The sequence below is a fragment of the Micromonospora sp. 067-2 genome (assembly GCF_046549295.1).
GTDB lineage: Bacteria > Actinomycetota > Actinomycetes > Mycobacteriales > Micromonosporaceae > Micromonospora.
This window is the reverse complement of record NZ_JAJPWB010000009.1, coordinates 1-57,671: the sequence shown is the minus strand read 5'-3', so window position 1 is coordinate 57,671 and position 57,671 is coordinate 1. Positions and strand designations below refer to the sequence as shown.

Below are 57,671 nucleotides of genomic sequence, written 5' to 3'. Positions count from 1 at the left end.
GACCGCGGATCGCGTTTCCCTGGGTGGTCCCACCGTTGGAGCTCTTCTCCATCAGGGCGAGAGCAGCCGCGGTGTCGAAGTCACGGGCACCGAACTGGTAGAGGCTGTCCACGATGATCGGTCCGGGGTCACCGTTCATCACGAACGCCTCGTTGGTGTTGTGCGACCACTTGGGCAGGAGGCCGCCCTGCTGACCGTCGAGCACCATCGACTTGGCGATGTCCGCGGCCTCCACCGGTGCGACGAACGCGATCAGCGCCGACCACGACCGGTAGATGTCCCACCCGGAGTAGTTCTGGTACACGGGGTGGTTGGCGGTGTGGATGGCGTTGTCGAAGCCGCGGTACTGCCCGTTGACGTCGTTGGACACGTTGGGGTTGATGAAGACGCGGTAGAGCGCGGTGTAGAACTTCTGCAGGTCGGTGGCGGACCCGCCGGTGGCCTGCACCCGGTTGAGGATCGCGTTCCACTGCGCGTCGGCGTTGGCGCGTACGGTGTCGAACCCGACGTTCGACTGCTCGCTGGTGAGGTTGGCCTGGGCGCCCGCCTGGCTGACGAACGAGATGCCGACCTTCACCTGCACCACGGGATTGCTGGAGGTGTCGAAGGTCAGATAGCCGCCGGAGTTGGTGCCGCTGGTGGTGGACGAGCCGGCGCTCACGGTGCCGCCGAGCCAGGTCCCGACGCCGCTCGGGGCGCGGTCGAACTCCATCCGGTAGAAGATCTGGTAGGTCCTGCTGTTGCCGCAGAAGCCACCGCCGGTGACGCTGCCGGTCACGGTGGAGCCGCTGATCGCGATCGAGCCGTTCCGGCTGCCGGTCGCACTGCGGCTGGTGTTGATCAGCACCCGCGCGGTGTTGGTGGAGGGGTAGGTCAACCGTAGGGCAGCCGTCCGTGTGGTGGCCGACGCCTCGACCCTGGTGTTGCCGTAGTTACTGAGTACGGCCTGGTAGAAGCCGGGACGGGCCTGCTCCTGGCTCTTGTTCTGGGTGGCACGGTAGGACGTCCACGAGGTGCCCGGTGAGGCGCCGATGGCACCGGTGATCGGCAGGATGCCGAGGTCCTCGTTGTTGGAGCAGCCGGCGCCGTTGAAGTGGGTGAGGCTGAACTCCTCGATCTGCGTGTCGCTGAACCGGTAACCCGAGGGCGATGCGGTGGGCGTGTCCGGGCTGAGTTGGACCATGCCGAAGGGTTGCACCGGGCCGGGGACGGTGCTGCCGCCGGCGCCGCCTCCGACGGGGTTGGGTGCGTTGCTGTCGTCGGTCCCGATGAACGGGTTGACGTAGCCGGTCAGGTTGAGGGGCGCGGCCGTGGCGGGCGAGGCGACGGCGACGAGCAGGGACGTGCCGGTGACGGCGGTGGCCAGCAGGCTGAGCAGACGGGACGGGCCTGATCGGAGCATGTGGGGTCCTCCTTGGGGGCTCGAATGAGCGACTCCCGCGACAACGTTGTCATCGAACAACGTCGAATTGATATGTAGTCCCTTTGACGACAGGTGTCAATGCGTTGCGGCATCCCGGGAACGCACGCCTGCCCAGCGGAGGGCTGCTCGGCCCTACCGGTCGACGGGCGAGCGCTCCCCGGAGCCGCGGGCCAGCAACCGGGTCGGGATCACCGCGCGCCGAGCCGGGCCGGCGTCGCCGTTGATCCGGTCCAACAGCAGCTGCGCCGCCCGCTGTCCCATCTGCTCCGTGTCGTGTGCGATGACGCTGACTCCCAGCAGCTCGCCGAGATCGAGGTCGTCGAAGCCGATCAGTGCGGGGGGTGCCGTGTGGCCGCGTAGTGCCCGGAGCGCACCGTTGGTGATCCGGTTGTTCGTGGTGAACAGGGCGGTCGGGGGAGAGGTGCGGCCGAGCAGCTCGCGTACCGCCCGTTCCGCTGCCGCGACGTCGTGCGCGTTCTCCACGAGGAAGTCGGCCCAGTCGGAGATCCCTGCGGTCGCCATCGCGCGGGCGAACCCTGCCACGCGGTCGCGGTTGGTGGTCAGCCGGGACAGGTCCCCGATCACGCCGATGCGCCGGTGCCCGGCAGCGACGAGGTGCGCACCGGCCTGCCGCGCGCCGTCGTGGTTGTCCAGCAGGACGACGTCCGCGGTCAGGTTGACCGGAGGACGGTCCACGAAGATGAACGGGATGCCGTGGCGGTGCTCCGATGCGAGGTGACCGTGCTCAGCCGCGGCCGAGGCGATCACGAGTGCCCGCACCCGCCGCTCGAGCAGGGTGTCGATCAGGCGGCTTTCCCACTCCGGGTCCTCGTCGGTGCTGGCGGTGATCAGTTGGAGGCCGTGCCTGCGCAGTTCACGTTCGAGCCCGCTGGCCAGCCGGGAGTAGAACGGATTGGCCAGGTCGCCGGTGAGCAGACCCACCAGTGTGGAGGTGTTGGCGCCCCGACGCAGCTCGCGGGCGACGCCGTTCAGTCGGTAGCCGAGTTGGTCGGCCGCCTGCTGCACCCGCGTGCGGGTCTGCTCAGCCACGCGGGGCTCACCGCCCAACGCCCTGGACGCCGTCTTCACCGACACGCCCGACAGCGCCGCAACCTGCGTGAGGCTCGGCCGGCCGGGCGGGCGATCGTCGGTCATGGCAGGAATTATCGCATCGATGCCGCACCTGGCGGCCCGTCCGTCGCCGGCCCGGTGAGGTCACCGGCGGCATGCGCGGCAGGGGCGGGCGGGGTCGACGTTGCCTATCGGCCGCCGCGCAGTTCGAGCGTCGTCGGCAGCAGCACCCGGGCGATGGGTTCGGTGCTGCCGCCGATCCGCCGGAAGAGCAGCTGCGCCGCCTGCCGGCCCAGCTCGACGCCGTCGTAGGTGACCAGCGCCACCGGGTGCGACAGCAGGTCGGCAAGTTCCACGTCGTCGAAGCCCGCCACGTCGACCGAGGGCCCGCGCTGGTCGACGATCTGCAGGACGCCGAGGCAGATCCGATTGTTGTCGGCGAAGATCGCGGTCGCGGGCGCCGGCCCGGTCAGCAGTCTGGCTGCTGCGTCACGGGCTCCCGACACGGTGTGGACGTCCAGACTGACCAGCGCTGGGTCGTAGGGCAGGCCGGCGTCCTGCAGCGCCCGGCGGTAGCCGGCTCGGCGGCCGGCTCCGGTGCCCACGGCCGGGTCGCCACCGATGTAGCCGATCCGGCGGTGTCCGCAGGACACCAGGTGGCTCACCGCCTGGTGCGCACCCCCGACGTTGTCCAGGATCACCGAGTCCGTCAGGACCCCGGCCGGTGTGCGGTCGATGAAGACCATCGGTACCCGGTGAGCCAGCTCCGCGTGCAGCTCGACATGGTCGTGAGCGGTCGGCGTCACCAGCAGTCCGTCGACCCGTCGACGCACCAGGTCGCGCAGGAGGTGGCGCTCCTCCTCGAAGCGCAGCCCGGTGCTGCCGACGACCAGCACGTGCTGATGCCGGCGGGCGATCTCCTCCACCCCCCGGGTGATGGCCGACCAGAAGGGATTGGCCGGGTCCTCGATCACCAGCGCGATGGTCCCGGTGGCCTGGTCGGGTCGCCTCGGCATTCCGCGGGCTCCTCGGTGACGGGCGCGACGTCTGACCTCCAGCCGCCTCGCGTTGCCCGACCGGGGCGACCACAGCATCGACAGACGACGATCAGAGCGCTGACGGAGTCAACGTACCTGATCGATTTTCCTGCCGCCGGGCCAGCCGAAACGCGTCGACATACGTGGGAGCGCGACCACCGGTCTCCGTCCTCCGGGGCGGACATCCCGGGTCACCCCGGCGGCGGATCGTCACCGTCGTGTGACATCGTTGACAATCGATTGACGGTCGTATCTGATTAGTTCTGTCGCTTCATGTGCGGCCCTTTTCCGGCGGGCCGTGCCGGTGGACGCACCGCCGGCACCATCGGGACGCTCGTTGAACTCGGCGAGTGCCACGACAGCGGTGCCCAGCGCTGGTCAACGCGATGGACCGGTCGTGGTCGGCGTCCCTACGACGACTCAACCCTGGAGGACGAATGCGAATGTTCGCATGGACGGCACCGTGGCGCTCGCGCCCACGGATGGTGGCGGCAGCCGTGGCCGCGGTGACGCTGTTGACGGTGGCGATCGGTGTCCCCGCTTCGGCGGCGGGCCCGTCGACAGTGGTCGGTGCCGCCTCCGGGCGCTGCCTGGATGTGGTGGGCAATTCCCGGACGGCCGGTGCGGGGATCAACATCTACGACTGCAACGGACAGGCCAACCAGGCCTGGACCTTCACCGCGGCCGGCGAGTTGCGGGTGTACGACTCGACGACGTGCCTGGACGTGGTCGGTCGGGACACCACGGCGCCGGCCGCGGTGCAGATCTACGGCTGCAACGGCGGTGACAACCAGCGCTGGCGGATCAACGCCGACGGCACGATCGTCGGTGTGCAGTCGGGCCTGTGTCTGGACGTGACCGCCGCCGGCACCACCAACGGCACGGTGGTCGGCCTCTGGACCTGCAACGGGCAGGCCAACCAGCGATGGACGACGTCCCTGGGCAGTGCCGACAGTCAGCCGCCCTCGGTGCCGGCGAGCCCACGGGTGAGCGGCCTGACCTGCAACTCCGTGACGTTCACGTGGAACGCCTCGACCGACAACGTCGGCGTGGCGTTCTACGACATCTACCACGACGGCCAGTTGATGAAGTCGGTGAACGGCGGCACGCTGTCCACCAGTCTGACGGTGGTGCCCGGAGCGACGTGGGGCCTGTACGTCAACGCACGCGACGCCGCCGGCAACGTGTCGCAGGCCAGTGCCACGGTGACCATCACCCCACCGCAGTGCCAGGCCGACACCGTGCCGCCAACGGCACCGACACAGCTCACCGGATCGGCCTCGGGCACCACCGTGACGCTGCGCTGGACGGCGTCGACGGACAACATCGGGGTCCGCGCCTACGACATCTTCCGGGACGGCGCGAAGGTCGGCACGGTCACCGGCACCCCTCCGTCCACCACCTTCATCGACAGCGGGCTGGCCGCCAACCGGAGCTACCAGTACCAGGTGGTCGCTCGCGACGCGCAGGACAACGCCTCGGCGCGTAGCAACACCGTCACGGTGACCACCGGGGCGGCGTGCGGCAGTGCGGTGTGCACGGTGCGACAGGTCGCCACCGACACCGACATCCCGTGGGGGCTGGTCACCCTGCCGGACGGCACCGTTCTCTACAACCGCCGCGACGCGCACGACATCATCCATCTCAACCCCACCACCGGGGCGAAGACCACCGTGGGCACCGTGCCCAACGTGCAGAGCACCGACGGCGAGGGCGGCCTCCTCGGCCTGGCGATCTCGGCCGGCTTCGCCAGCGACCGCTGGCTGTACATCATGCACACCTCGCCGAGCGACAACCGGATCGTCCGAATCAAGATCGAGAACGACCGGCTCACCACCGCCTCCGAGCAGGTCCTGGTCAGCGGGATCCGGCGCAACAAGTTCCACGACGGCGGTCGCCTGCGGTTCGGCCCGGACGGCAAGCTCTACGCCAGCACGGGTGACGCGCAGAACGGCAACTACGCCCAGGACAGGTCGAGCCTCGAGGGCAAGGTCCTGCGACTCAACCCGGACGGCAGCGTCCCCTCGGACAACCCGTTCGGCAACTACGTGTGGAGCTACGGCCACCGCAACCCGCAGGGGCTGGCGTTCGACTCACAGGGTCGGCTGTGGGAGCAGGAGTTCGGCAACGCGATCATGGACGAGACCAACCTGATCACCAAGGGCGGCAACTACGGCTGGCCGGCGTGTGAGGGCACCAGCGGCACCTGCAACACACCCGGGTTCGTCGCGCCGGCACGTACCTACCCGACCGCCGACGGTTCCTGCTCCGGCATAGCCATCGTGCGCGACGCGCTCTACGTGGCCTGCGCCCGGGGCGCTCGGATGTACCGCGCGGTGATCAGCGGCGGAAGCCTGACGAATGTGCAGACCTACTTCAACGGCACCTACGGCCGCCTTCGCACCGTGGAACCCGCCCCCGACGGAGGCCTCTGGCTGACCACCACGAACCTCGGTGACAAGGACAGCACCCCGAACAACAGTAACGAGAAGATCCTGCACGTCACGCTCGGCAGTTAGCCAGGCGGCTGTCCGCCGGCGGTCCTCGGACGGTGCGAGGACCGTCGGCGGCGGCACGCGCGGCAGACGTTGCTCCATCCCGAGAGCCGCGGCCGCCCTACCGGCGGCGCCGGGCGTCGGCCTCGACGTCGAGCAGGTCGTTCAGCGCCAGCGCCGAGTTGATCAGAGAGAGGTGGCTGAACGCCTGCGGGTAGTTGCCGATCTGCTCACCGGTCGCGGCGATCTCCTCGGCGTACAGGCCAAGGTGGTTGCTGAAGGTGAACATCTTCTCGAAGGTGAGGCGGGCGTCGTCCAGGCGACCGGAGCGGGCCAGCGCCTCGACGTACCAGAACGTGCACATGTTGAAGGTGCCCTCGTGCCCGGGAAGGCCGTCGGGGGAGTGGACCGGGTCGTACCGGTGGACGAGGCTGTCGGAGACCAGCTCACGCTCGATCACGCTCAGGGTGGACTGCCAGAGTGGGTCGCTCGGCGTCACGAAGCCGACCGCCGGCATGGCCAGCAGCGCCGCGTCCAGCACGTTCTCGTCGTACGCCTGCACGAAACTGCCGCGTTCCCGGTGGTATCCGCGGGCCATGACCTGGTCGTAGATCCGGTTGCGCTGCTCGGCCCAGCGGGTGGTGTCCCCGGGGCGACCGGAGCGGGTGGCGAGGCGGATGGCCCGGTCCAGCGCGACCCAGGACATCACCCGGCCGAAGGTGTAGTTGCGGGGGTGGTGGCGGCTCTCCCAGATGCCGGCGTCGGCCTGGTCCCAGTGCTGGCAGAGCCAGTCGACGAGCCGGACGGTGCTCTTCCACACCTGGTGCGAGACGCGGATGCCCTGCTCGTCGGCGAGATGCATGGCGTAGAGGGCCTCGCCGTGGATGTCGAGTTGGACCTGGTCGGCGGCGCCGTTGCCGATCCGCACCGGTCGGGAGCCGCGGTAGCCCTCCAGGTGGTCGAGAATCTCCTCGTGCAGGTCGGATGAGCCGTCGACCCGATACATGATCTTCAGCGGGTCCTGGTGGTCACCGGCCTCGCGGATCCGCTCGTCCAGCCAGTTCATGTACCGGCTGACCTCCTCCGTGAAGCCGAGGCCGAGCAGCGCGTGCACCGAGAACGACGTGTCGCGTACCCAGGTGTAGCGGTAGTCCCAGTTGCGGGTGCCGCCGACCAGCTCGGGCAGCGCGGCGGTGGGCGCGGCGATCATCGCGCCGGTCGGCGCGTACGTCATGAGCTTCAGCGTGATGGCCGAGCGCTCGACCATCTCCCGCCACCGCCCCGTGTAGCGGGACCGCTCGACCCAGCGCCGCCAGTAGTCCCGGGTCCACTCGAACATCCCCTGGACCTCGGCCGGCGGAATGATCCGCGGCTCCGCGCCGGTCGTCTCCAGGACCACCCCACCGGTGTCACCCTCGTTCAGGGTGCCGTACGCGACCAGGTCGCCGTCCTCCAGACGGACGTCGCCTCCCTGTGAGATCAACTGCCGCACCGGGTCGACCGGGTGGAAGGTGAGCGCCGCCGACCGGCTGCGGAAGACGTACCCGTTGGGGTGGCGCTCCAGGTGGTGCTTCTCCCGGGCGTAGTCGAACCGGGGCCGGCACTCCACCCGGAACCGCATGCTGCCCCGGACCATGGTGACCATGCGGACCAGGCGGTGCGCGTCGGTGGCCCGATCGCCGGTGACCGGCATGAAGTCCATCACCTCGGCGACGCCGTCCGCGCTGATGAACCGGGTGATCAGGATCGGAGTGCCGGGCAGGTAGAGCTGCTTGGTGACGTACCGGACGTCGTGCGGGGCGATACGGAAGTAGCCACCCTTCTCCTTGTCCAGCAGGGCGGCGAAGATGCTCGGCGAGTCGAAGCGCGGCGCGCAGAACCAGTCGACCGTTCCGTCGCACGTCACCAGAGCGGCGGTCTGCAGGTCGCCGATGAGCCCGTGATCCTCGATCGCCGGATAGCTCTCCACTCGCCCCCCCGGGTTTCGACAGCCTCCTGCGCAGTAACCTAAGGGACGAACTGTCGGGTCAGGCCCGATTCGTGATCAGCCACCCTCTCGCGCTTCCCGGCGCGCCAGGCGCGCCACGAAATCATCGCGAGGTCACGCGTTCGACGCACCTGCGAGCACGCTGACGGCGTACGGGTTCAGCGCGTCCGTCGGTAGGCTCTCCAGCCGAATCTGCTGGCCGAGGCCGTGCTGGGCGGCGAGTTCGAGGAACACGTCGACTGCGATGTGGTCCTCGAGGGCGAACCCCGTCGAGTCGAAGACGGTCCTGCCGTTCCGGCGCCGAACCGCCTCCTCCGGACGCGCGAGCAGAGCGGACAGTTCGGGCCCGATCTCGGCGGGAGTGAGTTGCTGGCACTCTCCCTCGCGATGGGCCTGCCCGAGGTGGTCGGGAACGACGTAGGCGGATCGCAGCAGGTCCACCGGCAACTCCACCTTGCCGGGCAGGTCCGCGCCGACGGCATTGACGTGTACGTGTGGTTGCAGCCTTCGGGCGATCAGCACCGGGCCCGCCCCGACCCCCACGGAGGTGGCGGTGCAGATGATGTCGGCTCTCGACTCGACCTCGTCGAGTGCGGCAACCCGCACGTCGAGCCCCAGGAAGGCGACGCGGTCGGCGAAGCTGCCGCTGTGCGCGGGTTCGACGTCGTGGACGAGGACCCGGCGGATGTCGAAGACACGGGTGAGCGCGTGCAGCTGCGTGACCGCCTGCGCACCGGCGCCCACCAGCCCCACCACAGCGCTGTCCGGCCGCGCCAGCAGCTGACTGGCCACCGCGGACGCCGCGCCGGTGCGGATCGCGGTCAGCAGTACGCCGTCGCAGATGGCGCTGAGGTGACCGGTGACGTCGTCGAAGCGGGCGATCGTCCCCAGAATCGTGGGCAGTCCCACGGTCCGCGGATTGGTGGGCGTGTAGGCCACCGTCTTGATCGTGATCGAGCGTCCGGGCTCGCGGTGGGGCATCCATTCGAGGACGCCCGAGCCGGCCTCACATCGCCGGAAGCCGTCCCGCGAGGGCGTGCCGATGGCCATCCGGTACGCCAGTGGCAGGGTCTGGAGAAGGCTTTCGATCATCAGGTCCATGACTCGATCGCGTCCGCAGATCTCGAGGATGCTGCTGACGTCGTCCTGCGTGAGGACCAGGGTGTGACGATTGTCCAGAATGCTGTCGGCGGACGATCGGGTCACCTGACACTCCCTCCGGGCAGCCGGCTGCAAAGGCTGCGTAATCCATCGATGTCTGGCGAGCTGTTCGCGCCCACCGGTCGGCCGCCGCCCATCGTATGGCCGGCCCACCCGTCGCGAGTGTCACCCGACAGGTCAGTGGTCGGCCGACGATCCGGTACGTGACCCTCACCCGTGAGCCACGGATCGATGGATTTCACCCGTCACGACGATGATTTCCTCGGATTTACAGCCAGCACAGTTCAGCCATCGAGGTCCTACCGATGCTTGCCCGGTCCCCGTAGGGTCGCGATCGGGTAGGGGGGACCAGGGATGACGTCAGCGATGATCCAGCAGGTCGAGGCATGGATCCGAAAGGATCCAAACAGGACGGCAACCGTACACGGTGGACAAATTTGGTCGTACGCTGAGTTGCACGACCGGGCGCGCGACGTCGCCAGCCGGCTGACGGACGCCGGGCTGCACGCGGACGACGTGGTCGCGGTCGTCGCCGGGCGAGGTCCCGAGGCGATCGCCGCGCTGCTCGGCACGATGCTCGCCGGTGGCGCATACCTGGCCATCGATCCGTCGACGCCGCCGGCGCGCGTCGCGACGATGCTCGACGTGGCCGGTGTGGCGTACGTGCTCGACGGGGAGGCACCCCTTGCCCGGCGGAGTTCGGCCACGCCGGCGCCCGACGTCGCGTACCTCGCGTTCACCTCGGGCACGACGGGCGTGCCCAAGGCGGTCGAGGTGGGCCGCGCCGCGCTCGACTGGCACGTCGCCGCGGTGGGTGAGGCCTTCGGGCTCGGCCCGGAGGACCGGGTCGCGCACGTCGCCTCACTCGCGTTCGACGTCTCTGCCGAGGAGATTTGGCCGACGCTGGCGCACGGCGGGACGGTCGTCGTGCTCGACAGGACGCTGGGTGCCACGGGCTATGCCGCGTTCACCGCGGCCGTCGACGCGGTCGGTGTCTCGGTGGTGAACCTGCCGGCGTCGTACTTCGCGGGCTGGGCGGCGCACCTCGCCGCGGGTCCGGTCGGTCGGCCGGCGGCGTTGCGGCTGGCCGTCGCCGGCAGCGAGCCGCTCCCGGCGGAGGCGATCGCCGCGTGGTTCGGGCTGGCGCATCCGCCACGGCTGGTCAACGCGTACGGGGTCACCGAGGCGACGATCACCTCGCTGGTGCACGAGTTCAGCGGGCCGGTCGACGGACCGGTGCCGATCGGTCGGCCGTTGCCGGGCGTGGCCGTGGCGGTCGACGGCGGCGGGCTCCTGCTGGGCGGGGAGGGGCTGGCGTTCGGATACCGGGGCCGGCCCGACCTCACCGCCGAGCGGTTCGTGACGCTCGACCTGGACGGCGCCCCCCGCCGCTGGTACCGCACCGGCGACCTGGTCGCGACCACTCCGGACGGGTTCACCTTCGTCGGCAGGACGGACGACCAGTTCTCGGTCAACGGTTATCGCGTCGAGCCGGGCGACATCGAGGCGGCGGCCCTCGCCGCCCTGCCCGGCACGGACGCTCGGGCGTTCCCCCTCGGCGCCGACCTGGTGCTGTGTGTCCGCGCGGCCGGGACGGTCGATCCCGCGGCTGCCCGTACGGCACTCGCCGCGAGGCTGCCCGCGCACATGGTGCCGACGGCCGTCGTGACTCTCGGCGCGTTTCCGGTCGGCCCCGGCGGCAAGGTCGACCTGCCGGCGCTGCGCGCCGCCGCGGCCACGGAACTGGCGACGAGCGCGGCCACCGCCCACCGCGTGACGCCGGGCGAGCTGGCCGAGCTCTGCGGTGAGATCCTGGGGTACGACGTGGCCGCCGACGCGGACTTCTTCGCCGCTGGCGGCGACTCGCTCTCGGCGGCCCGGCTCGTCACCGCCGTACGTCGGCGGTTCGGTTCGTCGCTCAGCATCGGGCAGGTGTTCGCCACCCCGCGGCTCACCGACATCGCGGTGGCGCTCACCCCGTACACACCGGGCGACGCCCCCGCCGCCCCCGAGGTCGGTGACGTCGGCCCGCGACCGCTCACCGAGCAGCAGCAGCGGGTCTGGTTCCTGGAGCAGATGGTCCCGGGCAGCGCGCGCTACAACGTACCCCTGCTGTTCACCATCGACGGGCCGGTCGACGCGGCGGCGCTCGCCCGGGCGCTCGACGCGGTGGTGGCCCGGCACGCGGTGCTGCGCACCCGCTACGGCGTGACCGGGGGAGTGCCCTGGCAGGTGGTCGACCCGCCGCGGCCGGTGCCGTTTCAGACGGTGGATGCTCGCGGCGGCGACGCGGCGACGAGCACGCGCCGCGACGCCGCGCTCGACGCCGCGGCGCGGGAGCCGTTCGACCTGGCGAGCGGGCCGGTCCTGCGGGCGGTGCTCGCGCGTCGGGCCGACGACCGGTCCGAGCTGCTCCTCACCGTGCACCACATCGCCTTCGACGGCTGGTCGGTGGGCGTGCTGCTCGACGAGGTGGCCGCGCTGTACGGAGCACCCGACGGCCTGCCACCGCTGAGCTGCCAGTACGCCGCGGCGGCGACGCGCACCGACGAGCGCCACGTCGCCTGGTGGCGCTCGGCGCTCCACGCGCCGCCCGAACCGCCCGAGCTGCCCGTCGGCCAGCGTCCGGCCGGCGTTCGCAGCGGGCACGGCGCCAAGGTCCGGCGTACGCTGCCGCCGGGTCTTCCGGAGCGGGTGGCGGCGCTGGCCGGCGCGCACCGGGCCAGCCCGTTCATGGTGCTGTTCGCGGCGTTCCAGGCGTTGCTGCACCGCTACACCGGCCGCGAGGACATCGTCACCGGCGTGCCGGTGGCCGGCCGTGACCATCCGGACGCCGAGCCCCTCATCGGGTTCTTCACCAACACGCTTCCGCTGCGCACCGACCTCACCGGCGACCCGACCTTCGCCGACCTGGTGACCCGGGTACGCGCGGTGGCGCTCGACGCGACGGCGCACGCCAGCGTGCCGCTGGAACGCATCGTGCAGGAGGTGCACCACACCCCCCGCGGCGACCGGAACCCGCTGTTCGAGACGCTCTTCGTGATGATGAACGTGCCGACGCCGACCGTCACGCTCGGCGCCGGCGGCGCGCGGGTGAGCTTCGCCGAGGAGCCGGACAACGGCTACGCGCGATTCGAGCTGGTGCTGTTCGTCGACCGGATCGGCAACGAGACCGTGCTCACCGCGGAGTACGCGACCGAGCTGTTCGAGCCGGACACGGTGCACCGGCTGCTGGGCCACTACGAGACGATCCTCGCGGGCGCCACCGCCGAGCCGGCCACGCCGCTGTCCCGGCTGCCGCTGCTCACCCCGCCCGAGCTGGCCCGGTTCGCGGCCGGCCCGGTGACCGCGCCGTGGTCGCCGACGTGCGTCCACGAGATGATCGCCGAGCGGGCTCGTGCCGTGCCGGGCGCGGTGGCTGTCGAGTACGGCTCCGCCGCGCTGACCTACGCCGAACTGGACCGGCGGACCAACCAGCTCGCGCACCACCTGCGTGCTCTCGGGGTCGGGGCGGAGGTCGTGGTGGCCCTCTACCTCGAGCGGTCGTTGGACGTACCGGTCGCGATCCTCGGCGCGCTGAAGGCCGGCGGCGCCTACCTGCCGATCGACCCGGCCTACCCGGCGGCGCGGATCGCGCTGATGCTCGGCGAGGCGCGGCCGGCGGTCGTCGTGACCCGCCGACACCTGGCCGACCGACTCGACGCGGGCGACGCCCGTGTCGTCGTCCTCGACGACGAGTGGCCCACGATCGAGCAGATGCCCACCGACCCGGTCGCCGCCCCCGTCGGGCTGGACAACCTCGCCTACGTGTTGTTCACGTCGGGCTCCACGGGGCGCCCGAAGGCCGTGGCGCAGCCGCACCGGATGCTGGCGCACCTCGTCGCCGCGCACGTCAGCGGGGCCGAACTCGGCCACCCGGCCCGCGTGCTGCAGTTCGCCGCGCTCAGCTTCGACGTGTCGGTGCAGGAGTTCTTCGTGACGCTGGCGACCGGTGGCACCCTGGTGCTCGTCGGCGAGGACGACCGGCGTGACATGGCGGCGCTGCTGACGTTGCTCGACAAGGCCGCCGTCGAGCGGATCTTCATACCGTTCGCTGTCCTGCAGCACCTGGCCCTCGAGGCGCGGCGCGGCCCGACGCCGCACGCGCTGCGCGACGTGGTGGCGGCGGGCGAGCAGTTGCAGGTGACACCGCAGGTGGCCGAGTTCCTCGCCGCACTTCCCGACGGCGTCCTGCACAACCACTACGGCCCGACCGAGACGCACCTGTCCAACTTCCACATCCTCCGGGGTGACCCGGCGCGGTGGCCGGCGGTGGTGCCCGTCGGCGCGGCGATGACCAACGCCGTGCTGCGCGTGCTCGACCGGGCCGGGGAGCCGGTGCCGGTGGGGCTTCCCGGTGAGCTGTTCGTCGGCGGCGTGGGACTGGCCCGCGGCTACTACCGCCGGCCCGGCCTGACCGCCGACCGGTTCCAGCCCGACCCCTGGACGCCGGGCGGGCGCCTCTACCGCACCGGGGACCTCGTGCGGGAGCGGGCCGACGGTGTCTTCGAGTTTCTCAGCCGGGCCGACCACCAGGTGAAGATCCGCGGTAACCGGGTCGAGCCCGGTGAGGTCGAGGCCGTGCTGGCGCGGCATCCGGGTGTCCGGGAGGCGGTGGTCGTCCCGCAGACCCCGCCCGGCGGTGACCGTCGGCTGGTGGCGTACGTGGTCGGTGTCGCCGGCCTGGAGATGACGGACGTGCGGGCGTACGCCGCCGCCGAGCTGCCCGACCACATGGTGCCATCGATCTTCGTGTCGTTGGACGAGCTGCCACTGAGCCCCAACGGCAAGGTGGACCGGCGCGGGCTGCCCGAGCCGAACGAGGCGACCCCCACCAGGCGGGGCGCCTCCCGGCCGCTCACCGTGGTGGAGGAGGCCGTCGCCCTCGTCTGGGCCGATGTCCTCGGGGTGCGGGTGACCGCTCCCGAGGACGACTTCTTCGACCTCGGCGGGCACTCGTTGGTGGCCACGCGGGCCGTCTCGTACCTGCGCGAGGCGCTCGACACCCACGTCGCGTTGCGGCTGCTCTTCGCCCACCCGACGGTGGACGGTTTCGCCGCGGCCCTGCGCGCCGAGCACGGCCCGATCGTCGAGACCTCGGCGGCCGAGTTCGTGGCCGTGGCCGGTCTCACCGACGCCGACGTCGAGACGTACCTCGACGGCAACTCGGCCTGAGGAGCTGAAGGACAGCATGGCTATCGAAGCGCGCGCGTTGGACACGAACCGGATGGCACTGCTGCGCGCGATGCGCGCCGGCCGCGGCGGCGAGGGCAGGGCCGCCGCCATTGTGCGCACCACCACGGGCCCGCGGGCGCCGCTGTCGTCGGCGCAGCACCGGATGTGGTATCTGGAGCACGTCGTTGCGACGCGCAACGCGTACCTGCTGCCGCTGGTGTACCGGCTGGCCGGGCGGGTGGACGTCGACGCGCTGCGCCGGGCGCTGAACCTGCTGCTCGCGCGGCACGAGTCGCTGCGGGTGCGGTTCACCACCGACGACGCCGGGCAGCCCGTGCAGGAGATCACCGAACCGGCGCCGTGGCCGCTGGAGATCGTCGACCTCGGCGGGCTGCCGGCGGTCGAGCGCGTCGTCCAGGTGGCGGCGCGGACCGCCGCCGAGGCCGGGGAGCCGATGGACCTGGCCACCGGCCCGCTGGTACGCGGCCAGCTCCTCCGGGTCGCGGACGACGAGCACGTGCTCCTGCTCACCCTGCACCACATCGTCGCCGACGAGTGGTCGCTCGGCATCGTGACCCGCGAGTTGGGCGCGCTCTACCGCGACGCCACGCACCCCCTGCCGGAGGCGCCGATCCGGTACACGGACGTCGCGGCCTGGCAGCGGGACTGGCTCGACGGGCCGCAGTACGCGGCGCAGCTGGCGTACTGGCGGGCCACACTGGACGCCGCGCCGCCGCACCTGGACCTTCCGGTGGCCCGACCGCGACCGGCGGAGCGCAGCTACGCCGGTGCGGCGATCCCGGTGCGGATGCCCGTGCCGGTAGCCGCCCTGCGGGACGTGTGCCGGCGCCTCGGCGCGACCCCGCACATGCTGCTCATGACGGTGTTCATGCTGCTGCTGGCGCGGTACAGCCGGCAGGACGACCTCGTGATCGGCACCCCGATCGCCAACCGCAACCGCGCGGAGGTGGAGAACCTCGTCGGGTTGTTCGTCAACACCCTGCCGGTGCGGGCCGAGTTCGGTGGGCAGCCGTCGTTCGCCGCGGCGGTGGGCCGGGTGCGCGAGGCCATGCTCGGCCTGCACGCCAACCAGGACGTGCCGTTGGAACGGCTCGTCGCCGAGCTGCGGCCGGACCGTGACCAGGGTCGCGGTCCGCTGTTCCAGGTCATGTTCAGCTACGAGCAGGGCGCCGAGGGCCTGGACCTGCCCGGCGTCGTCGCGACGCCCGGCGAGCCCCCCGCCACCACCGCGAAGTTCGACCTGACACTCGCGCTCAGCCTCGGCCCCGACGGGCTCGACGGCGCGCTGCAGTACAGCACCGAACTGTTCGACGAACGCCCGATCCGCCGGATGCTCGACCATTTCCAGACGCTGCTGCACGCCGCGCTCGCCGATCCGGACGCTCCCGCGCACCGGCTGCCGATGCTGTCGTCCGACGAGCGGCGTGCGCTGGTCGAGGGTGCTCCGGCCGGCGTCGCTCCGACGAGCGTTCCGGAACTGTTCGCGGCGCACGTCGTCGCGACGCCCGACGCGCCGGCGGCGGTCGACGCCACGACCACGCTGACCTACGCCGGCCTCGACCGCGCCGCCGACCGGGTGGCGGCGGGGTTGCGGGCTGCCGGCGTACGCCCGGGCGACCTGGTGGGCGTCTGCCTCGACCGGACGGTCGACCTCGTCGCCGTGCTCGTCGGCGTGTGGCGCGCCGGGGCGGCGTACGTGCCGCTCGACCCGGCCCACCCGACCGCCCGCCTGCAGGCGGTGCTGGGCGACACCGGAGCAGCGGTCCTGGTCACCTCGACGGCGTACGCCGGCCGGCTCGCCGGCTTTGCCGGACGGGTGCTCGACGTGTCGGCGGGCTGGCCCGAGGCCGACGAGCCGTCCGCCGCGCCGCGCCCCGCCGACCTCGCGTACGTGGTCCACACCTCCGGCTCGACCGGTACGCCGAAGGGGGTCATGGTGACCCACGGCGGGCTGGCGAACTTCGCCCGCTGGGCCGCCGACACGTACGGCGTCCGTGACGGCGCGCTGGCGCACTCGTCGGTGGCCTTCGACCTCGGCCTGACCAACGTGTTCGCGCCGCTCGTCGCCGGTGCTCCGGTGCACCTGGTGGGCGGTGGTTCCGGGGCCGCGACGCTCGGCGAGGCGCTGCGCGGCCGCGATCGTCCGGTGAGCTTCGTCAAGCTCACCCCGTCGCATCTCGCGATCCTCACCGGCCAGCTGAGCCCCGCCGACCTCGGCGCGGGCACCCGCGCGCTGGTCGTCGGCGGTGAGAGCCTGCGGGGTGAGCAGATCGCCGGCCTGCGCGACGAGGTGCGGATCTACTCGTCGTACGGACCGACGGAGACCGTCGTGACCGCGGTGCACCACGAGGTGACGGAACTGGTCCCCGCCGCCGGGCCGGTGCCGATCGGTCGGCCGATCACGAACACCCGGTGCTACGTGCTCGACGGGTGTCTCGAGCCGGTACCGGTGGGCGTCGTCGGCGAGCTGCACATCGCCGGCGCCGGCGTCGCCCGTGGCTACCTGCACCGACCCGGCCTCACCGCCGAGAGGTTCCTGCCCGATCCGTTCACCTCCTCCGGTGAGCGCATGTACCGCACCGGCGACCTGGTCCGGCACCGGGAGGACGGCACGCTGGAGTACGTCGGCCGCGCCGACCTGCAGGTGAAGGTCCGGGGTATGCGGATCGATCCCGGGGAGGTCGAGGCGGCCCTCACCGCCCGGCCGGGCATCACCGCCGCCGCGGTCGTGGCCCGCGACGACGACCCCGGGGGTGCGCGGCTGGTCGCGTTCGTCGTCGGCGCCACCGACGGGGTACGCGAGGCGCTGCGCGCCACACTGCCGGAGCAGATGGTGCCGGCCGCGGTGGTGGCGCTGCCGGAGCTTCCGCTGACCGCCAACGGCAAGATCGACCGGTCCGCGTTGCGCGCCCGGCCGCTGCCGGCCGATGGTCCGGTCGACCCGGGCGGCGCGGCTCGCGTCGGTGGCGGACGCGGTGCCGATCGTGGGCTCGGCGAGCCGGACGGCGTCGTTCCGGTACGGCGTGCACCGAAGGACCCGGCACCGCGGGACGTGCCCGCCACCACGGCGGCCGAGCGCGTGCCGGACGACGTGCGGCGTGCCGTGGTGGACGCCTGGCGCGCGGTCCTCGGCGTTACCGAGATCGGGCCCCGCGACTCGTTCTTCGACCTGGGCGGGCACTCCCTGCTCCTGCTGCGGGTGCACCGGATGCTCGCCGAGCGGTTCGGCGACGCGGTGACCGTCACCGACCTGTTCCGCCACCCGACCGTCGAGGCGCTGGCCCGACACCTGGCCGGTGGGCACGCCGCGGCGCTGCCGGCGCCCGTCGCGGACGTCCCGCCGCCCGCCCCGGGTTCGATGGTGGCGATCGTCGGCATGTCCTGCCGGTTCCCCGACGCCCGAGACCCGGACGAGTTCTGGCGCAACATCGCCGCCGGTCGCGACTCCGTGCGGACGTTCACCGAGGCCGAGGCGCTCGCTGACGGCGCCGACCCCGACGCGCTGGCTGACCCGGACTACGTCCGGGCCGGCACGGTGCTCGACGACATCGAGCTGTTCGACGCCGCCCTGTTCGACCTGGCGCCCCGCGAGGCCGAGGTGCTCGACCCGCAGCACCGGATGTTCCTGGAGTGCTCGTGGGAGGCCCTGGAGGACGCCGGGCACGACCCCGAGCGGGACCCCGGGCAGGTGGGCGTGTTCGCGGGCAGTCGCCGCAGCACGTACCTCACCGAGCACCTGCTCGGCGCGACCGAGATCGTGCGCTCGGTGGGGGAGTACCAGCTCTCGCTGAGCACCGACAAGGACTTCCTGCCCACCCGCACCTCGTACAAACTGCACCTGGACGGCCCGAGCGTGAGCGTCAACACGGCCTGCTCGACCTCGCTCGTCGCCGTGCACCTCGCCCGGCAGAGCCTGCTCGTCGGTGACTGCGACGTCGCCCTCGCCGGCGGCGCGAGCATCAGCGTCGGCCAGCGCCGCGGATACCTGTACCAGCCGGGCGACATCAGCTCACCGGACGGCCGCACCCGCACCTTCGACGCCGACGCGAAGGGCACCATCCGGTCCAACGGCGTCGGTGTCGTGGTCCTCAAGCGGCTCGAGGACGCCCTCGCGGCTGGCGACACCGTGCACGCGGTGATCCGCGGGTCGGCCGTCACCAACGACGGCGCCCGCCGGGTCGGCTACACGGCACCCGGCGTGGACGGTCAGGTGCGGGCGGTGTCGCGGGCGCTGTCCGCCGCCGGGGTCGAACCGGCGACGATCGGCTACGTCGAGGCGCACGGCACCGCCACCGCGCTCGGTGACCCCATCGAGGTCGCGGCGCTCGCCGAGGCGTTCGGCCCGGCCAGCGAGCCGTACTGCGCGATCGGCTCGGTCAAGTCCAACATCGGGCACGCCGACGCGGCGGCCGGCGTCGCCGGGCTCATCAAGGCCGTGCAGGCGCTCAAGCACCGTACGCTTCCGCCGACGCTGCACCACGGGAAGCCGAATCCCGCGATCGACTTCGGGCCCTTCTACGTCAACACGAGCTGCCGGCCGTGGCCGGACGGGCCGACGCCGCGTCGCGTGGGGGTCAGCTCCTTCGGCATGGGCGGGACGAACGCGCACGTGGTCGTGGAGGAGGCACCGGCACCCGCCGCTGCGCCGGCCGAGGGCGGCCCGCAGCTGCTCCTGCTCTCCGCGCGGACACCCGGTGCCCTCGACACGGCCACCGAGCGGCTGCGCGCACACCTGGCGGCTCGGCCGCACACCCGGCTGGCCGACGTCGCGGCGACCCTGCACGGCGGGCGGCGCCAGTTGCGCCACCGGCGCGCTTTCGTCGCCACCGAGGCGGGGGCGGCCTACGATCCCGGGGCGGTGTGCACCGCCGAGGCCAACCCCGCAGGGCACCGGGTGACGTTCGTGTTCCCCGGTCAGGGCGCGCAGTACCCCGGGATGGGCCACGATCTGTACCGGCACGTGGCGGCGTACCGGTCGATCGTGGACGAGTGCGCCGAGGAGCTCCGGCCGCACCTCGGTGCCGACGTGCGCGCCGTTCTCCACGGCGGTCGGGCCGACGAGCTGCGGCAGACCCGGTTCGCCCAGCCGGCGCTGTTCGTGGCCCAGTACGCGCTCGCGCGCACACTCGTCGATGCGGGCGTACGCCCGGACGGGATGCTCGGGCACAGCGTCGGCGAGTACGTGGCCGCCTGCCTCGCCGGCGTGTTCCCGCTCGACGACGCCCTACGGCTCGTCGCCGCCCGGGGCGCCGTCATGCAGCGGATGCCGGCCGGCGCGATGCTCGCCGTGCCGCTGCCGGAGGCGGAGGTCGCGCCGCTGCTTCCCGACGGCGTGTCGCTCGCGGCCGTCAACGCCCCCGAGGTCTGCGTGCTGGCCGGTGCCGAGGCCGACGTCGCGGCGTTCGGGGCCACGCTCGCGGCGCGGGGTGTGGCCACGCACCGGCTGCACACCTCGCACGCGTTCCACTCCGCGATGATGGACGGCGCGCTGGCCGACTTCGTCGCCGAGGTCCGCACCGTCGCGCTGCGCCCACCGACCGCGCGGTACGTCTCCAACGTCACCGGCACGTGGATCACGGCCGCCGAGGCGACCGACCCGGCGTACTGGGCGCGGCACCTGCGCACGACCGTCCGGTTCGCCGACGGCGTGCGGGAGCTGACGGCCCAGGGCGGCTCGGTGGTCGAGGTCGGGCCGCGCACGCTGTCGCCGCTCGTCGGGCGCGGTGCCGTGGCGCTGATGCCGGCCGCCCGCGACGACAGCGACGGTCGTCGCGTGCTCCTCGAGGGCATCGGTCGACTGTGGACGTCCGGCGTGCCGGTCGACCTGTCCCGGCTGGGCGACGGCGCTCCGCGCCGCCGGGTGCCACTGCCCACGTACCCCTTCGAGCGGCGCCGCTACTGGGTCGACCGGCACGCCGGCCCCCAGGTGGAGGCCGTGCCGGCCGCGCTCGCCGCGCCGCAACCCGAGACGGTCTACGCGCGTCCCGACGCCGCGGGGGACCATCTTCCGCCGCGCACGGACGTCGAGGCGGCGGTGGTGGGGATCTGGCAGGATCTGCTGGGCGTCGCCCCGATCGGGGTGACGGACGACTTCCTGGAACTCGGCGGACACTCCCTGCTCGCGACGCAGGTGACGGCCCGGCTGCGCGCACGGTACGGCACCGAGGTGACGCTCGCCGCGTTCCTGCGCGAGCCGACACCGGCGGCCCTCGCCGAGCTGGTCGGGCCGGCGGCCACCGGGTCCGGGGCGGCCGCCGGGCCACCGGCGCCCGTGCCCGACCGGCCCGTCACCCATCCCGTCTCGTTCGGCCAGCGGCGGCTGTGGTTCCTCGAGCAGGCGCACACCCTCGGGTCCGCGTACGCGATGGCACTCGTGCTCGACCTCGACGGCGACCTCGACGAGTCGGCTCTGCGCCGCGCCCTCGACGGGCTCGCCCGCCGCCACGAGCCGTTGCGCACGGTGCTGCCGGCGCCCGACGGCGAACCGGTGCAGGTGGTCCTACCGCCGTCCGCCGTCGCCTTCACGGGAACGGACGCCGCCGAGCCCGACCTCGACGCCGAGTTGCGGCGCCCGTTCGACCTGGCGCGTGGTCCGCTGTTCCGGGCGACCCTGTTCCGTTCCGGCCCGCGCCGGCACGTGCTGATGCTGTGCCTGCACCACGCGGTCTGCGACGGCTGGTCGCTCGGCATCCTGCAGCGCGACCTCGGCCGCCTGTACGACGCGGCGCTCGCCGACGGCCCGGCGGACCTGCCGGCCCTGCAGACGAGCTACGCCGAGCACTCCGCGCGGCAACGTGCCCGCGACGCCGGGGCGGACCTCGCCTACTGGCGCACGGCCCTGGCCGGGGCACCGGACAGCCTGGCGTTGCCGACCGACCGTCCCCGCCCGCCGGTGCAGACGTTCGACGGTGGCACCAGCACACTCCGTGTACCCGCCGATCTGACCGACCGTCTTCGCGCCGTCGGTCGCGCGCACGGCGCGACGCTCTACATGACGCTGCTCGCGGCGTTCCAGGCGCTCCTGCACCGCTACAGCGCCCAGGACGACATCTGCGTCGGCACACCGGTCGCCGGTCGGGTTCATGCCGAACTGGAGGACCTGGTCGGCTTCTTCGTCAACACCCTCGTGCTCCGCTCCCGGTTCGACGGCGGCACCCGCTTCACCGACCTGCTCGGCGCCGTACGGGAGACCGCCTTCGGTGCCTTCGCCCACCAGGAGGTGCCGTTCGAGCGGCTGGTCGACGAACTGGATCTGCCCCGCGACCCCAGCCGCAACCCGCTGTTCCAGGTGATGTTCAACCTGCTGAACGTGCCGGCCGAGGAGGGCGCGATGACCGGCGTGCTCCTCCGCCGTCTACCGGTCGACTCCGGTGCCGCCCAGGTGGACCTGGCCCTCACCGCCTACGAGACCGGCGACGGCCTCGACTGCGTGCTGGAGCACAACACCGCCCTGTTCGACGCCTCGACCGGCGAGCGGATGCTCGGTCACCTCGTCGCCATGCTCGCCGGCTTCGCCGCCGACCCGGCGACCCGGGTCGGCGACGTCGAGCTCCTCACCGCCGCCGAGCGGGAACGGGTGGTGGTGGGGTTCAACGACACCGCCGCCGCGCTCGACGCTCCCGCGATCGTGCCGGCGTTCGAGGCCCGGGTCGCGGGCGCGCCGCAGGCACCGGCGGTGACCTTCCGGGACACCGACGTGTCGTACGGGGAGCTGAACGAGCGCGCCAATCGTGTCGCCCACGTGCTGCGCGGCCACGGGGTGCGGCCCGGGACGCTGGTGGCGATCTGCGCCGAGCGCTCTGTGGAGCTCGTCGCCGGTCTGCTCGGCATCCTCAAGGCCGGCGGGGCGTACGTACCGCTGGATCCGGACTATCCGGCGCAGCGACTCGCGTTCATGCTCGCCGACGCCGACGCGCCCGTGCTGCTCACCACCGGAGCGCCACCGGCAGGGCTCGACACCACCGGCGTACGTGTGCTCGCCCTCGACGAACCGGCGCCGTGGCGGGACGCTCCGACGGCCGACCCGGCGCCGCTCGGAACGCTCGACGACGTCGCGTACCTGATCTACACCTCCGGGTCGACCGGGCGGCCCAAGGGCGTGCCCAACACCCACCGGGGCATCGCCAACCGTCTCGCGTGGATGCAGCGCGACCACGAGCTGTCTCCGGCGGACGTGGTGCTCCAGAAGACGCCGGCGAGCTTCGACGTGTCGGTGTGGGAGTTCTTCTGGCCGCTGATGAGCGGGGCGCGATTGGTGCTGGCCGTGCCGGGCGGCCACCGCGACCCGGCGTACCTGCGCGACCTCGTCGCCGCCGAGTCGGTGACCACCCTGCACTTCGTGCCGTCGATGCTCGCCCAGTTCCTCGGCCAGGACGGGCTCGACCGGCTCGACTCGCTACGGCGGGTGATCTGCTCCGGCGAGGAGTTGCCGGCCGACCTCGCCCGGCGGTGCGTGGCGGCGTTGCCCGCCGAACTCCACAACCTGTACGGGCCCACCGAGGCCGCCGTGGACGTGACCGCCTGGGCGTGCGCGCCCACCGCGCTCACCGGACTCACCCGGGTGCCGATCGGTGGCCCGGTGGCGAACACCACGGTCCACGTGCTCGACCCGGCCGGGAACCCGTGTCCCGTCGGCGTGCCCGGCGAGCTGCACATCGGCGGTGTCCAGGTGGCGCGCGGCTACCACGCCCGTCCCGCGCTCACCGCCGACCGCTTCGTGCCCGATCCGTTCGCCGGCACGCCCGGCGCGCGGCTGTACCGCACCGGCGACCTCACCCGCTGGCGCCCGGACGGCACCCTGGACTTCCTCGGCCGCATCGACAACCAGGTCAAGGTGCGTGGCCTGCGGATCGAGCTGGGCGAGATCGAGGCGCGCCTCGCGACGCACCCCGCCGTGGTCGAGGCGGCGGTCGTCGTACGCCAGGACGGGCCGGACGGCCAGAGCCTCGTCGGGTACGTGGTGCCGCGTGCCGCGGCCGATTCGGATCTGCGTGGGCACCTGCGTGCCCGGTTGCCCGAGCACATGGTGCCGGTGGCGCTGGTCGGCCTCGACGCGTTGCCGCTGAGCCCGAACGGCAAGCTCGACAGGCGTGCCCTGCCCGCTCCCGACCGCGCCGCGACGCCGTCCGCCGCGTTCGTCGCGCCGCGTACGCCGCTGGAGTCGGAGCTGGCACTGCGCTGGACCGAGGTGCTCGGCGTCGACACGATCGGGATCGACGACAACTTCTTCGACACCGGCGGCGATTCGTTCCGGGCCATCCGGGCCGTCGGCGGGCTGAGCGTGGCCGTCGGCGTGCTGGACCTCTTCGCCCACCCGACGATACGGTCGCTCGCGGATCATCTCGGCGACCGGGTCGGCGCCGCGCGGCCGGCGCGGCTGCTGCACGAGATGACTCCGCCGCGTCCGCCCGGCACCACGACGCTGACCGTGCTCTGCGTGCCGTTCGCCGGCGGCGGTGCGATCACCTATCAGGCGCTCGGCGCCGCGATGCCGGCGCACGTGCGGTTGCTCGCCCTGGAACCGCCGGGGCACGACCTGAGCCGCCCCGACGAGCAACCGCTACCGATCCGGGACTTGGTGCGGGCGTGTGTCGCCGAGGCCGTCGGGGCCGTCACCGGGCCGGTGGTGATCTACGGGCACTGCCTCGGGGGCGCCACGACGGTCGAGCTGGCCCGACAGCTGGAGTCCAGGGTGGATCTGCGGTCGGTCCACATCGGGGGGCACTTTCCGGTGCCGCAGCTCCCCGGCCGGTTCTTCCAGGCCCTGCGCCGGATGTTCCCGCAGCAGCGGTGGACGTCGAAGCGGGCCGCACTGGAGTCGCTGCGCGCCATGGGCTTCTTCAGCGAGGTGCTGGACCGCCGCGAACGGGACTTCGCGATCCGCGCCTTCCTGCACGACGCGACGGAGGGCGAGGAGTACTACACGGCTGTCTACGCCGACCCGGAACACCGCAGGCTCACCGTGCCGATCGTGTGCGTGGTGGGCGGCGGCGACCGGGCCACCGACCTCTACGAGGAGCGGTACGCCGAGTGGTACCACTTCTCCGACGACGTCACGCTGCGGGTGATTCCCGACGCCGGCCACTACTTCCAGAAGTACCAGGCGACCGAGCTGGCGCAGCTCCTCACGGAACCGACGGACCAGGAGGCGGTCGTCCCGCCCTCGCCGCCACCCGTGGACGCCGGCCCGAAGCCGGACCTGCGCACCTTCGCACTGGTGGCGGCCGGGCAGTTCGTGTCGCTCATCGGCACCGGCCTGACCACGTTCGCGATGGGTGTGTGGACCTACCAGCGCACCGGGTCGGTGACGCTGTTCGGTCTGCTGTCGGTGATGGCGCTGCTGCCCGCGGTGGCGCTCGCGCCGATCGCCGGGGCGGTGGCCGACCGCTTCGACCGGCGGCGCGTCATGATCGCCGCGGACACGTTCGCCGCCTGCGGCACGGTGGCGCTGGCCTTCCTCCTGCACAGCGGCGGCGCGCAGCTGTGGCACCTGTTCGTCGTGTCGGCGATGGGCGCCACCGCGACCGCGTTCCAGCAACCGGCGTACCTGGCCGCGGTGACCCAACTCGTGCCGAAGCGGTACTACGGGCGGGCCAACGGCATCACGCAGCTCGGCACCGCGACCGGTGCGGTGCTGGCCCCGATGGTCGGCGGCGCGCTGGTCCTCGCGATCGGGCTGCCCGGGATCGTGCTCATCGACCTGGTGACGTTCCTGTTCGCGGTGACGGTGACGGTGTCGATCCGGTTCCCGGACCGGCTGTTCCTGCGCCGTGAGGAGCCGTTCCTGCGCGAGCTGACCGGCGGGTTCCGTTTCCTGCTGCGGCGAGGAGGGCTGGTGCTGCTCACCGCGTTCACGACCGCACTCAATTTCTTCTTCGGGCTGATCGAGGTGCTGTCGCTGCCACTCGCCCTGTCCCTCGGCGGCGCGGGCGTGGTCGGGCTGGTGCTCGGCGCGTTGGGCGTGGGCCTGATCACCGGCAGCGTGACGATGGCGGTGTGGGGAGGCACCGAACGGCGTACGACCGGCATCCTCGCGTCGTTCCTCCTGATCGGCGCCTCGATGGTGGTGACCGGGTTGCATCCGCACCCGGCTTTCCCGGCGATCGGGCTGTTCGGCCTCGGGTTCGCCACCGCGGTACTCAACGCGCACTGGCTCGCGATCGTGCAGGCGAAGGTCGGGTTGGAGCTGCAGGGTCGGGTCCTCGCGACGGGGATGATGCTGAGTTGGCTGATGGTGCCGGTCGGGTTCCTGGCGGCCGGGCCGCTCACCGCCGGCCTGTTCGAGCCGTGGATGCGCGACGGCGGGCCGCTGGCCGGCACGGCCGGGGCGCTGATCGGCACCGGGCCGGGCCGCGGCATCGCGCTGCTGGTGATCCTTGCCGGGCTCGCCTCGACGGCGCTCGGCGGCGCCGCGTTCGCCACCCGCCGGGTCCGCCGGCTCGAGGACGACCTGCCGGACGTGATCCCGTCCGGCATCGTGACGAGGGACAAGAATGCGCTGCAGGAGGCCGCCGACCGGCGGCTGACGGCCGGAGAGGGGACGCGGTGACGGTGCGGTTCGGTGGGTGGCTGCTGCGGAGGTGACCAGGTGAGGTGACAGCGGGCAGCGGGCTACGGTCGACGAAGGGCCGCCTGTCGCCGCAGCAGGCCGGCCACCACCACGGTGAGGACGGCCAGCAGCGCCCCGCCGGCGACGAGGACACCAGCACCCGGCCCGCGGTCGGGCCGTACCCCCGCGGCGTTCGACGGGCTGGCCACCTGGATTGGTGCGCCGACGCTGGTCGGCGCGGCGCTGGCCGAGGGGTCGGCCACCGTGAACGGGTACGACCCCTGAACCGGGTGCCCGTCGGCGGAGACCACCCGGTAGGCGACCGTGTACGTGCCGTTCGGCAGCGTGCCGGTGACCCGGACGGTGCTCGCCGTCCCGGCGACCACCGGCTCACCCGTGGGGATCCTCCGTTTGGCGGCGTCGGTGAGCACAATGGTGGTGAACGTGGGGTCCAGCCGCGCCATGAATTCGAGTGTGACCTCGGTAGGTGCACTCGACAGGGTCGCGTCCCGGGCCGGCGACGACGACCGGAGTGTGTTGTGCGCCGATGCCGGGGTGGCGGCGACGAGCAGTGCCACCAGGGCGGTGAGCACCCCGGCGCCGAGCCGGGCAACGGTGCGACGGGACGACGGGTCGGTCATGACGGGCGACTTTCCGGTGGGATGGTTCATCCGAGGACCTGCTCGCCGATCCATCCGCCGGGTTGACAACCGGGCGGGATGGCGAACACGGCGGACCCGATCGGGGTGGTCCATTCGTTGAGCAGGTCCCGGTCGGCCAGCCGACGTTGGATGGGCAGGAACTGTCGGGCGATGTCGGCCTGGTACGAGGTGAAGATCAGGCCGCTGTCGGCCTGGCCCTGCGGGGTCGGTACGCCGTCGTAGTTGTAGGGGCGGCGCAGGATCCTCTGCCGGTCGTCGGTGACGTGCGCGCGGGTGAGGTGGGAGAAGTCGGGGATGACGGTGAGCCCGTCCGGGCCGGTGGCCGCGAAGTCGGGTTCGTCGTGTTCGGCGGTGCCGGTGAGAGGGGCGCCGGTGTCGAGGCGACGGCCGCTGGCGAGTTCCCGGTCGGTCCGGCCGAGCAGGTCCCAGGTCTCCATGTTCATGCTGATGCGCCGTATCACCAGCGTGGTGCTGTCGTGCAGCCACGCGGGGCCGTCGGGCACCCAGACGGCCACGTCCAGGGGTACGCCGGGCTGAGGGTTGGCGGTGCCGTCGAGCTGACCGAACAGGTTGCGCTGTGTGCGACCGCCCGGCTCCACACCGGGGCTGCGCCGGAAGCCCTGCTGGACCCAGCGGACGGTGGCGAAGGGTCGGCTGTCCTTGAGGAGGACCCGTTGGGCGTGCGCGACCGTGATCGGGTCGTCGGCGCAGATCTGCAGCAGGAGGTCACCGCCGGACCAGGCCGGCTGGAGACGGTCGATGCGGAATCGCGGCAGGTCGGCCACCGACGCCGGCCGCCGGTCCTCGACGCCGGCGACCCGGTACAGGCCAGGTCCGAATCCGAAGGTCACGGTCAGCCGCGCGGGCAGCATCCCGAGTTCGGCCTCGGTGTCGGCCAGAGCCGGACGGCCCTGGGTGAGGCGGTCGGCGTCGTCGGTCAACAGTCGCAGCATCCGACGCACCGCAGCCCGGTCCGTGCCGGGCTGCAGGGTGAGGGCCACGAACGCCGCGTGGGCCTGCGCCTCGGTGGCGACGCCGGCCTGCCGGGGCCCGTGGAACGGCTCGACCGCGATGCCGGCGGCGGCGACCGGAGCAGCTCCGGTCAGCCTGCTGTCGCGGTCCTCGGATCGTCTGTCGCTGATCGCGGCGACACCGGCCAGCGCGCCTCCGGCGGCGACGGCCCCACCGGTGAGCAGACCGCGCCTGCTCACCGACCGGGATACCGGTTCGGGGGTCATGAGGCTGGGCTCATGCTCATTTCCGGCGTCGGGCTCGCACCATGGCCGGGCGAGTAGCTCTCCTGTGCACCGGTGAACGGTTTGGCCACCGCGGAGAACGTCTGGGTCCTGCCGTCGGCGAAGGTGAGCGTGAAGGCCAGCTCGTCGCCGGCCTGCACCGGCTGCCTCACGTTCATCAGCATCAGGTGGTCGCCGCCGGGCTCCAGCACGTGGGTGCTCTTCGCCTTGATCACGATGCCACCCGGCTTGGCCTGCATGACCATCTTCCCGTCCTTCATGGTCATCTCGTGCAGTTCCATCGGGGAGACCTCTGTGGAGGCGCCGGTGACGGTGACGTCGGTGTCGGCGTCGTTGACCAGCGTGCCGAACGCCGCGGTCATGCCCTTGTCGGCGGCCTTCACCCAGGGGTCGCGGACACCGACCACGCCTGCGGCGGCGGGTGCCGACGCCGACGGGCTCGCGGCGGCCGGCTGCGGGGTGTCGGACGACCCGCAGCCGGTGAGACCAGATGCCAGAAGTGCGGCGGCGGCGGCGAGCAGAGCCGGGCGGTGACGCGGTCCGGCGTGAGTGGTGCGGGGCATCGAGGATCCCTTCGACGGTGGTCTGGCGTCTGGATGGTCGCTCCGGCCGGGCGAGAAGTTCCTGGGCGACCACGAACGAGTGCGGCCGGCCCGGCATCCCGATGCGGTCCGTTCGCGCACGACACCGCGTCGGCCAACCACGAACGGCGCACAAGCCCGCCGCTGGCAGTGACTCCGGTTCCGTCGGGCGCGAGCGCGCCGACGGTCGGCGAGCAGGTGACGGTGCCCGACGGCAGGAAAGTGTCCGACATACCGGACAGGTTGCGTTGGACCGCCGGAAGTCGTCCCGTCGAACATCTCATTTTGATAAAGGAGTGTCGGCTGCTGATTGTCGACAATCAGCAGCCGAGCTTATGGTCTGCGCATGCCTCACCGGACGCCGGTTCTGATCGCCACCTATCTCGAACCCGAGTACGTCGACCGCATCGCCGCCGTCGACGACACGGTCGAGGTGCGCTACGAGCCCGACCTTCTTCCGGTACCCCGCTATCGCTGCGACCACGGCGGCACCCCCCGCGCGCTCGACGAGACCGGGCGTCGCCGCTGGGAGCAGGCGCTCGCCGACAGCGAGGTCTCCTTCGACTTCGACTGGCAGGCCCCCGAGGCCCTGCCCACCCGGGCGCCCCGACTGCGCTGGGTCCAGGCCACCAGTGCCGGCATCGGCGGCTTCGTCGAGCGCACCGGACTGGACCGCACCGACCTGCGGTTCACCACTGCGGCCGGTATCCACGCCGTGCCGCTGGCCGAGTTCGCCCTCACCGGCGCCCTGCACTTCGTCAAAGGGCTGCCGCACCTGCGCCGGCAGCAGCGGGACCACCGCTGGCAGCGGTACACCACCAGCCAGCTCGCCGGGCGTACGGTCTGCGTGGTCGGCCTCGGCGGCATCGGTCGGCAGGTCGCCGCCACCTTCGCGGCGCTCGGCACCCGGGTGGTCGGCCTCGGCCGGCCCGGCCGCGACTACGGCCTCGACGCGGCCGTCGAGGTGCGCCCGGTCGACGACCTTGACCAGGTGCTGCCCGGCACCGACGTGCTGGTGCTGTGCACACCGCTCACCGCGCAGACCACCGGGCTGATCGGCGCCCGTCAGCTCGCCGCGCTGCCCGACGGCGCCGTCCTGGTCAACATCGCCCGCGGCCCGGTCGTCGACGAGCCCGCCCTGGTCGAGGCGCTGACCAGCGGCCGGCTCGGTGGCGCCTGCCTGGACGTCTTCAGCACCGAACCGCTGCCGGGCGACAGCCCGCTGTGGGACCTGGACAACGTCCTCGTCTCACCCCACTCGGCCTCCACGGTCGCCACCGAGAACGCCACCCTGACCGACCTGTTCTGCGACAACCTGCGCCGCTACCTGGACGGCCGGCCGCTGCGAAACCCGTACCGGCGCGAACTGGGCTACTGACCCCGAGGTAGGACGCCCAGACCCACCCCCCGAGTCGAGGACGAGAATGACGACCCTCCGCGGCACCTGGTACATCAGCCCCACACCGTTCACCGATCAGAACCACGTCGACGAGGACAGCCTCACCCGTCTCGTCGACGCCGCCACCGAGTGGGGCGTCGACGGCATCACCATCCTCGGCGTGATGGGCGAGGCCGCCGACCTCACCGCCGCCGAGCGCGACTCGGTGCTCACCACCGTCGCCCGCGCCGCGAGCGGTCGGCTGCCCTTCGCGGTGGGCTGTTCCGCCCCGTCCGCGGCGGTGGTCCGCGCTCACGTGGCCCGGGCGGTCGAGGCCGGTGCGGCCGCCGTAATGATCTCCGCGCCGACCCTGCTGCGCGACACCGACCAGATCGCCGCCTTCTATCGGGCCGCCACCACCGGCAGCGAGGTTCCGGTGATCGTCCAGGACGAGCCCGCCGCCACCGGGGTCACCCTGCCCGTCTCCGCGCTGCTCGCCGCCCTCGACGCCAGCGGCAGCACGGTGGTCAAGCTGGAGGATCCGCCCACCCCGCCGAAGATCAGCAAGCTGCTCGCCGCTCGCCCGGAGCTCACCGTCTTCGGCGGCCTGGGTGGGGTCAGCGCGTACGGGGAACTGCGCCGCGGCGCCGCCGGCACGATGACCGGTTTCGCGTACCCGGAGATCCTGCGCGACATCCGCCTCGCCCACGAGTCCGGCGACCTGGCCCGCGCGGCGGCCGTCAACGACCGCTACCTGCCCTACCTGGTCTACGAGGGCCAACCGCGCGTCGGTCTGGGCATCCGCAAGGAGGTGCTGCGCCGCCGAGGCGTTCTCGCCACCGCGCGGAGTCGGGCGCTGAACCCGCTGCCCGACGAGACCACCCTGCGCGAACTGGACGAGGTCCTCGCCCGGGTCGGCCTGGTGCCGTCCGCCGCTGCGCTGCAGGTGCCCGCGTGAGCGCGAGGAGTGAGCCGGTGTTGCGAGCCCCGCAGTCGCGAACGAACGGAAGCACCGTGAGCGCGAGGAGTGAGCCGGTGTTGCGAGCCCCGCAGTCGCGAGCGAACGGGGGCACCGTGAGCGCGAGGAGTGAGCCGGTGTTGCGAGCCCCGCAGTCGCGAACGAACGGGGGCACCGTGAGCGCGAGGAGTGAGCCGGTGTTGCGAGCCCCGCAGTCGCGAACGAACGGCGGCACCGTGAGCGCGAGGAGTGAGCCGGTGTTGCGAGCCCCGCAGTCGCGAACGAACGGGGGTGCCGCATGAGCACCGCGGTGGTCGGCGGGGCCAGTTCGGGCCTCGGCGCCGCGATCGCCGACCGGCTCGCCGCCGACGGCACCGACCTGCTGCTGTGGGCCCGCGGCGCGGACCGGCTCGACGCGGTGGCTGAGGCCATCCGCGATCGGCACGGCGTCACCGTGCACACGGTGGTCGCCGACGCCACCGACCCGGCCGCCGCCGCCCGGGTGGCCGACGCCGCCACCGAGCGGCTCGGCCCGGTGGACGTGTGCGTGCTCAACGCCGGCGGCCCGAAGCCGGTCGGCGCCGACGCCACCGACCCGGACTCCTGGCGCGAGGCTCTGCAACTGCTCACCGTCACGCCGATCGACCTGGCAACCCGGCTGCTGCCGGGGATGCGCGAGCGGGGCTTCGGCCGGATCGTCGCGGTGCTCTCCTCCGGGGTCCGCGAACCGCTGCCGGAGCTGGCCTACTCCAACTCCGGGCGGGCCGCCCTCGCGGCCTGGCTCAAGACCGTGGCCGGCACGGTGGCCGTCGACGGCGTGACCGTCAACGGTGTGGTGCCCGGCCGGATCGACACCGAGCGGGTCGCCGCGCTGGACCGGGCGCGCGCCGAGCGCACCGGCGCCACGCCGGCCGACGTCCGCGCGGCCAGCATGGCCGGCATCCCCGCCGGGCGGTACGGCCGACCCGAGGAGTTTGCCGCCGTGGTCGGCTTCCTCGCCTCGCCCGCCGCGTCGTACGTCACCGCGGGCCTGCTGTCCTGCGACGGCGGCCTGATGCGGAGCCTCGGATGACCATTCTCTCGGCCGAGCTGGCAGCCACCCCCGCCTCCGGCATCCGGGCGCTGGCAAACGCCGCGTGGGCCGTACCCGATGCCATCCACCTCGAACTCGGCGAACCGGACCTGCCCACCCCGGCGCACGTGGTCGCCGCGGCCGACGCCGCCGCGCGGGCGGGCCGCACCGGGTACGGGCCGAGCGTGGGCCTACCCGAGCTGCGCGGCGCCGCTGTGGCGAAGCTGGCCCGCGACAACGGCCTGACCGACGCCACCGTGGACCAGGTGGTGGTCACCGCCGGGGGAGTGGGTGCGCTGTTCGCCGCCTATCGCACGCTGCTCTCGGCCGGCGACGAGGTGCTGGTGCCCGATCCCGGCTGGGCCAACTTCGTGGGTCTGGCCACGGTGCTGGGCGCCACCGCGCGCGGCTACCGGCTCGACCCGGACGCCAACTTCGACCCCGACTACGACCACCTCGACGCTCTGCGGGGCCCGCGCACCCGCGCCATCGTGGTCAACTCACCGTCCAACCCGGTCGGCTTCCAGTGGACCGCCGCGCAACTCGCCCGACTCGGCGAGTGGGCGGCCCGGCACGGCATCGTCGTCATCTCCGACGAGTGCTACGACCAGCTCTGGCTGGACACCCCGGCGGTGTCGTTCGCCGCCGCCGCCCCCGACGTCCCGTCGGTCACCGTCTTCTCCCTGTCCAAGAGTTACGCGATGACCGGGTGGCGGGTCGGCTACGCCGTCGCCGCCCCCGACCTGGCCGCCGGGCTGGCCCGGTTCCAGGAGACCACCGCCTCCTGCGTCAACACCGTCGCCCAGCACGCGGCGATCGCCGCGCTCACCGGTGACCAGGGCTGCGTCGCGGCAATGCGGGACCGGTACCGGTCCCGGCGGGACGCCGCCCTGCCGCGGCTCGACCGGCTCGGCCTGACGAGTGTTCGGCCCGCCGGTGCCTTCTACCTCTGGCTCCGGGTCACCGACGGCGGCGTCGACACCGGCCCGCTCGCCCTCGACCTGCTCCGTGCCACCGGCACGGCCCTCGCCCCCGGCACCGCCTTCGGCAGCCGGGGAGCCGATCACCTCCGGCTGTCCCTCGCCGCGCCCGACGCCGACGTCGTACGCGGTCTGGAGAACCTCGCGGCCTTCCTGGCCGACCCCGGCCGCCGGGAACCGCCCAGCCAGCCCCGCCCCCGCATCACCCCGCACCCCTGAAGGAGACCTGAATGGCCCCACGGAGGTTGTTCGCTGCGGCACTGTGCAGCGTCCTACTGACAGTCGGCTGCGCCGGCAACGCCGACACCGGCAAGGCCGGCGGTGACTCGGCCGACCCTCGCTACGGCGACACCATGACGGTCGCCTACAAGAGCGACCCGAAGACCTTCGACCCGGCGGTCTGCTACGACGCGACCTGCTGGAACAACATGCGGATGATGTACGACCGGCTCTACGACTATGTCGGCGACACCATGGAGATCGCCCCGCAGGCCGCCGCCGCGCTGCCCGAGATCTCGGCCGACGGCCTGACCTACACCATCAAGCTGCGCGCCGGCATGACCTTCAGCGACGGCAAGCCGGTCACCGCCCAGGACTTTGTCTACTCGTACTCGCGGATCCTCGACCCGGCCACCAAGTCGCCGGTGCAGAGCTTCTGGACCGGCGTCGCCGGGGCCAGCGACTACGCGAAGAGCCCCACCGGCGCGCTCGCCGGGATCACCGCCCCGGCCGCCGACACCCTCCAGGTCAAGCTGACGGCCCCCAACAGCTCGTTCAAGTACATCCTCGCCATGCCGCACGCCTCGGTCATCGAGCAGGGCACGGCGGCGAAGCCCGTCGGCTCCGGCCCGTTCGTCCTGGACCACTTCAGCCCCGGCCAGGAGATCGTGGTCAACCGCAACCCGAAGTACTGGGACGCGCCCAGGCCGTACGTGGACAAGGTCGTCGAGAAGCTCGGAGTCGACCCGCACGTGCAGCTGCTCCAGTTGCAGAAGGGGCAGATCGACCTGATGGGCGACCCGATCCCGGCTGCGGACTACCTGCAGGTCAGCAACGACGCCTCGCTGAAGGCGCAGACGAAGACCATCGTCAAGCCGTCGACCTACTACCTGACGATGAACACGAAGATGAAGCCGTTCGACAACCCGAAGGTGCGCGAGGCCGTCTCGTACGCCGTCGACCGGAGCTTCCTGCTCAAGTTGGTGGCCGGCCAGGGCAGTCCGGCCAACGAGTACCTGCCGCCGGGCATCACCGGGTACACGAAGGACAAGCTGGTCCACGACCAGGACATCGCCAAGGCCAAGCAGCTGCTCGCCGACGCCGGTTACCCCAACGGCTTCCACACCGAGATGTACTCCTGGAACACCTCGCCGTGGACCGCGTTGCTGCCGCAGCTCCAGCAGGATCTCGGCAAGATCGGCATCACCGTGGACGCGAAGCCGATCCAGCAGAGCGCCTTCTTCGACCTGGCAGCCACGCCGGGCAAGGCCCCGATGACGCTGACCTTCTGGGTGGCCGACTACCCCGACGGCAGTGACTTCTACCAGGCCCTGCTGTCCTGCGCCGCCGCCGTGCCGGGCGGGCAGAACTACTCCTTCTACTGCAACAGCACGGTCGACGACCTGGTCGCCAAGGCACTCGCGGCGAAGACGCCGGGCGAGGCGACCGCGACGTACGTCGAGGCGACGAAGGCCATGCTCGCCGACAACCCGGTCGTGCCCCTCTACTACGGCTCCAAGACCGAGGTCTTCGGCAAGACCGTCGGCGGTTACCACTCGCAGCCGATCTGGGGCTGGGACATGACCAGTTACTGGAAGACGACGGGCTCCGCCAGCCGCTAGCCGCTCCGCCGGGTGCCGTCCGGTCGCGGACGGCACCCGGCCCGAGGAAGGTCAGGCCATCGCATGACAGCGATTCTGGACGTCGACGAACTCACCGTGGACTTCGTCAGCGACGACACCCGTACGGCCGCCGTACGCGGTGTGTCGTTCCGGGTCGGCGCGGCCGAGCGGGTCGGCATCGTGGGCGAGTCCGGGTCCGGTAAGTCCGTCACCGCCCAAGCGCTCATGCGGCTGCTGCCGCCGACCGCCACGGTCGGAGGCCGGATCCGCTTCGCCGACAACGACGTGCTGGACTTCGACACCCGCCGGCTCGCCGCCTGGCGGGGCGCCGAGATCGCCATGGTCTTTCAGGATCCGATGTCGGCGCTGAATCCGCTGCTGCGCATCGGCGCGCAGCTCACCGAGGGGCTGCGCCGGCACCGCGGCCTCTCCCGCGCCGACGCCCGCCGGGAGGCGGTCCGGTTGCTCGACCAGGTGGGCATCGCCGACGGCGAGCGCCGGTTGCGCGACTACCCGCACGCCTTCAGTGGAGGCATGCGTCAGCGGGTCTGCATCGCGATCGCGGTGGCCTGCACGCCCGCGCTGATCATCGCCGACGAGCCCACGACGGCCCTCGACGTGACCGTCCAGGCCCAGGTGCTCGACCTGCTCGACGACCTGACCGAGTCACACGGCACCGCCACGGTCCTGATCAGCCACGATCTCGGCGTGGTGTCCAGCTTCTGCGACCGCATTCTGATCATGTATGCCGGTCGGGTCGTGGAGGCGGGCCCCACCGACGACATCATCGCCGCACCCGCCCATCCGTACACCCGGGCGCTGCTCGACTCGATCCCGCGGCTGCGCGGTCCGCTGCCCCGGCGGCTGCCGGCCATTCCCGGCGCCCCGCCCACCGGTGGCCCCGGTGGACCCGGCTGCCCGTTCGCCCCCCGCTGCCCGCGCGCCGACGACACCTGCCGCTCGGTGACACCCGAGCAGCGCCCGGTCACCGCGAGCACCGTTGCCGCCTGCCACCACCCCCTGACGTCAAGTCCGCAGTTCAGCCTCGGGAGGACCGATGAGTGACCCCGACCAGGAACCGGTCATCGCCGTGCGCGACCTGACGGTCCGCTACCCCCGGCCGGCCGCCTTCCGCCGCAGCCACCTCACCGCTGTCGACGCGGCCAGCTTCGAGATCCGAGCCGGGCGCACCCTCGGACTGGCCGGCGAATCCGGTTCCGGCAAGAGCAGTGTCGCCCGCGCGGTGATGCGGGTGCACGACCCGTCCGCCGGATCGGTCCGGGTCGCCGGACAGGAGGTGACGCGGCTGCGGGGGCGTTCCCTGCGCCGGTTCCGCCGGCACATGCAGATGGTCTTCCAGGACCCGTACGACTCGTTGAACCCCCGGCTCACCGTGGGCGACAACGTCGCCGAGGCCCTCACCGCCGCCGGAGTGCCCCGCCCCGACCACACCCTGCGCACCCGGGAGCTGTTCGCCCGGGTGGGGCTGCCCGCCGAATTCGCCGGCCGCTACCCCCACCAGCTCTCCGGTGGGCAGCGGCAGCGGGTATCCATCGCCCGTGCGCTGGCCGTGTCGCCCCGGGTGCTGGTCTGTGACGAGGCGGTGTCCGCCCTGGACGTGTCCATCCGGGCACAGATCCTCAACCTGCTGAGAGACCTGCAGGAGGCCGACGGCCTGGCCTACCTGTTCATCTCCCACGACATGTCGACCCTGCGGTTCGTCGCCGACGACCTGGCGATCATGTACCACGGGCGGATCGTGGAACTCGGCGCGAGCACCGACGTGTTCGCGCACCCGCGCCACCCGTACACCCGGGCACTGATCGCGGCGATTCCCGAGCCCGGCGCCGGTCGACGGCGCCGCAGCCGGCTGGCCGGCGAACCCACCGCCGGCGACGGCGGCGCGGCCTGCTCGTTCGCCCCGCGCTGCCCGCTGGCCACCCGCCGCTGCGTGGAGGAACGCCCGGCGCTGGTCACCGACGCGCGCGGGCACCGCGTCGCCTGTCACCACAGCGACCAGCTCGGCCCGCTGGAGGTGGCCGCGTGACCGCGCCGGTGGAACCACCCACCATGCCGGCGGACGCCACCGTCCTGCCCGGCCTGGGCCGGCGGGCCCTGCGCAGCCTGCGCCACGACCTGCCCGCGCTGATCTCGGTCGGACTGCTCGTGGTGCTGGCGTTGGCCGCCGTGTTCGCGCCACTGCTCGCTCCGCACCCGCCGCTGCAGACCTATCCGGAGGGCCTGTCGCCGCAGGGCGGCCCGGTCGGCCCCGGCTCGCACTTCCTGCTGGGCAGTGACCCCAACGGCCGCGACGTGCTGTCCCGGCTCCTGTACGGCGCCCGGGTCTCCCTGGTCATCGGCATCCTCGCCAACGGGCTCGCCACCGTGCTCGGGGTGTTCGTCGGGCTGGTCGCCGGCTACCTCGGCGGCTGGGTCGAGACCGCGCTGATGCGGATCACCGACGTGGTGATGTCGTTTCCGATCCTGCTGTTCTGCATCGCCCTGATCGCCGTCACCGGCCCCAGCGAACGCAACGTGGTGATCGTCATCGCCGTCATCTACTGGACCACCCTGGCCCGGATCATCCGCAGCCTGGTGTTGTCGCTCAAGGAACGCGAGTTCGTGGTCGCCGCCCGCACCATGGGCCTGTCGCACTGGCGGATCATGCGCCGGCACCTGTTCCCGCACCTGGTGCCCACCATCATCGTGTACGCCACCCTCGGCGTCGCCTCCTCCATCCTGATCGAGGCGTCGCTGTCCTTCCTCGGGGTCGGCGTGCCGGTGCCCAACGCCTCCTGGGGCCAGATGATCGAACAGGGCAAGGAGTACTTCCAGATCGCCCCCTGGCTCCTGTTCGCCCCCGGCGTCTGCCTGCTGCTGACGGTGCTGGCCTTCAACCTGGCCGGTGACTGGCTGCGCGACCTGCTCGACCCGACCGCACCGGAGCGCCGCTGATGGCCCGTTTCCTGCTGCGCCGCCTCCCGCAGGCGATCGTCGTCCTGCTCGGCGTACTCACCCTCGCCTTCTTCATGACCCACGTGGTGCCCGGCGACCCGGCCCGGTTGATCGCCGGCCCGAACGCCAGTGCCGCCACCGTCGCCTCGATCCACCATCAGCTCGGTCTGGACCGTGGCCTCGGCTACCAGTACTGGACGTACCTGGTCCAGGTGCTGCACGGCGACCTCGGCACCAGCTACGCCCTGCAGGGCACCTCGGTCGGCGACGCCATCGCCCGAGCGCTGCCGGTCAGCGCCGCCGTGGCGCTGCTCGGTGTGCTGTGGGAGGTGCTGCTCGGCGTGCCCGCCGGGATCATCGCCGCCTACCGACCCAAGGGGCTGCTCGACCGGGCCACCACCCTGGCCACGCTGGTCGGGCTGTCCGCACCACCGTTCTGGCTCGGCCTGCTGCTGCTGTACGCGCTGGCGTTCAAGTCCAACGTCTTCCCGCTCAGCGGCTACGAGTCTCCGTACCTGAACTACCTCGTGCTGCCCAGCTTCACCCTCGGTCTCGGCGGCGCGGCCTGGTACGCCCGGCTCACCCGCACCAACATGCTGGAGGCGCTGCGCAGCCCGTACGTGCAGATGGCCCGCGCCAAGGGCATGCCGGAGCGGGCCGTGCTGCTGCGGCACTGCCTGCGCAACGTGCTCACCCCGCTGCTGACCATGCTCGGGATGGACCTCGGCTACTTCCTCGGCGGGGTGGTCGTCATCGAGTCCGTCTTCGGCCTGCCCGGCGTCGGCAAGCTCACCTTCGACGCCATCGGCACCCTCGACATTCCCATGATCACCGGCGCGGTGCTGTTCGCCGCGTTCTTCATCGTCGTGATGAACCTGCTGGTCGACCTGGCCTACGCGGCCATCGACCCGCGGGTCCGCCGCTAGACCTGCCACCCCGAGCCGGGTCGTCAGACCCGGCCACCGCAACCGGAAGGACCCACACCCCATGAGCGAGACGCTGCGTGTCGCCGTCATCGGCGCCGGCCGCTGGGCCCAGCGCGCCCACATCCCCGGCTGGCAGCGCGACCCCCGCGTCGACGTGGTCGCCCTCGCCGACACCGACCCCGACGTGCTGGCCCAGGCCGGACGGGACTTCCAGGTGGCCAGGCTCGTCACCGACTACCGGGAGCTGCTCGACGACCCGGACATCGACGTCATCGACGTGGCCACCGCCAACCACGCGCACTTCGACATCTCCGCCGCCGCCCTCGACGCCGGAAAGCACGTGCTGTGCGAGAAGCCGGTGCACCACGACTACCGGCAGACCCGCGCGCTGTCCGAACGGGCCCAGGCCAAGGGCCTCAAGACCAAGCTCGGCTTCACCTTCCGGTACGCCCCGGCGGTGCAGTACGCCAAGAGCCTCATCGACGCGGGCTTCGTCGGCGAGCCGTACATCTTCAACGGCTACGAGCAGAACAGCCAGTGGATCGACCCGGGCACCCCGATGCGTCAGGTCGACCCGGACGCCGACCCGAGCGTGATCACGACCTCCTCCATCGAGGGCTACGGCGCGCCGATCATCGACATGATGCACTGGTTCAGCGGCGGTGAGCTGCGCTCGGTCGTCGGCACCATGCGCAACTTCGTACCCGAGCGGATGATCCGCGCCACCGGTCAGATGCAGCGACTCAACATCGACGACGGCGACATGTGGATCGGTGAGTTCGACAACGGTGTGCTCGCCTCCATCCAGTCCTCGTACGTGACGGTCGGCAACTTCCCCGGCATCGAGGCGCGCATCTACGGCTCCGAGGGCGCGATCATCGTACGGCTCGTCGAGGAGTTCGGCGTCTGCCAGACCATCCGCACGGCAACGAAGGACGAGGTGGAGTTCGTCGAGCGGGAGATCCCGCAGGAGTTCTTCCCGACCGGGGGGCACTCCCGCGAGGACTGGGACTTCCTGTTCTACTCGAACCTCTGCGCGGACTTCGCCACCGAGATCCTCTCCGGCGGCCCCGCCAACCAGGGCGACTTCGGCCAGGGAGCGCTCGTGCAGGAGACCATCAACGCCTTCGAGCGCTCGTTCCGTACCCGCGCGTGGGTCGACCTGCCGCTGAACGCGCCCGCCGCCGACGGTGCGGTGGCCGCGTGAGCGCCCACGACTGGGGTGCGCTGGCCGACGACGCGGCGGCCGAGCGGGTGCTGGAGAGCGCCCTCGACGGCCTCGACGGCCGCGTCCAGTACGCCGATGCGCGCCTGATCGAAGCTGCCGAGCTGCGCTCGTACGCCCAACGTGGCGCCGACCCGGACGAGCGGATCGAGCAGAACATCGGCGTCGGCGTCCGGGTGCTCGTCGACGGCCAGTGGGGCTTCGCCGCCCGGCCGTTCGCCGACACCGCGGACGCGGTCACCGCGGCCACCCGGGCACACGCCAACGCGGTCGCGCTGGCCGGCCAGGGTGCCCCGGTCGACCTTCCGCCCCGACCGCCGACCAGCGGCCGGTACGCCACCGAGGTGCACCTCGACCCGTTCGCCGTCTCCACCGCGCAGCGGCAGCGGCTGCTGTCCGAGTGGCTGTCCGCCGCGGCGGCGCCCCAGCTGGTGGCCAGCGCCCAGGCCGGGGTCAACGCCAAGCGCCAGCACCGGCACTTCGCCGACACCGAGGGCTCCCGCCAGCACCAGCACTTCGTCGAGACGGGGGCGATGCTGGTGGTCACCGCCGCCGGGCACGGCGACGTGCAGCGGCGCAGCTACCCCAACTCGTTTCACGGCAACACGGCCGGCGCCGGCTGGGAGTACCTGGAATCCCTGCGGATGCTGGAGAACGCCGCCCGGGTCGGCGAGGAGGCGGTGATGCTGCTGACCGCTCCGCAGGCGCCGCGCGGGACGGCCGACGTGGTCATCGGCGCGCAACAGGTCTCCCTGCAGATCCACGAGTCTGCCGGGCACGCGCTTGAGCTGGACCGGATCCTCGGTGACGAGGCCAACTACGCGGGCACCTCGTTCATCCGCCCCGAGGACGTGGGGTCGTTGCGCTACGGCTCACCGGCCGTCACCATCGTCTCCGACCCGACCGTGCCGGGCACCCGAGGTAGCTTCGCCTTCGACGACGAGGGCACCCCGGCCCGACGCAGCGCGCTGGTCGAGGCGGGCATCGTGCGCAACACCCTGTCCAATCGCGACTCCGCGGCCCGATCCGGTCTGGCGCTGACCGGCGCGGCCCGCTCCGACGGCTGGGCGTACCTGCCGGTCTGCTTCGCCACCCACGTCTTCCTCGAACCGGGCTCCGGCAGCCTCGACGAGCTGCTGGACCGGATGGGCGACGGCTACCACATCGACGACAACCGCAGCTGGTCGATCGACAACCAGCGGCTCAACTTCCAGTTCGGCACGGAGGTGGCGTACGAGGTGCGCAACGGCCGGCGCGGTCGACTGTTGAAGAACTTCTCCTACGGCGGGGTGACCCCGCAGTTCTGGGGCGCCGTGGAGGCGGTCGCCGGCCCCGAGGAGTTCCGCGCCTTCGGCTACCCGTGCGGTAAGGGCGAGCCGAAGCAGTGGGGTTTCCTCAGCCACGGCGCCGCACCCATGCTGGTCCGCGATCTCAGGATCGGAGTCGCCTGATGCCCACCGACACGTTCACCGCTCCGGTACCCCCGGAGCAGCTGCTCGACCGGCTGCGGACGGCGGCCGGCCGCGCCGACTGCGACGCCGTCGAGATCAGCCTGCTGGGCCGGGCCGGCGAGTACACCCGTTTCGCGGGTGGGCGGATCCACCAGCCGCAGGACATCACCGAGACGCAGTTCGCCGTCCGCGCCATCGTCGACGGCCACGCCGCCCGCGCCACCACCGGGACGCTCGGCGGGCTCGACTCGGTGGTGACCGACGCCGCCGCCCTCGCCCGGCAGCTCGCCGCCGGCGCGGGACGATCCGGAAACGCCACGGTGGCCGGTCCCGGCGTCACCGGGCGGCAGCGGTTGTGGCACGACGACACGGCGCAGTTCGACAGCGCCGCCCGGGCCCGCCTCGCGGCCGCGACGATGGCCGCCGCCAGCACCGCGGGCGGCTCGGCGGCCGGCATGTTCGGCCGCGCGGTGACCCAGCAGGCCGTCGTCACCAGCGGTGGCGCGGCCCACCACGCGCTGGCCACCGAGGCGATCGGGTCGCTGACCGCGGCGGTGGCCGACGGCACCTCCCACTGGATCGACCTGCACCGCTCGGTCGACGCCATCGGCGCCGAGGAGGCGGTCGAGCGGACCGTCCGGGAGGCCGTCGCCGGGCGGGGACGCATCCCGCTGCCCGACGGCCGCTACACGGTGGTGCTCGGCCCGGAGGCGGTCGGCGAGCTGATCGGCTTTCTCGAGGCCTTCGGCTTCTCCGGTGAGTTGGCCGCCGCCGGGGTCGGCCTGGTCGCCACCTCCGGGGGGCAACGGGTCGCCGCGCCGCTGGTCACCGTGGCCGACGACGCGAGCGCACCAACCGGCCTGCCCCTACCGTTCGACGTGGAGGGCACCGTGAAGCGGCGGGTGCCGCTGCTGGAGGCCGGCGTGGTCGGCGAGGCCGTCACCGATCTGGCCCGCGCCCGCGCGCTCGGCACCACCTCGACCGGGCACGCCCACGTGGCCCGCGAGGAGGTGCCCGCCCCGGTCGCGGCGAACCTGCTGATGAGCCCCGGCTCGGCCAGCGAGCAGGAGTTGGTCGCCGGCGTCGAGCGCGGCCTGTACGTGCAACGGTTCTGGTACACCCGGCTGGTCGACAGGGTCGCCGGCACCATCACCGGGGTCAGCCGGGACGCCTGTTTCCTCATCGAGGACGGCCGGCTCGCACGGCCGGTGGCCGGAGCGCGGTTCACCCACTCGGTGCTCGACCTGCTGTCCACCGTCGACGGCGTGGGCGCGGCGCTGCGTTCGCAGCCGGTGATGAACGTCTGGAACGGCGCGGCCACCGCCCCGGCGCTGCGGGGGCACGGTTTCCGCTTCGGCGCCGCGAGCGTGGGGGAGGAGACCCGATGAGGGTACGCACCAACGCCGATCGGTTGGTCACCCAGATCCTCGCCGGTGAGGTGTGGCCGGCGCTGGCCGACCGGCACGCGTACCGCGTCGACGCCGACGGCACCCCGTTCCTGCTCCCCGGCATGGGCGGGGTGACCCTCGGCGTGCACGTGGGCGACCCCGCCACCGGCTACGCCACCGACCACCTCGAGCCGGGACTGTCGGTACGGGCCGCCGCGCCGGGCCCGAACATGGCGCTGCAGTTCCTCAGCTGCGTCGGCAACGAGGTGGTGGTGCGCAGCGGCCCGGCCGCGGGTAGCCGCGGCCGGGTGATCGGGCAGCACGCGTACGTCCTGGTGGACCTGCCGGAGGCGGAACTGGCCAGGGTCGGTACGGGTGACCGGGTGACCGTCACCGCCACCGGTCAAGGGCTACGGCTCTTGGACCATCCCGACGTGGTGGTCAAGAACCTCGACCCGGCGCTGCTGGCCGCGTTGCCACTGCGGACTCGCGCCGATGGGCGGCTGGAGGTGGGGGTGGCCGCCCGGGTGCCGGCCAACGCGGTGGGCGCCGGTGCGGGCATGGCGTCGGAGTTCGCCAACACCGACCTGATGGGCGCGTACACCGGGCAGGGTGACGACCTGTCGCTGGGACTGGAGTCGCTGCGCATCGGCGACCTCGTCGTGCTGGCCGACCAGGACCACCGCTACGGCCGGGGACACCGGCCCGGCTTCGTCACCGTCGGAGTGATCAGCACCGGGCACTGCCGGCTGTTCGGCCACGGCCCCGGCCCCAGCACCCTGCTCAGCGGGCCGGCGGAGGCGTTCGCGGTCGTCGACGACCCGGACGCCAACCTGGCCGGCGCCTTCGCGTCGATGAAAGAGGCACAGTGAGCACTGCGACAACGGTGGCGATGAACCTGACCGGGATGGTCGAATCCCCGTCGCTGCCCGGCTATCCGTACCTCGTCGACGCCGACGGCCGGCCGTACCTGCCGGTCGGTGACGCCGGGGTGGTGCTGGGCGTCCGGCTCGGCGACGGGGTGTTCGCGCACGATGCCGACCACGCCGCGCCCGGGGTCACTCTGGCGCACCCCGACCAGGCGGCCCGCCACGCCCTGACCGGGTACGCGTGTTTCGGCAACCGGGCCGAGGTCCGTACCGGTGACGCCGCCGGCGCGGCCGGCGTGGTGCTCGGCAAGCGTGGCGAGGAGGGCCGCGTGATCGTGGTGTTCCCCGACGACGTGCTGGCCCGGCTCGTTCCGGGCGACGGCATCGCGGTACGCGTCCACGGGCAGGGCGCGACGCTGCCCGACACGCCCGGGGTGAGGATGCTCAATACCGACCCAGAGGCGCTGGCGGCCTTGCGGATGACGGCATCCGGCGACGCGCTGCGGATCGGCGTACGGGGTCGGGTGCCCTCCGAGGTGGTGGGCAACGGCATCGGCCGTCCCGCCGAACTGTGGGACCTCGACCTGCAACTGAGCGCTCCGGACGCCGGGCGGTACGGCCTGGCCGGGCTGCGCCTGGGTGACCTGGTCGCGGTCGACGACCTGGACGTCCGGCACAACGCCGGGTTCCGGCACGGCTGGCGGACGGTCGGCCTGATCGTGCACGGCGGCAGCCCGCTACCGGGGCACGGCCCTGGGCTGATGCCGATACTCTGCGGCCCGGTAGAATCATTGACCGTCGTCGCCGAGGGCGACGACCATCTCGGGGTACGCCACGACGACCTAGGCCTTCGCTCATGACCGATTCAGCCGTCCTGCACCGATCCCTGCCGGAATCCGTCTACCTGCTCCTGCGTCGGCGCATCCTCAACAACGAGCTGACGGCTGGTCAGCGGCTGGTGGAAACCGTGATCGCCGCCGAGCTGCAGGTCAGCCGGTCGACGGTGCGCGAGGCGCTGCGCCAGCTCAGCGCCGAGGGCCTGGTGGAGATCTCCCCCCGCCGGCACAGCGTGGTTACCCGCATGTCGTACGACGAGGTGCGAGACGCCTGCTACGCCCGGTTCGTGCTGGAGGCCGGCGCGGTCCGCTGCGTGCTGAAAGAGCGCGACGACGTCGTACGCCGGATGCAGTCGGTGGTGGACCGGATGCGGGAGACCGCCGCCTCCGGTGACGTCGCCACGATGATCGACCTCGACACCGAGTTCCACAGCTGCATGGTCGACGCGTCCGGCAAGCAACGGCTGGCCAGCCTGTGGCGAACCCTCGACGCGCAGATGGGGGCGCTGATGCGTTCCTCGATCGATCGACAGCACATCGACCTCGACGAGGCGGTCCGTCGGCACCAGCAGGTTGTGGAGATCGTCCGGTCCGGGTCGGTCGAGGACATCGTGCAGGAGTTGGAGGAGCACTACCTCGGTACGGTCGACGGAATGGCCGAGGCCGGGGTTCTGGAAGGCTGATCGGCCAGCCCGCCCCGCGACGCCGGACCTGGACATGCGGGGGCTGGTGCCCCGGGTGACGGCGAACCGCCCCCGGGGCTCCTCTCTGGCAGCCGGACGGCCTGGTGCGACGAGGTCGTCGGACCGGCCGACGGCTACTGCGAGCCGACGGTGACCGAGTCGACAGTGAGGTGGCTGTAGGAGACGCCGACACCGATGGCACCGCCGGTGAGCGAGGTGTCGGTGACATTGTCGAAGAGGGTCGTCGTCACCGCGTCCCGGATGGCGGAGACGTCGATCCGGCCGCCGGCCGAGTAGGTGACGGCGATGGTCGTGGTCGCGGCGACGGAGTAGGTGCCGGAGTGGACGGCCAGGACCGTCTCGACTCCGCCGACGCGCTTGAGCAGGCGTACCGTGCCGGCGGGGCCACCGCCCACGTCGACCAGGTAGGTGTTGTCGGGATCGGCGTAGTTGAACAGCACCTGGTTGCGGTTTCCGTCGTCGCCGGCGGTGCTGCTGATGGTGGCCCGGTAGACGTAGCGACCGGTGCCGGCGTCGAATGTGCGTCCGGTGTAGACGGAACGGGACGGGCCGGTGAACTCCTGGATGGTGAGGCGGCCGGGCTGCACCGAGGCGCCGGAACCGAGCGCCCAGTCCTGGGCCAGACCGTCGTCGAAGCTCTCGGAGTAGAACGTGCCGGGTGGGACCGGGTCGGGCGGCGTCGGCGGTTGCGGCACCGGAGAACCGAACACCACGGACGGGTTGTACGACAGCTGGATCTCGGCGATGGACCAGGTCTGGAAGGCCGGGTCGATGCCCCCGCCGGAGGACTGGACGCGCAGGTAGCGGGTCGTCTGGGTGGGGAAGGTGATGGTCGTCGTCCGGCCACCCGAGCCGTGGGTGACGGCGCGCCACGTCGCCGCGTCGTCGGAGACCAGGACGTCGTAGTCCTGCGGGTAGTCGTAGGGGAACGCCTCGGCGTCCAGCGTGAGACGGTTGAAGCTGCGCGGGCTGCCCAGGTCGAGTTGGAACCACTGCCCGGCGGCGAGCGGAGCGCCGGAGCGCCAACCGGTGGTGGTGCGACCGTCGAGCGCCGCGGCGGCGCCGGCGCCGAGGGACGCGGTCGCGGTCCATCCGCTGCGCGGCAGTGGTCTCGGGGCAGGATTCGCCGGTGACGACAGCGCCGCAGGGGGCGCGACCCGTGGTGTGCCACCACCACCGATGCTGCGGGGCCCGTTGTTGGTCACCACGTGCAGGGCGGCGAATATCCGGCTGACGTCGGCGGTCCAGGCCGGGTCGGACTGGTCGATCTCACGGACGGCGCGTGCGTCGATGCCGATCTGGGCGGTGTCCCAGGCGGTGTCGTCGACCAGGTAACCGCCGTAGTTCCGGAGGGCGTGAAAGACCTTGAGGGCGGCGGGGTTGGTCAGCCCCAGCGACCGCGCGGTGGTGGCGGGGGGAATGGCCAGCAGCGCACCCATCTCCATCTGCGGGTCGGGAGCGCTCCGGCAGGGCTCGAGTGTGCAGTAGCCGCTGGCGCGGTCGGGCGCCACGAAGTCGTGCCGGTCGGCGGGCCAGCGGAAGCCGGGCGTGGACTGGCCGGTGTCGTACGTGAGGTACCTGCGGGCCCAGATCTCCAGCTGCAGGGCGTGCCGGATCGGCGCGGTCCCGCTGATCTCGCCGACGCCGATCTGCCCGCCGATGCTGGAGAGCCCGGAGCCGAAGTGCCCGCCGTAGGTGCCCGGGCCGTACAGGTCCTGCTCGGTGGCGCGGTAGCCGTGCGGGTCGAGGTCCGGGGCGCAGCGGGCTGCCGGCTGGATCTGGCTGATCGTACGGCCGTCGGGGTAGACCACGGCGGTGGCGTTGTTGGGTGTGTCGAAGGCCGGGGACGTGGTGGCGTCGCCGATCACCGTCTGCTGGGGAAAGAGGATCGGACCGTAGTCCGAGGTTCCGCGGCAGCGTCCGCCGTAGACGACACCACCCGCGCTGTACGAGGGGCCGTCCGGGCTGTGCAGCCGGTAGGTGCGGTAGGCCCCGTCGGCCGCCGCGCTGAGGTAGTAGTTCGGGTCCAGGGTCACCCGTGGCTCGACCTGGAGGTACGTGGGTTGGTACCGCGCACCGGAGCCCAGCGGGGTGTTCCAGATGCTGGTGTTGTCGAACGGTTGTGTGAGCGGGTTGCGGGACGCGGCGCGATGGTGCGCCGACGCGGGCGTGGGGCAGAAAAGCCCGGGCACGAGCAGCACGAGCGCGCCGATGCCGCTGCCCAGTCTGGTGCCTCGGCGTCGGCCTCTGCCGGCCGGTGTTCGCCGCCGTGCGAGTGCGGAGATCATGATCGCTTCCCTCCTCGGGTCGGTAGGACCCAGGTCCGGGCGAGAACGCGCGGATGTGGTGGGGAACGCTAGTTGGCCGACGGCCGACCCAGGTCCGCCTTCCTACGACGAACCTCCCGAATCCTCGCTCAGCTCCGTCGCCGCGACGGCGTCGCGCTCAGCTCCGTCGCCGCGACGGCGTCGCGCTCAGCTCCGTCGCCGCGACGAGGTCGAGATCCGCCGGTATTCGCCCGGGGACTGTCCGCACGTCTCCTGGAACGAGGCGTAGAAGCGGCTCAACGATCCGAAGCCGGCGGCGGTGCAGATCTCCGGCATCGTGGCGTCACTGGTCATCAGCAACCGCTGCGCCTCGGCTATCCGGCACTGGTTGAGGTAGGAGCCGATCGTCTGGCCCACGACCTGGCGGAACAGCGTCATCGCGTAGTGCGGGTTGAGGTGGACCACCCGGGCGACGTCGTCGACGCCGATCGGCTCGCGGAAGTGCGCGGCCAGGAACTGTGCCATCCGCGCGGCCCGGGATGTGGCGTCCTTGCCACCGGTGTCCACCGACGGGCGGGCTGCCCCGGTCGCGGCCGGAGGGTGGACCCCGTGCCGGTTGCCGTGGTCCTGTCGGGCCAGACGGCGGATCCGCGCCTCGATCTCCAGCAACGCGATGTCGCGGCGTTCGGCCTGGCCGCCGGTGATGTCGCGGCCCCACTGGCGGAACGAGCGGTTGTCCGCCGCTGCCAGCTCCGCGGGTTCGTCGTCGGCCGGGTCGTCGTGGTGGCCGCCCGGGGCGGCCAGGATCGGCTGCCCGCTGAGCAGCCGGGTGATGACCGCCTCGGGTAACCCCCAGCTGAGCACCGTTGCCATCGGCAGGTGCAGCCAGTGCATGGTCGTGCCCTTGGCGACGTCGACGAGTTGGTGCGGGATGCCGGCCCAGAAGACGGTGGTCGTTCCGGCGGGCACCTGGAAACGGTGACCGCCGAGCAGGTAGGAGATCGCGCCGGTGGTGGGGAGGTTGACCTCGATGTGCTCGTGGCGGTGTGCCTGGGACATGTGCGGCGCGAAGCCGTGCCAGCATTCGAGCCCGAACTCGTCGTCCCTGGGTGGCAGCACGCGGCGGTGTGCGGGTGTGGTGGCGGTGCGACGGGGTGCAGCGGTCATCTGAGTATCCCGGAGAGGCAACGGAGGAAGGCAGACCGTACTCGCGGAATCTGAGACTACGGTCGTGCTCCAACGGAGTCCACAGGTACCGGGAGGGGTCGTCGATGACCGCGACAGTCCAGCAGGGCGCCGACGTCCCGCTGCCGCCGCCGACCCGGATCAGCTGGGGCCGAGGCGCGACGCCGGGATCGGCGCTGCTGGTGGTCGACGTCGACGCCGACGGGGTGCCGAGGTTGGTCCGCTGTTCGGCGGCGGCAGCACCGGACGGGCCACTCGAGGATCCGGCCGTCGCGCTGCCGTTGGTGGAACTCGCTCTCGGAGGGGACGGCTCGCTGTCCGGCGGGACACCCAACGACCGGCACCAGAAGAGTGAGAGCTCCGCCCGGCTGCGGTTCGTGAGCGCCGAGCGCCAGCTGTCGCCCGACCGTGAGTCGCTGACTCTGCACCTGCGCGACCCTGAGCGCGGGCTCGCCGTGCGGGTGCACGTCGAGCAGTTGCGGCAGCTGCCCGTGTTGCGCTGGACGACCGAGATCGTCAACCACGGTGCCGAGGCGGTCGTGCTCGCGTACCTCTCGTCGTTCGTCTACGCCGGCTTCGCCGGCGCGGCCAGCGCCCGCTGGGACACCGACCTGCGGATCGGGGTCGCCCACAACGGCTGGTGCGGAGAGCTGCGCTGGCTCAGCCAGCGACCGGTCGACCTGGGCCTGCGCAACGTCGGGCTGAACGGTGGTTCGTCGCGCAAGCGGTACGCCGTCACCGCCCGCGGCTCGTGGTCCTCCGCCGATCACCTGCCGATGGGATCGGTGCATCGCCCGGGCACGGGGGAATGCTGGCTGTGGCAGATCGAGCACAACGGGGCGTGGCACTGGGAGATCGGTGATCGCGGCGGCGACCTCTACCTGGCCGCCAGTGGACCCACCTCCGCCGAGCACGACTGGCGCCGCCGCCTCGCCCCCGGGGACCGTTTCACCAGCGTCCCGGTCACCGTGGCGATGAGCGCCAGCGGCCTCGACGACGCGTTCGGAGCGTTGACCCGTCATCGTCGGGCAGCGCGTCGCCCGCACCCGGACAACGTCGACCTGCCCATCGTGTTCAACGACTACATGAACTGCCTCGACGGCGACCCGAGCACCGAGCGGTTGCTGCCACTCGTCGACGCCGCCGCCGACCTCGGCGCGGAGGTGTTCTGCCTGGACGCCGGCTGGTACGCCGACGCCGACGACTGGTGGGACGAGGTCGGCGAGTGGCGACCGTCGGCCCGACGCTTCCCGGGCGGGCTCGACGAGGTCTTCCGCCGCATCCGCGACCGGGGCATGGTGCCCGGGCTCTGGTTGGAGCCCGAGGTGGTCGGCGCACGCAGCTCGGCCGTCGGCGAACTGCCGCCGGAGGCGTACTTCCACCGCGACGGCGAGATCGTCCGGGAGAGCGGACGGCATCAGCTCGACCTACGACATCCGGCGGTGATCGACCGGCTCGACCGAATCGTCGACCGGCTGATCGCCGACCACGGCCTCGGCTATCTCAAGTTCGACCACAACATCAACGCGGGCGTGGGTACCGAGATCGACGCGTACAGCTGGGGTGACGGGCTGCTCGGCCACAACCGCGCCCACCTGGAGTGGCTGGACCGGCTGCTGGACCGACACCCGACCGTGACCGTGGAGAACTGTGCCGCGGGTGGGATGCGGATGGACTACGCCCTGCTCGCGCGCCTGCCCGTGCAGTCCACGAGCGACCAGCGCGACCATCTGGCGTATCCCGCGATCGCGGCGGCCGCGCCGAGCGGGGTGACTCCGGAACAGGGCGCCGTCTGGGCCTACCCCCAGCCGTGGATGGACGACGAGCAGATCGCCCTCACCATGATCAACGCGATGCTGGGCCGGATCCACCTCAGCGGCCGCGCGGATCACCTCGACCCGCACCAGCGAGACCTGGTGCGCTCCGGGCTGAGCGCGTACGCCAACTATCGACGCCGACTCGCCGCGGCCGTACCCCTGTGGCCGCTGGGCCTGCCGACGTGGGACGACGACTGGCTCGCGCTCGGCCTGCGCGACGGCCACGACCTGTGGCTCGCCGTCTGGCGCCGGGGCGGCCCGGCAACCGTGCGGCTGCCGTTGCCCACACTCCCGCCCACCGACCACACCGTGACCATCGTCTATCCACGCGAGCTGCCGGTCACTGCGAGCCACCACGCCGACGCCCGCATGCTCACCATCGACCTGCCCGCCGCCCCCGCGGCGCGGCTGCTGCACCTGGCACCCACCAATCCACCGTCCCGGCCCAGGAATGGGAGTTAGCACCATGTCTGTCACATCCCAGCCCGCAACCGTCCCCACCGGCACCCTCATCAACCGCCGTCACCTGCTTCGGGGATCGCTCGGCGCCGTCGGCCTCGCGACGCTGGGCGGTGGCGCGCTCAGCGCCTGCGCGCCCAGCGCGAGCACGTCGGGCACCGCCGCCAAGAACGCCGCCATCACCATCATGGGCGACCCGGGCGACCACAAGGCGGAACTCCTCGCGGCGTTCACCAAGGAGACCGGCACCCGCACCGAGTTCCTGAAGTTCGACTTCACCCGGCTGTCCGCGATGATCGCGGGCGGCAACCCGCCCGACGTCGTCAAGGGCCTCGGCACCACCGACACCCCGTACCTGGCCGCGCGTCGCCTCGCGCACCCGCTGGACGACTACCTCGCCAAGAGCAGCCTGATCAAGGCCGACGACCTGCTGCCGGTGCAGGACCTGTGGCGCTTCGACGGCGCCCGGCAGGGCGCCGGCCCACGGTACGGCCTGGTCAAGGACTACTCGCAGGACAGCATGCACTGGGTCAACTCGGCGCTGTACGGCTCGGCCGGCGTGCGCGCGCCGTCCGACACCGAGCCGACCAGCTACGACGAACTGCTGGAGACCGCGCGTCGGCTGACCAGGAGTAAGAGCGGCCAGACCTCGGTGTACGGGCTGGGCGGCTACAACGACATCGGCATGGGCTACCTCAGTCAGCAGATCGCCACGTTCGGAGGCTCCTTCTTCAACGACGCCGGCGACGCCGTCGACTTCTCCACCCCCGAGGGGCAGCGCATCCTGCAGTGGTGGCTCGACGTCGTGGCGGCCAAGGTCTCCTACAACCCGGTCAACCCGGCGCCCGACGGATGGGACGCCTCGGTCTACCAGGCCGGACGGATCGCCACCTACATGTCCGGCTACTGGTTCCAGGGCATGATCGCCGAGAACAAGGGCGTGCTCGCCTCGTCGAAGCTGGTCGCCGCACCGGTGTTCGGCAGCAAGCGGGTCAGCCCCACCGCCGCCGCCGTCGGGCACTGGATCCCGGCGAAGAGCAGGAACAAGGACGCGGCCTGGGCCTACCTGGAGTGGTACAACGGCGGCCAGCCCGCCAAGGACCGGGCGGGTTCCGGGTGGGGCCTGCCGGCGCTGAAGTCGATGCAGCAGTACCTGCCTCGCGGCACCGCCCAGTACCAGCAGTCCTACGACGCCGAGCAGCGCGAACTGCCGTACTTCGGCGTGGTGCCGTGGACCCCGTACGTGAAGATCGACGCGTTCGAGACGGTCATGCGGCAGGAGTTCAAGAGGGCCATCACCGGCAGGTCGACCGGCGGGAAGCTCGCCGACGCGCTCAACGGCGCACTCAACCCCCTCATCAGGGCCGAGAAGGCCAAGGTGTCCTAGCGGTGGCCCTGACCACGCGACCGAGGCCCGGTCGGGCGGTGTCGACGAGCACCGGGTCGTCGACACCCCCGGCCCGCACGGCCCGCAGCCGCCAGCAGCGGCACCGCGCCCGCACCTTCTACGCGTTCACCGCACCGTGGATCCTCGGCTTCGCGCTGCTCACCGTCGTGCCCCTGGGCTACGCGCTCTGGTTGTCAAGCACCAACTACGACGCGCTCTCGCCACACTGGAGCTACGTCGGGGCGGACAACTACACCGCCGCGCTGTCTGACGGGCGCACCTGGAGCAGCCTGCTGCGGACGCTGGTGTTCGTCGCCGTGGCGGTGGCCGGGACGATCACGGTTGGTCTGGCGCTGGCCGTGCTCGCCAACCAGAGGATCCGCGGCCGGGCGCTGCTGCGTACCCTGTTCTATCTGCCCGCCGTCGTGCCGCCGGTCGCCGCGGCGCTGACCTTCCGGCTGCTCTTCGACCGCGACGCCGGCGCGGTCAACGCGGCGGCCGTGGCGACCGGCGGCACCGCGACGACCTGGCTCACCGACCCGTACGCGTTCGTGGTGCTGATCCTGTTCCTGCTCTGGGGCTCCGGGTCGAACATGGTGATCTCCCTGGCCGCGTTGCAGGGCGTGCCGTCCGAGCTCACCGACGCGGCCCGGGTGGACGGTGCCGGGTCCTGGCAGAGTTTCCGCGCCGTCACCCTGCCGATCATCTCGCCGGTGCTGTTCTTCCAGGTGATCACGGGCGTCATCTTCACCGTGCAGACGTTCGTGCCCGCGCTGCTGCTCTCCGCCGGCGGCCCCCGCCAGCTCACCACCGTCCCGGACGGGCTCAACCTGTTCATGGTGCACGTCTACGTCGAGGCGTTCGGGCTGGGCCGGCTCGGCTACGCCTCCGCGCTGCTCTGGCTGCTGTTCGTGCTCCTCGTCGTGTTCACCTCTGTCGTGTTCAAGGTCAGCAACCGGTGGGTGCACTACGCCGTCGGCCCGGAAGAGAAAGGCCGCCGAAAGTGAGAGCATCCCGACTCCCGCTCCTGATCGTCGCTGGTGCGGCGGCGACTCTGTTCCTCCTCCCGCTGCTCTGGCTGCTCGACATCTCGCTGAAGGCGCCGGGGGAGTTGTCGGCGATCCCGGTGCACTGGCTGCCCTCCGAGCCGCTGTGGAGCAACTTCCGCGACGCGGTCAGCTACGTCGACTTCCTCGGGTACGCCCGGAACAGCCTCGCGATCTCCGTGCTCTACGCGACCTTCGCGTCGCTGTCCTCGGCGCTGGTCGGGTTCGCCATGGCGCGGCTGGAGGCACCCGGAAAGCGGGCCCTGTTCGCGGTCATGATGGCCACCCTGATGCTCCCGCAGATCGTCACCCTCATCCCCACCTACCTGCTGTTCGCGAAGTTCGGCATGGTCGACACGTACTGGCCGTGGCTGCTCTGGGGAGCGGCCGGTTCGGCGTACCTGGTGTTCCTCTTCCGCCAGTTCTTCGCCGGTCTGCCGGCCGAGTTGGAGGACGCCGCCGTCATCGACGGCTGCGGGTACGTCCGGATGTTCTGGCAGATCTTCCTGCCACTGGCCAAGCCCGCGCTGGCGACGAGTTTCGTGCTGGCGTTCGTGTTCACCTGGGGGGACTGGATCACCCCGACCCTGCTGCTCAGCCAGGACCGCTCGACGTTGTCGGTGGCCGTGACCGACCTGTACGTCAATCCGCAGGGTCAGCCGATCAACCAGCTGATGGCCGCCGGCGCGATCCTCTACACCCTGCCCGTCCTGGTGATCTACCTGTTCATGCAGCGCTCCTTCGTCAGGGGCTTCGCCACCTCGGGGATCAAATGACCACTGCCTCCGCTCCGGCACCGCTCACCCTGCCCGCCGGCTTCCGCTGGGGCACCGCAACCTCCGCCTACCAGGTCGAGGGCGCGGTGTCCGAGGGCGGCCGTGGCCGTTCGGTGTGGGACACCTTCAGCCACACGCCCGGGCTCACCCACCAGGGCGACACCGGTGACGTGGCGTGCGACCACTACCACCGGCTCGACGAGGATCTCGACCTGCTCGCCGACCTCGGCGTGGACACCTACCGGTTCTCGATCGCCTGGCCGCGCCTGCAACCCACCGGTCGGGGCCGGCCCGAACCTCGGGGTGTGGCGTTCTACGACCGGCTCATCGACGGGCTCCTGGAACGTCAGATCTCGCCCATGGCGACGCTGTTCCACTGGGACCTGCCGCAGGACCTGGAGGATCGCGGCGGCTGGCGCAACCGCGACACCGTCCACGATTTCGTGACGTACGCGCGGTACTGCTTCGACGCGTACGGCGACCGGGTGACCGACTGGATCACCCTGAACGAGCCGATCTGCCCGTCGTTGCACGGCACCGGTGGCTACGGTCACGCCGCTCCGGGCCTGCGGCTGGGCGGACCGGCGATCACCTCGGCGCACCACCTGCTGCTCGCCCACGGCGACGCGGTGCGGGCGTACCGGAACAGCGCCGCAGCCGGTCGGATCGGCATCACCCTGAACTTCGGCCCGGTCGCGCCCGCCAGCGACCGGGCCGAGGACCTCGCCGCGGCGGCCCGGGTGGACGCGTTGCAGACCCGACTCTTCGCCGATCCGGTCCTCGGACGGGGATATCCCGACCTGCTGGTACGGCACTGGCGTGAGCTGACCGACATGGGTTTCGTCCAGGCCGGCGACCTCGAACGCATCGCGGAGCCGCTGGACTTCCTCGGCGTCAACTACTACAAGTCCTGGGTGGCTCGTGCGGCCGGCCTGCCGCCGCTGGCCGACCGGGTGGCGATGGACATGGGCGCGGTGCTCGAGCCGCCTCCCGGCGTCCCGCGCACCGGCTTCGGCTGGGGGGTCACCCCGGACGGCCTGCGTACTCTGCTGCTCGACCTGCGGCACCGCCATCCCGCGCTGCCGCCGCTGTTCGTCACCGAGAACGGCTGCGCCTACCCGGACGAGGTCGGCCCGGACGGCAACGTCGACGACCCCGAACGCATCGCGTTCCACGACGCGTACCTGCGAGCGTTGGCCGAGGCGGTCGACGCCGGTGTGGACGTCCGCGGCTACACCTGCTGGTCGCTGCTGGACAACTTCGAGTGGGCGGCCGGCTACTCACAACGCTTCGGGCTCGTCCACGTCGACTTTCCCACCGGACGTCGTACCCCGAAGTCGTCGTTCGGCTGGTACCGGGACCTCATCTCGACGCACCGCGCGGCGGGGGTGGCCGCGTGATCGGGCTGTCCGGCCGGGTCGCGGTCGTCACCGGCGGCGCCTCGGGCATCGGCGCGGCTACCGTCCGACGGCTCACCAGCGAGGGAGCGGCCGTCGTGGTCGTGGACGTGGCGAGCGCCGACGAGGTGATCGAGGGCGTCCGTTCGGCCGGCGGACGGGCGGTCGCGGTGCGGGCCGACGTCGCCCACCCCGACGGTTGGGCCGAGGTGGCGGACACCGCCCGACGCGAGTACGGCAGCGTGCACATCCTGCACAGCAACGCCGCGTTCCAGGTCGACGCGGAGGTGACGGACCTGACCGTCGAGCAGTGGCAGCGCACCTTGGACGTGAACGTCGGCGCGCTGTTCCACGCCGTGCGCGCCCTCGGCAAGGACCTGCGGGCCAACCGGGGTGCCATCGTCGTGACCTCCAGCGTGCACGCCGTCTGCGGAATGCCCCGCAACGCCGCCTACGCCGCGAGCAAGGGCGGCCTCGACGGTCTCGTCCGGCAGCTCGCCGCCGAGTTGGCCCCGGAGGTACGGGTCAACGCGGTGCTGCCCGGGCCCGTGCGTACGCCGGCATGGGACCCCTCGGACGAGGACGCCTTCGTCCGGGCCGGCGCGCTCACCGCACTGCGGCGGATGGCGCACGCCGAGGAGATCGCCTCGGTGGTGGCCTTCCTCGCCTCCGACGACGCCTCGTACATCACCGGGGTCAGCCTGCCCGTCGACGGCGGCTGGCTCGCCACCCGCTGACCCAGGAGCCGGATCGAACCATGAAGATCACCGATATCGACACGTTCCAGGTGGCGCCCCGCTGGTGTTTCGTCCGCGTCGGCACCGACGAGGGCCTGGTCGGCTGGGGCGAGCCGGTCGTCGAGGGCCGGGCGGCCACCGTGGCGACAGCGGTCGGGGAGTTGGCCGACCACCTGATCGGCGCGGACCCGATGCGGATCGAGGACCACTGGCAGGTTGGCGTCAAGGGTGGCTTCTACCGTGGCGGTCCGGTTCTTGCCAGCGCCGTCGCCGGGCTGGACCAGGCCCTGTGGGACATCGCCGGTAAGGCTCTGGGCGTACCCGTGTGGCAACTGCTCGGCGGGCGTGTGCGCGACCGCATCCGGGTCTACAGCTGGATCGGCGGGGACAGCCCCACCGACGTCGCCGAGCACGCCCGCCAGCGGGTGGCGCAGGGCTACACGGCGGTGAAGATGAACGGCAGCGGCCCGCTGCGCATCCTGGACACGCCAGCGATGGTGCACACCATCGTCGAGCGGGTGGCGGCCGTCCGCGAGGCGGTCGGGCCGGAGATCGACATCGCGGTCGACTTCCACGGCCGGTTCACCCTGCCGATGGCCCGACGGGTGCTGCCCCTGCTGGACGAGTACCTGCTGCTGTTCGTGGAGGAGCCGGTCGCGCCGGAACACAGCTCGTACCTGGGTGAGTTGGCGCGGCTGGTCAGCACGCCGTTGGCAACCGGCGAGCGGCTGTACAGCCGGTGGGACTTCAAGGACGTGATCGGGCACGGCATCGGCGTCGCCCAACCCGACCTGTCGCACGCCGGCGGCATCTCCGAGGTGCGGCGCATCGCCGCGATGGCCGAGACGTACGACGTCGCACTCGCCCCGCACTGCCCGCTCGGACCGCTCGCCCTCGCCGCCAGCCTGCAGGTCGGTTTCGCCGCACCCAACCTGCTGATCCAGGAACAGAGTCTGGGCATCCACTACAACGAGAGCGCCGACCTGCACGACTATCTCGTCGACGCCTCGGTCTTCTCCTACCAGGACGGATGGGTCGACCTGCTCACCGCGCCCGGGCTGGGCATCGAGGTCGACGAGCCGGCGATCCGCCGCGCCGCCCAGCTCGGCCATCGGTGGCGCAATCCGATCTGGCGCCGCGACGACGGATCCTTCACGGAATGGTGACAGGCCAGCCGGATCCGCTCGTGGTGGATTGATCGACTCCCGACACCACCACCAGGCCGGCGCGACTTCTGTTCGCGGAGAAGAAACTTTTGCCACATCAAGCAAAAGATATCGACGTTTGTGTCAAAGCCTTCTATCGTGTGGTTGCGTTCACGCATCGGGATTGGTCGATCGTCGGCGTCGACGGCTCATCCCACGGCTGGCCCAGCGACTCTGCTCCTCCGCGACGGGCCGCCTCTTCCAGTCCCTCACTTCCCTTGGAGGATCCATGGGCACACGGCTGCTACGCCGATTGCGCGGTCCTGTCCTGGTAACACTCGCTCTGAGTCTGGCTGCTACCGGTCTGGGTGCTGGTTCGGCTGGTGCTGCTCCGGCGCAGGAGCCGGGCGTGACCC

Annotated in this window: 35 protein-coding genes (1 of these 35 running past the window's edge); 25 read left to right on the top strand and 10 right to left on the bottom strand. The window is 72.0% G+C overall.

The genetic code is table 11. From position 1 onward, the window contains the following. The 3 genes from ACLJN9_RS22035 to ACLJN9_RS22025 all read right to left on the bottom strand — a co-directional run. Positions 1-1,402: the 5' end (the start) of a GH92 family glycosyl hydrolase gene (locus ACLJN9_RS22035; RefSeq protein ID WP_410813380.1), read on the bottom strand. 1,742 nt of this gene lie to the left of the window's left edge; only the first 1,402 of its 3,144 coding nucleotides appear in the window; it begins with the start codon at positions 1,400-1,402; its stop codon lies beyond the left edge, outside the window. Positions 1,403-1,555: 153 nt separating this feature from the next. Next, positions 1,556-2,578 carry a LacI family DNA-binding transcriptional regulator gene (locus tag ACLJN9_RS22030; RefSeq protein WP_410813379.1) on the bottom strand — a complete coding sequence of 341 codons (1,023 nt, stop codon included), beginning with the start codon at positions 2,576-2,578 and terminating at the stop codon, positions 1,556-1,558. Positions 2,579-2,682: 104 nt separating this feature from the next. Further along, positions 2,683-3,510, bottom strand: coding sequence for a substrate-binding domain-containing protein (locus tag ACLJN9_RS22025; RefSeq protein ID WP_410813378.1), 828 nt, complete (start codon positions 3,508-3,510; stop codon positions 2,683-2,685). A gap of 458 nt (positions 3,511-3,968) precedes the next feature. Between ACLJN9_RS22025 and ACLJN9_RS22020 the strand changes: the two genes are divergently transcribed. Next, positions 3,969-6,050 carry a PQQ-dependent sugar dehydrogenase gene (locus ACLJN9_RS22020; RefSeq protein WP_410813377.1) on the top strand — a complete coding sequence of 694 codons (2,082 nt, stop codon included), beginning with the start codon at positions 3,969-3,971 and terminating at the stop codon, positions 6,048-6,050. 97 nt (positions 6,051-6,147) lie between these two features. Here the strand turns inward: ACLJN9_RS22020 and ACLJN9_RS22015 are convergent, their stop codons facing one another. After that, positions 6,148-7,995 carry a glycoside hydrolase family 15 protein gene (locus tag ACLJN9_RS22015; protein ID WP_410813376.1) on the bottom strand — a complete coding sequence of 616 codons (1,848 nt, stop codon included), beginning with the start codon at positions 7,993-7,995 and terminating at the stop codon, positions 6,148-6,150. Between the two features lie 132 nt (positions 7,996-8,127). Beyond that, positions 8,128-9,219: an ornithine cyclodeaminase family protein gene (locus ACLJN9_RS22010; protein ID WP_410813375.1), complete on the bottom strand. Its 1,092-nt coding sequence runs from the start codon at positions 9,217-9,219 to the stop codon at positions 8,128-8,130. 309 nt (positions 9,220-9,528) lie between these two features. Here ACLJN9_RS22010 and ACLJN9_RS22005 point away from each other — a divergent pair, with 309 nt between their 5' ends. Continuing rightward, positions 9,529-14,388, top strand: a complete 4,860-nt coding sequence (locus ACLJN9_RS22005; RefSeq protein WP_410813373.1) for an amino acid adenylation domain-containing protein — start codon at positions 9,529-9,531, stop codon at positions 14,386-14,388. Between the two features lie 16 nt (positions 14,389-14,404). After that, positions 14,405-25,957: an amino acid adenylation domain-containing protein gene (locus tag ACLJN9_RS22000; protein WP_410813372.1), complete on the top strand. Its 11,553-nt coding sequence runs from the start codon at positions 14,405-14,407 to the stop codon at positions 25,955-25,957. Positions 25,958-26,019: 62 nt separating this feature from the next. Here the strand turns inward: ACLJN9_RS22000 and ACLJN9_RS21995 are convergent, their stop codons facing one another. Genes ACLJN9_RS21995 through ACLJN9_RS21985 form a run of 3 tightly spaced genes read right to left on the bottom strand, consistent with a single transcriptional unit; the run spans position 26,020 to position 28,438 of the window. Continuing rightward, positions 26,020-26,598: a copper resistance protein CopC gene (locus ACLJN9_RS21995; protein ID WP_410813623.1), complete on the bottom strand. Its 579-nt coding sequence runs from the start codon at positions 26,596-26,598 to the stop codon at positions 26,020-26,022. Between the two features lie 26 nt (positions 26,599-26,624). Continuing rightward, the gene (locus tag ACLJN9_RS21990) at positions 26,625-27,857 is read right to left on the bottom strand and encodes a Dyp-type peroxidase (protein ID WP_410813371.1); all 1,233 of its coding nucleotides are present in this window, start codon (positions 27,855-27,857) and stop codon (positions 26,625-26,627) included. Continuing rightward, positions 27,854-28,438 carry a copper chaperone PCu(A)C gene (locus tag ACLJN9_RS21985; RefSeq protein ID WP_410813370.1) on the bottom strand — a complete coding sequence of 195 codons (585 nt, stop codon included), beginning with the start codon at positions 28,436-28,438 and terminating at the stop codon, positions 27,854-27,856. Before ACLJN9_RS21985 ends, ACLJN9_RS21990 begins: the two co-directional genes overlap by 4 nt. Before the next feature lie 364 nt (positions 28,439-28,802). Here ACLJN9_RS21985 and ACLJN9_RS21980 point away from each other — a divergent pair, with 364 nt between their 5' ends. The 15 genes from ACLJN9_RS21980 to ACLJN9_RS21910 all read left to right on the top strand — a co-directional run bounded on the left by ACLJN9_RS21980 (position 28,803) and on the right by ACLJN9_RS21910 (position 45,018). Further along, positions 28,803-29,834 (top strand): D-2-hydroxyacid dehydrogenase, encoded by a 1,032-nt coding sequence (locus ACLJN9_RS21980; protein WP_410813368.1) that lies wholly within the window; start codon positions 28,803-28,805, stop codon positions 29,832-29,834. Between the two features lie 46 nt (positions 29,835-29,880). Beyond that, positions 29,881-30,792, top strand: coding sequence for a dihydrodipicolinate synthase family protein (locus ACLJN9_RS21975; RefSeq protein WP_410813367.1), 912 nt, complete (start codon positions 29,881-29,883; stop codon positions 30,790-30,792). A gap of 298 nt (positions 30,793-31,090) precedes the next feature. Further along, complete coding sequence (locus ACLJN9_RS21970) at positions 31,091-31,864, top strand: SDR family oxidoreductase (protein WP_410813366.1); 774 nt, start codon at positions 31,091-31,093, stop codon at positions 31,862-31,864. Then, a complete protein-coding gene (locus ACLJN9_RS21965) occupies positions 31,861-33,063 on the top strand; it encodes a pyridoxal phosphate-dependent aminotransferase (protein WP_410813364.1) in 1,203 nt (400 codons plus the stop codon). Before ACLJN9_RS21970 ends, ACLJN9_RS21965 begins: the two co-directional genes overlap by 4 nt. Positions 33,064-33,074: 11 nt before the next feature. After that, entirely contained in the window at positions 33,075-34,685 is a 1,611-nt protein-coding gene (locus ACLJN9_RS21960) for an ABC transporter substrate-binding protein (protein ID WP_410813362.1), read from the top strand. Between the two features lie 63 nt (positions 34,686-34,748). Further along, the gene (locus tag ACLJN9_RS21955) at positions 34,749-35,750 is read left to right on the top strand and encodes an ABC transporter ATP-binding protein (protein ID WP_410813360.1); all 1,002 of its coding nucleotides are present in this window, start codon (positions 34,749-34,751) and stop codon (positions 35,748-35,750) included. Continuing rightward, a complete protein-coding gene (locus tag ACLJN9_RS21950) occupies positions 35,743-36,732 on the top strand; it encodes an ABC transporter ATP-binding protein (RefSeq protein WP_410813358.1) in 990 nt (329 codons plus the stop codon). Before ACLJN9_RS21955 ends, ACLJN9_RS21950 begins: the two co-directional genes overlap by 8 nt. Continuing rightward, complete coding sequence (locus ACLJN9_RS21945; protein ID WP_410813357.1) at positions 36,729-37,640, top strand: ABC transporter permease; 912 nt, start codon at positions 36,729-36,731, stop codon at positions 37,638-37,640. The genes ACLJN9_RS21950 and ACLJN9_RS21945 overlap by 4 nt, the downstream gene beginning before the upstream one ends. Continuing rightward, positions 37,640-38,566 carry an ABC transporter permease gene (locus ACLJN9_RS21940; protein ID WP_410813356.1) on the top strand — a complete coding sequence of 309 codons (927 nt, stop codon included), beginning with the start codon at positions 37,640-37,642 and terminating at the stop codon, positions 38,564-38,566. Before ACLJN9_RS21945 ends, ACLJN9_RS21940 begins: the two co-directional genes overlap by 1 nt. A gap of 61 nt (positions 38,567-38,627) precedes the next feature. After that, positions 38,628-39,773: a Gfo/Idh/MocA family protein gene (locus tag ACLJN9_RS21935; protein WP_410813354.1), complete on the top strand. Its 1,146-nt coding sequence runs from the start codon at positions 38,628-38,630 to the stop codon at positions 39,771-39,773. After that, positions 39,770-41,242, top strand: a complete 1,473-nt coding sequence (locus ACLJN9_RS21930) for a TldD/PmbA family protein (protein ID WP_410813352.1) — start codon at positions 39,770-39,772, stop codon at positions 41,240-41,242. Before ACLJN9_RS21935 ends, ACLJN9_RS21930 begins: the two co-directional genes overlap by 4 nt. Then, positions 41,242-42,630, top strand: coding sequence for a TldD/PmbA family protein (locus ACLJN9_RS21925; RefSeq protein WP_410813350.1), 1,389 nt, complete (start codon positions 41,242-41,244; stop codon positions 42,628-42,630). Before ACLJN9_RS21930 ends, ACLJN9_RS21925 begins: the two co-directional genes overlap by 1 nt. Next, positions 42,627-43,502 carry a DUF4438 domain-containing protein gene (locus ACLJN9_RS21920; protein WP_410813348.1) on the top strand — a complete coding sequence of 292 codons (876 nt, stop codon included), beginning with the start codon at positions 42,627-42,629 and terminating at the stop codon, positions 43,500-43,502. The genes ACLJN9_RS21925 and ACLJN9_RS21920 overlap by 4 nt, the downstream gene beginning before the upstream one ends. Then, positions 43,499-44,359, top strand: a complete 861-nt coding sequence (locus ACLJN9_RS21915) for a DUF4438 domain-containing protein (protein ID WP_410813346.1) — start codon at positions 43,499-43,501, stop codon at positions 44,357-44,359. The genes ACLJN9_RS21920 and ACLJN9_RS21915 overlap by 4 nt, the downstream gene beginning before the upstream one ends. Beyond that, on the top strand, positions 44,356-45,018 hold the full coding sequence (locus tag ACLJN9_RS21910; RefSeq protein ID WP_410813345.1) for a GntR family transcriptional regulator: 663 nt from the start codon (positions 44,356-44,358) through the stop codon (positions 45,016-45,018). Before ACLJN9_RS21915 ends, ACLJN9_RS21910 begins: the two co-directional genes overlap by 4 nt. A 134-nt stretch (positions 45,019-45,152) precedes the next feature. Here the strand turns inward: ACLJN9_RS21910 and ACLJN9_RS21905 are convergent, their stop codons facing one another. Then, complete coding sequence (locus tag ACLJN9_RS21905) at positions 45,153-47,327, bottom strand: discoidin domain-containing protein (RefSeq protein WP_410813343.1); 2,175 nt, start codon at positions 47,325-47,327, stop codon at positions 45,153-45,155. Between the two features lie 186 nt (positions 47,328-47,513). Further along, on the bottom strand, positions 47,514-48,473 hold the full coding sequence (locus tag ACLJN9_RS21900; RefSeq protein WP_410813341.1) for a helix-turn-helix domain-containing protein: 960 nt from the start codon (positions 48,471-48,473) through the stop codon (positions 47,514-47,516). Between the two features lie 104 nt (positions 48,474-48,577). Between ACLJN9_RS21900 and ACLJN9_RS21895 the strand changes: the two genes are divergently transcribed. The 7 genes from ACLJN9_RS21895 to dgoD are packed head-to-tail and all read left to right on the top strand — an operon-like array spanning position 48,578 to position 57,276. Next, positions 48,578-50,770 carry an alpha-galactosidase gene (locus tag ACLJN9_RS21895; protein ID WP_410813339.1) on the top strand — a complete coding sequence of 731 codons (2,193 nt, stop codon included), beginning with the start codon at positions 48,578-48,580 and terminating at the stop codon, positions 50,768-50,770. Between the two features lie 4 nt (positions 50,771-50,774). After that, positions 50,775-52,154 (top strand): ABC transporter substrate-binding protein, encoded by a 1,380-nt coding sequence (locus tag ACLJN9_RS21890; RefSeq protein WP_410813338.1) that lies wholly within the window; start codon positions 50,775-50,777, stop codon positions 52,152-52,154. Between the two features lie 2 nt (positions 52,155-52,156). Next, the gene (locus ACLJN9_RS21885; RefSeq protein WP_410813337.1) at positions 52,157-53,161 is read left to right on the top strand and encodes a carbohydrate ABC transporter permease; all 1,005 of its coding nucleotides are present in this window, start codon (positions 52,157-52,159) and stop codon (positions 53,159-53,161) included. Beyond that, a complete protein-coding gene (locus tag ACLJN9_RS21880; RefSeq protein ID WP_410813336.1) occupies positions 53,158-53,976 on the top strand; it encodes a carbohydrate ABC transporter permease in 819 nt (272 codons plus the stop codon). The genes ACLJN9_RS21885 and ACLJN9_RS21880 overlap by 4 nt, the downstream gene beginning before the upstream one ends. Beyond that, entirely contained in the window at positions 53,973-55,376 is a 1,404-nt protein-coding gene (locus tag ACLJN9_RS21875; protein WP_410813334.1) for a GH1 family beta-glucosidase, read from the top strand. The genes ACLJN9_RS21880 and ACLJN9_RS21875 overlap by 4 nt, the downstream gene beginning before the upstream one ends. After that, the gene (locus tag ACLJN9_RS21870) at positions 55,373-56,110 is read left to right on the top strand and encodes an SDR family NAD(P)-dependent oxidoreductase (RefSeq protein WP_410813333.1); all 738 of its coding nucleotides are present in this window, start codon (positions 55,373-55,375) and stop codon (positions 56,108-56,110) included. The genes ACLJN9_RS21875 and ACLJN9_RS21870 overlap by 4 nt, the downstream gene beginning before the upstream one ends. A 20-nt stretch (positions 56,111-56,130) precedes the next feature. After that, positions 56,131-57,276 carry a galactonate dehydratase gene (dgoD, locus tag ACLJN9_RS21865; protein ID WP_410813332.1) on the top strand — a complete coding sequence of 382 codons (1,146 nt, stop codon included), beginning with the start codon at positions 56,131-56,133 and terminating at the stop codon, positions 57,274-57,276. Positions 57,277-57,671 lie beyond the last annotated feature (395 nt).

Coding starts and splice junctions, on each gene's coding strand:
- ACLJN9_RS21920 (WP_410813348.1), top strand. CDS start 42,627: ATGAGGGTACGCACCAACGCCGATCGGTTGGTCACCCAGATCCTCGCC.
- ACLJN9_RS21985 (WP_410813370.1), bottom strand. CDS start 28,438: ATGCCCCGCACCACTCACGCCGGACCGCGTCACCGCCCGGCTCTGCTC.
- ACLJN9_RS21925 (WP_410813350.1), top strand. CDS start 41,242: ATGCCCACCGACACGTTCACCGCTCCGGTACCCCCGGAGCAGCTGCTC.
- ACLJN9_RS21890 (WP_410813338.1), top strand. CDS start 50,775: ATGTCTGTCACATCCCAGCCCGCAACCGTCCCCACCGGCACCCTCATC.
- ACLJN9_RS21975 (WP_410813367.1), top strand. CDS start 29,881: ATGACGACCCTCCGCGGCACCTGGTACATCAGCCCCACACCGTTCACC.
- ACLJN9_RS21955 (WP_410813360.1), top strand. CDS start 34,749: ATGACAGCGATTCTGGACGTCGACGAACTCACCGTGGACTTCGTCAGC.
- ACLJN9_RS21900 (WP_410813341.1), bottom strand. CDS start 48,473: ATGACCGCTGCACCCCGTCGCACCGCCACCACACCCGCACACCGCCGC.
- ACLJN9_RS21875 (WP_410813334.1), top strand. CDS start 53,973: ATGACCACTGCCTCCGCTCCGGCACCGCTCACCCTGCCCGCCGGCTTC.
- ACLJN9_RS22005 (WP_410813373.1), top strand. CDS start 9,529: ATGACGTCAGCGATGATCCAGCAGGTCGAGGCATGGATCCGAAAGGAT.
- ACLJN9_RS21995 (WP_410813623.1), bottom strand. CDS start 26,598: ATGACCGACCCGTCGTCCCGTCGCACCGTTGCCCGGCTCGGCGCCGGG.
- ACLJN9_RS22020 (WP_410813377.1), top strand. CDS start 3,969: ATGCGAATGTTCGCATGGACGGCACCGTGGCGCTCGCGCCCACGGATG.
- ACLJN9_RS21935 (WP_410813354.1), top strand. CDS start 38,628: ATGAGCGAGACGCTGCGTGTCGCCGTCATCGGCGCCGGCCGCTGGGCC.
- ACLJN9_RS21940 (WP_410813356.1), top strand. CDS start 37,640: ATGGCCCGTTTCCTGCTGCGCCGCCTCCCGCAGGCGATCGTCGTCCTG.
- ACLJN9_RS22030 (WP_410813379.1), bottom strand. CDS start 2,578: ATGACCGACGATCGCCCGCCCGGCCGGCCGAGCCTCACGCAGGTTGCG.
- ACLJN9_RS21965 (WP_410813364.1), top strand. CDS start 31,861: ATGACCATTCTCTCGGCCGAGCTGGCAGCCACCCCCGCCTCCGGCATC.
- ACLJN9_RS21950 (WP_410813358.1), top strand. CDS start 35,743: ATGAGTGACCCCGACCAGGAACCGGTCATCGCCGTGCGCGACCTGACG.
- ACLJN9_RS21910 (WP_410813345.1), top strand. CDS start 44,356: ATGACCGATTCAGCCGTCCTGCACCGATCCCTGCCGGAATCCGTCTAC.
- ACLJN9_RS21980 (WP_410813368.1), top strand. CDS start 28,803: ATGCCTCACCGGACGCCGGTTCTGATCGCCACCTATCTCGAACCCGAG.
- ACLJN9_RS22000 (WP_410813372.1), top strand. CDS start 14,405: ATGGCTATCGAAGCGCGCGCGTTGGACACGAACCGGATGGCACTGCTG.
- ACLJN9_RS21895 (WP_410813339.1), top strand. CDS start 48,578: ATGACCGCGACAGTCCAGCAGGGCGCCGACGTCCCGCTGCCGCCGCCG.
- ACLJN9_RS21970 (WP_410813366.1), top strand. CDS start 31,091: ATGAGCACCGCGGTGGTCGGCGGGGCCAGTTCGGGCCTCGGCGCCGCG.
- ACLJN9_RS21960 (WP_410813362.1), top strand. CDS start 33,075: ATGGCCCCACGGAGGTTGTTCGCTGCGGCACTGTGCAGCGTCCTACTG.
- dgoD (WP_410813332.1), top strand. CDS start 56,131: ATGAAGATCACCGATATCGACACGTTCCAGGTGGCGCCCCGCTGGTGT.
- ACLJN9_RS21905 (WP_410813343.1), bottom strand. CDS start 47,327: ATGATCTCCGCACTCGCACGGCGGCGAACACCGGCCGGCAGAGGCCGA.
- ACLJN9_RS22025 (WP_410813378.1), bottom strand. CDS start 3,510: ATGCCGAGGCGACCCGACCAGGCCACCGGGACCATCGCGCTGGTGATC.
- ACLJN9_RS21990 (WP_410813371.1), bottom strand. CDS start 27,857: ATGACCCCCGAACCGGTATCCCGGTCGGTGAGCAGGCGCGGTCTGCTC.